We start from the raw sequence: 57500 nt of genomic DNA, 5'->3' as shown, positions 1-57500 counted from the left end.
TACATTATCTTGATAACCGCTTCAGGCACAACACAACATCAACAAGAGCCATTCAGAGCTCCTCACTGATAACAAGACAGGAACCTTTATTAATGGTTGATCAAACAAAAGAACTCAACGCCGCCCCCGCGCGCGGTGAAGAGAATCTGAAACGCAATCTGACAAACCGGCATATTCAGCTTATTGCCATTGGCGGGGCCATCGGCACCGGGCTGTTTATGGGCTCCGGCAAAACCATCAGCCTGGCCGGGCCGTCGATCATCTTCGTTTATATGATCATCGGCTTTATGCTGTTTTTTGTGATGCGCGCGATGGGCGAGCTGCTGCTGTCTAACCTGGAATATAAATCGTTCAGTGATTTTGCCACCGACCTGCTTGGCCCGTGGGCCGGTTATTTCACCGGCTGGACGTACTGGTTCTGCTGGATTGTCACCGGCATTGCCGATGTGGTCGCCATCTCCTCCTATGCGCAGTTCTGGTTCCCCGGCTTATCGCACTGGGTTGCCTCGCTGCTTTGCGTATTGCTGCTGCTGAGCCTGAACCTGGCCACGGTCAAGCTGTTCGGCGAGATGGAATTCTGGTTTGCGATGATCAAGATTGTCGCGATTGTGGCGCTGATTATCGCCGGCGTGGTGATGGTGATGATGCACTTCCCTTCCCCGTCGGGCAGCGTGGCCGCGTTCAGCAACATCTGGAATGACGGCGGCATGTTCCCGAAAGGCCTGAGCGGCTTCTTTGCCGGCTTCCAGATTGCCGTGTTCGCGTTTGTCGGCATTGAGCTGGTGGGCACCACCGCTGCGGAAACCAAAGATCCGGAAACCGTGCTGCCGCGCGCCATCAACTCCATCCCGCTGCGTATCATCATGTTCTATGTGTTTGCGCTGGTGACCATCATGGCCGTGACGCCGTGGCGTTCCGTGGTCGCGGACAAAAGCCCGTTCGTCGAGCTGTTTGTGCTGGTGGGCCTGCCGGCAGCAGCCAGCATCATTAACTTTGTGGTGCTGACCTCGGCAGCCTCCTCGGCCAACAGCGGCATTTTCTCTACCAGCCGTATGCTGTTTGGCCTGTCGCAGGAAGGCAGTGCGCCGAAAAGTTTCGGCCGCCTCTCCCGCCGCGCGGTGCCGTCCACCGGGCTGATCTTCTCTTGCATCTGCCTGCTGAGCGGTGTGGTGCTGATCTACCTGATCCCGAATGTGATGACGGTGTTCACGCTGGTCACCACGGTGTCGGCAATCCTGTTTATGTTCGTCTGGAGCATCATTCTCTGCTCCTATCTGGTCTACCGCCGTACCCGCCCGCAACTGCACCAGGCGTCTGCCTATAAAATGCCGCTCGGCGTGGTGATGTGCTGGGTATGTCTGGCGTTCTTCGCCTTTGTGCTGGTGCTGCTGACGTTGCAGGAAGACACCCGCCAGGCGTTGATGGTCACGCCGCTCTGGTTCCTGCTGCTGGGCGTGACTTACGCGGCCCTGCGCCGTAAACAGCGCGCCTGACCGGCCTGCCCCGCCCGCTGCGGCGGGGCAGTCTCCTCATTCCCGCCCCCGCGTCCCCCTATTCCGCTTTCAACTGTTGCCACACCCGGCCAATCATCTCACTGACCGGCGGGCGCACACTGTTGATCCGTGTCGGCAGCACTTCTCCGTTGGGCGCATTCAGCGGCCCCAGATCAAAGGTAAAGGTGTAATACGGTTCCTCGCCCATGCGCAGATCGCTGAGCCACAGGTGCCCGTTCTGTTCCTGCATCCGGAAAAAGCCGTGGGTAAACCATGCCATGCGCGCCACATACGGGTTATCACGGTGCGCCGCATACAGCGCCTCACCGCGCGGGTAGAAGGTGAACGTCAGCGGCTGATCCGGTGCCAGCAGCGAATAGAAGCCTTCGCCGTAGGTGCCCGGCGTCATCACCACCACCCGCCATACCAGGGTATTCAGGCTGGTCGGCGTCACCAGCACCCGCTCGCTGTTGATATAGTTCCGGGCGATCGCCTGCCGGGCGGCGTCGGTTGCCTGCTGCTGGGCAAACACACTCCAGAGCAGATACACGCAGCTCAGCAGTAACCCGCCGTGGTTCCAGCGCAGGCCGCGCCGGTTACGCAGGATGAGCGCCGCGATGACGCCCACCAGCAGCGGCAGGGTATAGAGCGGATCGATGATAAACACGCTGCCGATGGCATAAGGGTAATCGGTAAAAGGCAGGCCGAACTGGGTGCCGTACACCGTCATGGTGTCCAGCAACGGGTGGGTAACCAGCGCCAGCCACACCGCGAGCCAGAGGCGGATCACCTGGCCGCGCAGCCGGAACAGGATGCCGGCCAGCCAGGAGATCAGCGGCGACACCAGCGTCAGGTAAAACAGCGCGTGGCTTTCGGTGCGGTGCATGGTCATGTTGCTGACCGGGTCGCCGCGGTCAAAAAACACATCGAGATCGGGCAGCGTGCCGCATACCGCCCCCAGCAGGGCCGATTGCCAGACCGGCATCCGGCGGCCCATCACCGTCACGCTGAGGGCGGCACCCAGCGCCAGTTGTGAAACAGAATCCATCGCATCTCCCTGAACGGCAAAAACGAAAAAGAGAACGGTATGACGGCATCAGCGTCCGCCGTGGCTGGTTTAACCCTATGCGCTGATGGGCAAAATTACCAAAACTCCGTCGGATGGGCACTGAGATTAGGATTAATGCCCCTGGCCGGCAGGCGGTTCAGGGGCGCAGGCGGATGCCGTCGACAATGATGCGCTGGAGGGTGTCCAGGGTCTGCTGGAAAAAGGCCTCATCCTGCAATGAGCGGCCGGAAATCGCCTCAACCTGCACCCAGAAATCCGCGTAGTGCTGGGTAGTGGCCCACAGCATAAAGATCAGCTGCAACGGCGCGACCGGTGCGATGCGCTGCGTTGCCACCCACTCTTCGATGATCGCGGATTTCTCCGCCACCAGCGTTTTCAGCGAGCCTTGCAGCTCCTGCTTCAGCAGCGGCGCGCCCTGAACCATCTCCAGGCAGAACAGGCGCGACGCCTGCGGGTGATCGCGCGACACCTCCAGTTTCAGCCGGATGTAGTCGCTGATCGCCGCCAGCGGTGCCTGGTCGGCGCGCAGCGCTTTCAGCGGGGCCAGCCAGATGTCGAGGAGATCCTTCAGCACCGCCACATAAAGCGCCTCTTTGGACGGGAAATAGTAGAGCAGATTGGTTTTGGAGACGTCCGCCCGCGCCGCCACCTGATCGAGGCTGGTGCCGTGGATGCCGTACTGGGAAAAAAATTCCAGCGCCGCGGCCATAATCGCCTGCCGTTTGGCGGCCACGGCCCGTGAACGGCGGGTGGGTGTTTTTGCTTTGGTGGCCGCGGCCACCGGTTGGCCATCCTGTTCTGCGGGTAACTTCACATCCCCTCCAGGGACTCTCAATGGTTTACATGATGTTTTCTTCATCAAGCATAACAAATGACGATGAATGCGCCTATGTTACCGCCCCAAAGCCGTTCCCTACCCCGTCTGGGTTAATTTTTTAACAAATCTGCACCATTTTTGCTCAAATCTGCCTGCTTTTTGTGCACAAATTTTTTACCAAATGGTCTGTTTCAGACCATTCAGTCAGTAGTCACTGCCCGTTATTTTTTAACCTGCTGATTAGCTTACTGTTTAAAAAAGTGGCATTGGGTTTGCAATACCTCCCTTACCCCGGCACCGCGTTGCACCGGCAACCTGCCTGATGACATGACCGTCCTGACTACATGAGGTGTGCAGATGAAAATTGGCGTCTTTATCCCGATCGGCAACAACGGCTGGTTAATCTCCACCAACGCCCCGCAATACAAGCCGACTTTTGAGCTGAACAAAGCCATCGTGCAGAAAGCGGAGCATTACCATTTCGATTTCGCACTGTCGATGATCAAGCTGCGCGGCTTTGGCGGCAAAACTGAGTTCTGGGACCATAACCTGGAGTCCTTCACGCTGATGGCCGGGCTGGCTGCCGTGACCTCCCGCATCAAAATCTTTGCCACGGCCGCCACCCTGACAATGCCCCCGGCGATTGTGGCGCGCATGGCCTCAACGATTGATTCCATCTCCAACGGGCGTTTCGGCCTGAACGTGGTGACCGGCTGGCAGAAACCGGAATATGAGCAGATGGGTATCTGGCCGGGCGACGACTACTTCAGCCGCCGTTACGACTACCTGGCCGAATATGTGCAGGTGCTGCGTGACCTGTGGGGCACCGGCAAATCGGACTTCAAAGGCGATTTCTTCCAGATGGACGATTGCCGCCTCAGCCCGCAGCCGCAGGCGGAGATGAAAGTGATTTGCGCCGGGCAGAGCGACGCGGGCATGGCCTTCTCCGCGCAGTATGCCGACTACAACTTCTGCTTTGGTAAGGGCGTCAACACCCCGGCGGCCTTTGCCCCAACCGCAGCCCGGATGAAAAGCGCTGCGGAGAAAACCGGGCGGGACGTCTCCTCCTACGTCCTGTTTATGATCATCGCCGATGAAACCGACGAGGCGGCGCGCGCCAAATGGGAGCACTACAAAGCGGGTGCAGACACCGGGGCGCTGGCCTGGCTCACCGAGCAGAGCAGCAAAGACACCAAATCCGGCGCGGACACCAACGTGCGCCAGATGGCTGACCCGACGTCCGCCGTCAACATCAATATGGGCACGCTGGTCGGCTCTTATGCCCATGTGGCGAAAATGCTGGATGAAGTGGCCACCGTGCCCGGTACCGAAGGCGTCCTGCTGACCTTTGACGACTTTATCAACGGCATCGAGCAGTTTGGCGAACGCATCCAGCCGCTGATGAAAACCCGCCAGTCGGTGCTCACCGGTGACACCAACCGCGAGGTAGCGTAATGAACATTGTTGACCCCCATCACGATGCAGAGTCCACCCCGGTAGTGCGCCGCCAGCCCGGTGAGCCGGGCAGCGAAGTGATCCTGCCCGCCCGGCCGGAGGCGCTTGCCTTCAGCCCGCAACAGACCGCGCTGATCGTGGTGGATATGCAGAATGCTTATGCCTCGCAGGGTGGCTATCTGGACCTGGCCGGGTTTGATGTCTCCGCCACCGGGCCGGTGATTGCCAATATTAACACCGCCATTGCCGCCGCCCGCGCCGCCGGCATCAAGGTTATCTTCTTCCAGAACGGCTGGGACAACCAGTATGTGGAAGCGGGCGGCCCCGGCTCGCCGAATTTCCACAAATCCAACGCGCTGAAAACCATGCGCAAACGCCCGGCGCTCCAGGGCAAGCTGCTGGCGAAAGGCGACTGGGATTATGAGCTGGTGGATGAGCTGCGCCCGCAGCCGGGTGACATCGTGCTGCCGAAACCGCGCTACAGCGGCTTCTTCAATACCCAGCTCGACAGCCTGCTGCGCAGTTACGGCATCCACCATCTGGTGTTTACCGGCATCGCCACCAACGTCTGCGTGGAATCCACGTTGCGCGACGGCTTCTTCCTGGAGTATTTCGGCGTGGTGCTGGAAGACGCCACCCATCAGGCCGGGCCGCCGTTTGCCCAGCAGGCCGCACTGTTCAACATCGAAACCTTTTTCGGCTGGGTCTCGGACGTGGCAAGTTTCTGCCGCGCCGTGGAGGGGCAACGCGCCCCGCTCAGCCAGACCGCCTGACTTCAGGGAGAGACGCAATGCCTAAACACGCCATTATTCCCCCCGGCAGCGGCGTACCGCTGGCGCCCTTTGTCCCCGGCACGCTGGCTGACGGCGTGGTCTATGTCTCCGGGACGCTGCCGTTCGATAAAGAGAACAACGTGGTGCATGTCGGCGATGCCGCCGCCCAGACGCGCCACGTGCTCGAAACCATCAAAAGCGTGATTGAAACCGCAGGCGGCACGATGGATGACGTGACCTTTAACTCGATTTTTATCACTGACTGGGCCAATTACGCGGCGATTAATCAGGTCTACGCCGGGTACTTCCCCGGTGACAAACCGGCCCGTTTCTGCATCCAGTGCGGGCTGGTGAAGCCGGACGCGCTGATTGAGATCGCCACCATTGCCCATATCGGCACCCGCTGACCGTCACCTAAGAGAGGCCATGATGTATTACGAGGTGCTGGGCGACCCGTCGCCCACTGCTGAGACCGTCGTGCTCAGTGCCGGTCTGGGCGGCAGCGGCAGTTTCTGGCAGCCGCAACTGGCCGCGCTGGCGGCCGAACGCCGGGTGATCCTTTACGACCACAATGGCACCGGCCGCAGCGGCGGCACCCTGGCGCCGGGCTACCGGATGGCAGACATGGCCGCCGAACTGGCTGCGTTGTTACAGCGGCTGGAGGTGCAGCGCTGCCATCTGGTGGGCCATGCGCTGGGCGGCATTATCGGGTTGCAGCTGGCGCTGGATTACCCCGGCCTGCTGCACAGCCTGGTGGTGGTCAACGGCTGGCCGGTGCTGGACAGCCAGACCCGGCGCTGCTTCAACGTGCGCCGCGATCTGCTGCTGAACAGCGGCGTGGAAGCCTATGTGCGCGCCCAGCCGCTGTTCCTCTACCCGGCGGACTGGCTGTCACAGCATGAGGCGCTGCTGGAGCAGGAGCAGGCGCACCAGGTCGCGCACTTTCAGGGCATGGAAAACCTGCTGCACCGGCTGGAGGCGCTGATGGCCGCCGATCTGCGTGCCCGGCTGCCGGCGCTGGAGGCACCGGTGCTGGCACTGTGCGCGCGGGATGACCTGCTGGTGCCCTACCCTTGTTCAGCGGCGCTGGCAGCGGCCCTGCCGCAGGGCCATTACCAGGAGATGGCCTATGGCGGCCATGCCATGAGCGTGACGGACCCGGAGACCTTTACTTCCCTTTTACTGGCGTGGCTGAAACGCCACCCAATGGAGCCTGTATGAATGAAGCCCTGAGCGCTGCCGCCCTGGCCACGCTGTTTACCGAGGCGCGCAGCCAGAATGGCTGGCTGGATAAGCCGGTGAGTGATGCGCTGTTGCAGGAGGTGTACCAGCTCGCCAGCCTCGGCCCGACCTCCGCCAATTGCAGCCCGGCGCGCATCGTGTTTGTGCGCAGCCCACAAGCCCGCGCACGGCTGCTGCCCGCGCTCTCCAGCGGCAATGTCGCCAAGACGCAAAGTGCGCCGGTCACCGCCATTATGGCCTGGGACCCGGCGTTTTATGACGCCCTGCCGGAACTCTTCCCGCACGGCGATGCCCGCAGCTGGTTTACCTCCAGCCCGGAACTGGCCCACGAGACGGCGTTCCGTAACGCCAGCCTGCAAGCCGCCTACCTGATCATCGCCTGCCGCTCACTGGGGCTGGACACCGGGCCAATGTCCGGTTTCGACCCGGCGAAAATCGAGCAGGAATTTCTGGCGGAACAGGGCTGGAAAGTCAATTTTCTGATCAATATCGGCTATGGCGATGCCGGCAAGGTGTATGGCCGCCTGCCGCGCCTGCCGTTCGACCGCGCCTGCCGGTTATGCTGATTTCATAGTAAGGAGCTGACATATGCACACTGCATTACCCTATGCGGATACCGCTGCGCAGGCGGCCCCCCCGGTTGAGCCGGTGACGCAACACACGTTCCGCCAGGCCATGTCCTGCCTGGGGGCGGCGGTCAATATCATCACCACCGATGGCCCGGCAGGCCGCGCCGGTTTTACTGCCTCGGCAGTATGCAGCGTGACCGACACCCCGCCGACGCTGCTGGTCTGCCTGAACCGTTCCGCCTCGGTGCACCCGGCCTTTGCCCGCAACCAGCAGCTTTGCGTTAACACGCTGTCCGCCGGGCACGAGGACCTCTCCAACCTGTTTGGCGGCAAAACGCCGATGGAGGCCCGCTTCGCCGCTGCCGACTGGTCGCGGCTGGCGACCGGCTCGCCGGTGCTGGCCGGGGCAGTGGCCAATTTTGATTGCCGCATCACCCAGACGGTCAGCGTCGGCACCCATGACATCCTGTTCTGTGAGGTGGTGGCGTTGCGGCGTAATGACGCGGGCCACGGCCTGGTCTATTTCGACCGGCGCTACCACCCGCTGATGCGCCAGCTCAGTTAACCGGCCCGCCGCACCGCGGCGGTCTGCATTCCACCTCTGGAGAACACCATGACCTCTTCCTGGTTTCCGAAATGGCATAAACGGCAGGGCAATCTTGACGGGGCAATCATCGCCCCGGATGAGCGGTTGCCGCTCTGGCCGACGCTGGTGATGGGGCTGCAACACTCGGTGGCGATGTTTGGTGCCACGGTGCTGATGCCGCTGCTGATGGGCTTTGATGCCAATCTGGCGATTCTGATGTCCGGCATCGGCACCCTGCTGTTCTTTCTGGTGGTGGGCGGCCGGGTGCCCAGTTACCTCGGCTCCAGCGCGGCTTTTGTCGGGCTGGTGATCGCCGTGACCGGCTACGGCGGCCAGGGGCCGAACCCCAATATGGGGGTGGCGCTGGGCGGCATCATCGCCTGTGGGGCCGTCTATACGCTGATCGGGGTAATTGTGATGGCGGCCGGCACCCGCTGGATTGAACGGCTGATGCCGCCGGTGGTCACCGGTGCGGTGGTGATGGCGATTGGCCTCAACCTGGCACCGATTGCGGTGAAAAGCGTCTCAGGCTCGACGTTTGACAGCTGGATGGCGGTGATCACGGTGCTCTGTATCGGCAGTGTGGCGGTGTTTACCCGTGGGCTGCTGCAACGCCTGCTGATCCTGATCGGGCTGCTGGCAGCCTACCTGATCTACATCGCGGTGACCAACGGGCTGGGCTGGGGCACACCGGTGAATTTTGCGCCGGTGGCACAAGCTGCCTGGTTCGGCCTGCCGGCGTTCAGCACGCCGGTATTCAGCAGCCAGGCGATGCTGCTGATCGCGCCGGTGGCGGTGATCCTGGTGGCGGAGAACCTCGGCCATATCAAAGCGGTGGCGGGCATGACCGGCAAAAACCTCGACCCGTACATGGGGCGCGCCTTTGTCGGTGACGGCCTGGCGACCATGCTTTCCGCCTCGATGGGCGGCACCGGTGTGACGACCTATGCTGAGAATATCGGCGTGATGGCGGTGACCCGCATCTACTCCACGCTGATTTTTGTGGCGGCGGCGCTGGTTGCCATTCTGCTGGGCTTCTCGCCCAAGTTTGGTGCAGTGATCCACACCATTCCCGGCCCGGTGCTGGGCGGCACCTCGATTGTGGTGTTTGGGTTGATTGCCGTGGCAGGCGCGCGTATCTGGGTGCAGAACCGGGTGGATCTCAGTGAGAACGGCAACCTGATCATGGTCGCCGTGACGCTGGTGCTGGGCGCCGGGGATTTTGCCCTGAGCCTGGGCGGCTTCACGATGGGGGGCATCGGCACCGCTACCTTTGGGGCCATTCTGCTGAATGCCCTGCTGCGCAACCGGCGTAGAGTGCCGGTTGGCACAGAAGCTGCATTAAAAGATCGCTGACGACCTCAGTTTCTCCTTAGCTCATCATCTTGATGATCGCCGGCCGCTATCCAGCACACCCGTCTGAGACAGCGGCCGGTTTTTTTCTTTTCAACCGCAGCTCACTGACCAGCACCCCCAGCACAATCAGCGCCCCGCCCAGCAGCGCAACGCCCGGCAACCGTTCACCGGCCAGCCGCCCGACCACCCCGGCCCAGACCGGCTCACCGGCGTAGATCACCGTGGCGCGCGTGGGTGACACACTCTTCTGCGCCCAGTTCATGGTGACCTGGATCAGCGCACTGGCACAGCCTAAGCCCAGCGCGCTCCAGAGCAGCCGGTCAGAGAGCGGCGGCAGGCTTTCCCCGGCCGGGGCCATCATCAAAAATGCCAGCAGCGAGGCGGTGCCGAGCTGGATAATGGTGACGCGGCGGATATTCACCTGGCCGGCAAACGCGCCAATCAGCAGGATCTCAGCAGCAATCGCCAGCGCACTCACCAGCGTAATGATCTCGCCAAAGGTGAAACTGAGCGAGGCGTTGTCCGGCCCGGCGAGCAGAATCAACCCGGCGAAGGCCAGCACAATGCCCAGCGAAGACATGATGCCCGGTGCACGCCGCAGCACCAGCCACTGTAACAGCGGCACAATCGGCACATACATGGCGGTGATAAAGGCGGATTTGCTGCTGTTAATGCTCTGCAACCCCACCGTTTGCAGGCCATAGCCGAACATAATGGCCACCCCCACCAGGCTGCCGGCTTTCAGCTCGGCCCAGGTCAGGCCGCGCAGCGTATGGGCGGAGAACAGCAGCAGCACGGCGGTCGCCGTGGCAAACCGCAGGCCAACGAAAAAGAACGGGCCGCTGACCTGGACGGCCAGATGAACGATCAGAAACGTGCCGCCCCAGATCATGGTAATGCCGATCAGCACCCACTCCTGGAGCGCGAGACGCAGGCCCGGCCGGGCCGGGGCAGAGATGTCAGACAAACGCGAATCCTTGATAACAACAGCCCGCCAACCGGGCACAGCGCGGCAGTATACCCGTTCGCGGCCGGTGGCCCAACCGCGGATAGCCGGCAAAACGCTCACAAAACACACAAGCCGCAAGGCATACACTACACTACGTTAAGCTGCCACCCGGCAGAGGTGCTTCCTTTCTTTACCGGAGATCCCGATGCAAACCACGTTAATTATGTTGATGGTGGTATTCTGCGTACTCGCGGTCTATGCCCTTTACCGCCACATCCAGCTCAGCCGGTCACGTAACCTGCTTAACCCACGCGCACGCCGCCACCCGCGTTGATTCTGCCGGCCCCATTACGGGGCCCTGTTCCTGCGCTACCCCTGTCGCATGGTTGCAACATGCTGCCTGTCACCCGCCAAAAGCCCGGCGTATCGCTCATTTTCCTAAATTATCAAACACCTCTTTGATATTCTCAGGCTAAATTACACTATAGTGGTTCTGCATAATCAGTTAACTGGCATAGTTGCTGCATAACCGGCAAAAACAGGGGAGAAAGCGATTTGGAAGCAAGCACTATCAACACATTGTTTGTGATTGGTGCCGTGTTGGTAGGGGCAAGCATTCTGCTGAGTTCGCTCTCTTCACGGCTCGGTATCCCGATCCTGGTGATTTTTCTGGCCATTGGGATGCTGGCCGGCGTGGATGGCCTGGGCGGGATTGAGTTCGATAACTATCCGCTGGCGTACATGATAAGCAACCTGGCGCTGGCGGTGATCCTGCTGGATGGCGGGATGCGCACCCGGGCCTCCTATTTCCGCGTCGCCCTGTGGCCTGCACTCTCGCTCGCCACCGTAGGCGTGGTGCTGACCGCCGCGCTGACCGGGCTGGCCGCCGCCTGGCTGTTCCATGTCAACCTCTATCAGGGGTTGCTGATTGGGGCGATTGTCGGCTCCACCGACGCGGCCGCCGTGTTTTCCATGATTGGCGGCAAAGGGCTGAATGACCGCGTCAGCGCCACGCTGGAGATTGAGTCCGGCTGCAATGACCCGATGGCGGTGTTCCTGACCATTACCCTGATCGACATGATCGGCAAAGGCGAGCATGGCCTGAGCTGGATGTTTATTGTGGACATCATCCGCCAGTTCGGCCTGGGCATCGCCCTCGGGTTTGCCGGTGGCTGGCTGTTACAGCAGTCGATCAACCGCATCCCCCTGGCACCAGGGCTTTACCCGCTGCTGGCCCTGAGCGGCGGCCTGCTGGTGTTTGCCCTCACTACCCTGCTGGAGGGCAGCGGTATTCTGGCGGTTTACCTGTGCGGCCTGAAGCTCGGCAACTCGCCGATCCGCAACCGCCACGGCATTTTGCAAACCTTTGACGGCATGGCCTGGCTGAGCCAGATCGGCATGTTTATGGTGCTCGGCCTGCTGCTGACGCCCAGCCAGTTGCTGCCGATTGCGCTGCCGGCCCTGCTGCTTTCGGTGTGGATGATTGTGTTTGTGCGGCCGGTGGCGGTGTTTGCCAGCCTGCTGCCGTTCCGCAGCTTTACCGGCCGTGAGCGGGTATTCCTGTCATGGGTTGGGTTGCGCGGCGCGGTGCCGATTATCCTGGCGGTGTTCCCGATGATGGCGGGCATCCCTGATGCGCGCCTGTTCTTCAATGTGGCGTTCTTTATCGTGCTGGTGTCGCTGCTGGTACAGGGCACCTCACTGGCCTGGGCTGCCCAGCAGGCGCGGGTCATTGTGCCGCCGACACCGACGCCGGAGTCACGCATCGGGCTGGATATCGACCCGCAGAATATCTGGCAGCATTTCACCTACAAGCTCGGGGCGGAAAAGTGGTATATCGGCGCGGCGATCCGCGATTTACAACTGCCGCCGCAGACCCGCATCACCGCGCTGTTCCGCGGCCAGGAGATGCTCTACCCCACGCGCAACACCCGCCTGCAGGAGGGCGATATTTTGTGTGTGATTGGCCGCGAAAGCGATATTCCGCAGTTAGGCAAACTCTTCAGTGAGACGCCGCGCACCAAGGTGGACGAGCGCTTCTTCGGCGACTTTATTCTGGATGCGGATGCCCGGCTGGGCGCAGTGGCGGAGCAATATGGCCTGACGCTGTCAGCGGATATCGACCCCGGCCAGCCATTGCATCACTTTATGTTGCAGCGGCTGGGCGGAGAACCGGTTATCGGTGACCATATCGACTGGAACGATCTGATCTGGACGATTGCCGAGATGGAAGGCGGGAACGTGACCCGGATCGGGGTGAAGATCAATAACGACGCCTGAAAGGGACTCAGAGGCCGGTACGGTACATCACCGTCAGCAGGCCGATAATCGCCACGCCGCAAATCAGGCTGAGGTATTTGAAAAGGCGTTCGGTGCGTAAGCTCATGGTTATTCCTGTCAGGCTGGTTAAGTGGCATCAGAATACGCCTGCCGCCACAAAAACCATTGCGCGAATAACCGGCTGCTGTGGGCCTAAATTCAACGATAGCCGCTGTTTTTTCCCCTGTCAGCCGTTGCCCCACCCCCTGATGCCCAATAAAAACGGCCGCCGGAAGAACCAGGCGGCCGTTTCTGTATTGTCGCTTTGCGCAGGCTTATTTACCCTTGTCGGGGTATTATTTGCCCTGCTGCGGGTCGGTGTCGTAATCCGCACATGACTGGTAGCCTTTATTCAGGACATGACCGGTCTCATCAAAGCTGACAAAGTAAACCTGCGCTTTGCCGTCACGCGGTTTGATCGCGTAGTTGCTGCACGTCCCTTTCGCATGGATCATGGTCACATCGGTGGACGGCGGCCCGGCGATGGCGCGTACCTGCTCGCGGGTCATGCCGACTTTCACGTCGCTCACGACCGGCTCATCAACATAGCTGGATGCGCGGTCATAAGCGGTACATCCTGACAGCAGCGTTACAGCTCCCATCGCTGCCATTAACAGTGTTTTTTTATTCATGACTTCTCCTCCTGAAGTGCTTTATGTTCTTTAAGCCTAGAAGATAAAGGTTTTTTTTCAAATCCATTTCCCCTCTTTCACCACGGCCTGATGTTGCGCCCCCTGCAGCACGCAACGTGCGGCACGCGCGAAGCCCGGTGACAGCGGGCTTCCGGCCATGTGGCCTCCCAAAAATGCGTCGCGTACGCCGGCGCCCGCTTTCAGAAAAAGATCAGCAGAAAACGATCATCATCACGTTTTGCGCTATACCTGTTGGATGTAACCCCGCGCGGTTGCTGTGCTTATCTCACTGTGACACATGGAATGGAGGAACGTGGATGCCCATTGACCGCCGCCGGTTTTGCCGCATTCTGGCAATACTGGCCGCTGCCCCTGTCTGCCCTTTTACCCGCGCCCAATCGAGAGAGGTTGCTATGGAGAGGATTAGCCTGACCACACCGGCGCACGGCGTGCCGAACAGCCCCTACCCGGTGATGCTCTACCACCATGTGATTCCGCCGGACACCGCGGATAATGCCGCCTATCTGGAGCACCTGTTCACGGCGAACGGCTGGCCGCCGCAGTGGCGTTACCCCGTCTACCCGTTTACCCATTTTCACACCACCACGCACGAGGTGGTAGGCTGCTATGCCGGAACGGCCCGCCTGCAACTGGGCGGTGAGCAGGGACCGGTTCATGAGGTAAAACCCGGTGATGTGCTGCTGATCCCGGCGGGCGTGGGCCATAAACAGCTCTCGGCTGATAAGGAATTTATGCTGGTGGGGGCCTATCCGGCCGGCTTCAGCCCGGATTTATGCCGTGATGAACCGGCGCTGCTGTCCGCGCGCACGAAAGCCGTGCAGGATGTGCCGCTGCCGAAGAGTGACCCGGTGACCGGGCATAACGAGGGCGTGTTGAAATACTGGGCCGCTCCCTGAACGGAACCGGCCTGGGAAGCGTCACTCTTTGATGTAGCAGCGTTTAACGTCCAGCCGCGCCGCATCGTGGTTTTTGATATCGGAAAAGTATGTCATGCCGAACAACACAGAGACCACAATCAGGCTGGAGACGAGCAACGCAATGATTGCGATCAGCTTGTTGTCATCAAGACGTTTTTTGTCCATGTTACCGGCTCCCTGCATCATCCGTTATGTCACCAGCAGCGTAATGATCAGCGTGAAAACGATCAATGTACAGGATGTCAGCACCAGTACCGCCACAGCAAACTGCGCATCTCCCAGGGTTTCCTGGTACAACGGCTTCTCCGGGAGAGAAGATCTTTTTTTCACACCATCTCACTTTGCCACTGACGCGTTCATTACTGCCTGGGTTCACCACGGCCTGCCGGTATCGATGCCCTGATGCAGGCCTTGCCGGCACGGCACATGATGAAGGTGATTCATTCACGACCGTTATGAACATATGATAAACAATCCATAAAAGTTGTGCCATCTCTGTCGGGTTGAAAATCCGGCCAGGCACTGCCCTGCACAGCCCAGGTACAAAAAAACCCTGCACCAGGCAGGGTATATTTTGAAAACGACATCATTTTACTTATTCAGGAGGCTACTGCTTACAGAAGTCCAGTCAGAAAAATGTGTTGTTCCCCGGCGCTTATCTCCGGTTGTCAGGCAAGTCAGCTCTTTAACGGAACACACAGCAGACAACTTCCGTTCGTCTATTGGCACTAATCCTAATTTAATTTTTACTTGCCTGTCGTGATGGCGATCACTTTCGGGGCGAAGAGAATATGGTTTGCGGGTAATTCAGAGCTGGATCACGTTTCGTGATGCCGGAAAGGGTAAACGCGCCGGACGGCAGAGCAGATGCGTTGAAACGCTACAAAGCAAAAGGGGCTGCCTTTCGGCAACCCCTTAAATTTGATGGCGGAGGAGGTGAGATTCGAACTCACGGATAGTCGCCCATCGACGGTTTTCAAGACCGTTGCCTTCAGCCGCTCGGCCACTCCTCCGCAACGACGCGAACTATAAACATCCCTGATCGGCTTGTAAAGCCCGAGATGATTCAATCGCCTGAAAAATAGACGCATGCCGCGCAATCGCCGTAAAAACCAGCAGGCTGCCGCTTTTTCACTCGTCATGACCGCGTAAAGAAGGGTAAAACGTCTATGCGGCGCGGCACCAACTTTCTATGATTCTGTTTCTTTTCACTATACCTGGTGGGATCGCATATGGATCGTATCGTCGTTTCGTCACGTGAACGCTCACTGTTGAGCACGCATAAGGTGTTGCGTAACACCTATTTCCTGTTGGCGTTGACGCTGGGCTTCTCGGCCCTGACGGCAACGGCCAGTACGCTGCTGATGTTGCCGGCCCCCGGCCTGCTGCTGATGCTGGTCGGCTTCTATGGCCTGATGTTCCTGACGTACCGCCTGGCTGACAGCCCGGCCGGTATCCTGGCGGCGTTCGCCCTGACCGGCTTTATGGGGTATACCCTCGGCCCCATCTTAAGCTCGCTGCTGTCTGCCGGTGCCGGGGACATCATCATGCTGGCGCTGGGCGGCACCGCGCTGGTGTTCTTCTGTTGCTCCGCCTACGTGCTGACCACCCGTAAGGACATGTCTTTCCTCTCCGGCATGATGATGGCCGGGTTTGTGGTGTTGCTGGTGGCGGTGATCGCCAACCTGTTCCTGCAGATCCCGGCGCTTTATCTGGCCATCAGCGTGATGTTCATCCTGTTCTCCTCGGGCGCTATCCTGTGGGAAACCAGCAACATCATTCACGGCGGGGAAACCAACTATATCCGCGCGACCGTGAGCCTGTATGTGTCACTGTACAACGTGTTTGTCAGCCTGCTGAGCCTGCTGGGCTTCGCCCGCAGTAACTGATGCTGTGCCTGCTCACCCCGCTGCGGCGGGGTGACGCCCCCCTTGCCTTTCCCTGAGACGGCCTTCACGCTGCTGCAACCTGCGCACGGTTATTGTTGGCACCGCCCCAATTTTGGTAAACTGCCCGCCGATTTTTCCCGTTTCTGAGGTTGTATGTTCGAGTTTGAAGGCCGCACCATCGACACCGATACCCAGGGCTACCTGAAAAACAGCGCGGACTGGCAGGAAGGGATGGCCCCGCTGCTGGCTGCGCAGGAAGGCATTACCCTGACTGACGCCCATTGGGAAGTGGTGCGTTTCGTACGCGCGTTTTATCTGGAGTTCAATACCTCACCGGCCATCCGTATGCTGGTGAAAGCGATGGCGCAAAAATATGGGGAAGAGAAAGGCAACAGCCGTTACCTGTTCCGCCTGTTCCCTAAAGGGCCGGCCAAACAGGCCACCAAAATTGCCGGCCTGCCCAAGCCGGTGAAGTGCCTCTGACTTAATGCCGGATGCTGAAGTCGCTGTATTCCCCGGCGGCTTTGGGTTCCGTCAACACCCGGTCTACCCTGGCGCTTTTCGGCCCGCCCTGCTTCAGCCAGCTTATCAGCTGGTCCAGCTTCTCCTGCGGGCCGCAGGCCACTACTTCCACACTGCCGTCTTCCAGGTTACGCGCGTAACCGGTCAACCCCAGGCTTTTTGCCTGATGCTGCGTCGAGTAACGGAACCCGACGCCCTGAACAAGCCCATACACATAGGCAGAAACACAGACCTTTGCCATAATCTTCTCCTCATCTGGTGTGATTCGTTGCATTTTCGGCGTCATACTCCGACAATGTCGCTCTTTTTTTTAAGCTGGCAGCCTTTATATTATGACCGTACGTTTATATCTCGCCAAAGGGCGCGAAAAATCCCTGCTCCGCCGCCATCCGTGGGTTTTTTCCGGTGCTGTTCACCGCGTTGAAGGTGACGCCGTTTCCGGTGATACCGTTGAGATCTACGACAACCAGGGCAAATGGCTGGCACGTGGCGCTTACTCGCCCCAGTCCCAGATCCGTGCCCGCGTCTGGACGTTCGACAAGCAGGAACAGATTGATACCGCCTTCTTTGTCCGCCGGCTGAAGCAGGCCCAGCAGTGGCGTGACTGGCTGGCCAAACGTGACGGCCTGAACGGCTACCGCCTGATTGCCGGTGAGTCCGACGGCCTGCCGGGCATCACCATCGACCGTTTCCAGAACTTCCTGGTGCTGCAACTGCTCTCTGCCGGTGCCGAATACCAGCGCGCCGCCCTGCTGACTGCGCTGCAGGAATGTTTCCCGGAATGCGCCATTTACGATCGCTCTGATGTGGCGGTGCGTAAAAAAGAGGGCTTGCCGCTGGCCCAGGGCCACGTGCTGGGCGACATGCCGCCGGCCCTACTGCCGATTACCGAACACGGCATGCAGCTGCTGGTGGATATCCAGCAGGGCCACAAAACCGGTTTTTACCTGGACCAGCGTGACAGCCGCCTGGCTGCCCGCCGTTATGCAGAAGGCCGCCGGGTACTGAACTGCTTCTCCTACACCGGCGCATTTGCCGTCGCGGCCCTGATGGGCGGTTGCACGCATGTCACCAGTGTGGATACCTCCCAAGCTGCGCTGGACATTGCCCGCCAGAACGTCGAGCTCAACCAGCTTGATCTCAGCAAAGCGGACTTTGTCCGGGATGATGTGTTCCAGCTGCTGCGCGCTTACCGCGACCGGGGTGAAACCTTTGACCTGATCGTGATGGACCCGCCTAAGTTTGTTGAGAACAAAAACCAGCTGGCCGGTGCCTGCCGCGGTTATAAAGACATCAACATGCTGGCGATGCAGTTACTGTCGCCGGGCGGCATTCTGCTGAGCTTCTCCTGTTCAGGTTTGATGCCGGTTGAGCTGTTCCAGAAAATTTTGGCCGATGCCGCCGTAGATGCAGGGCGTGATGTACAATTTATAGAGCAGTTCCGCCAGGCGGCGGATCATCCGGTTATCGCGCCTTACCCTGAAGGCCTCTATCTGAAAGGCTTTGCCTGCCGGATGATGTAACTTGAAAACGTGCTTTTCGCCCCCATTTCTCTCAGGCAAAGGCACGGTTTCTCAGGAGGTCATGATGATTGCCAGCAAATTTGGTATTGGCCAGCAGGTACGCCATAAGCTGCTGGGTTTTTTGGGTGTCGTGATTGATATTGACCCCGAATACTCATTGGAAAAACCAAGCGCAGAAGAGGTTGCAGGTAATGAACGCCTGCGTTTTGCGCCCTGGTATCACGTTGTGATGGAAGATGATCAAGGCCAGCCGGTACATACGTATCTGGCCGAAGCGCAACTGGACAGAGAAGTGGCAGACGCCCACCCTGAACAGCCTTCTCTGGATGAACTGGCGGCAAAGATCCGCCACCAGCTTCAGGCGCCGCGTCTGCGCCATTAATGATGCTGCTGAGAAACGCCGGAGCCCAGACCTTGTCTGGGCTTTTTTATGGGCTGCGTCAGGCAGCGCGATGCAGGCCGAGGCGCGGGATCTCTATTTTCGGGCAGCGATCCATGATAACGCGCAGCCCGGCATCCTGCGCCAGTACCGCCGCCTGCTCATTGATCACCCCAATCTGTAACCACAACACATCGGCCCCGATCTCGATCGCCTCCTGGGCCACCCCGTAGGCCGCCTCGGTATTGCGAAACACATCCACCATATCCACATGGCGGCCGATCTCTTTCAGCGATGCGACCACCGGCTGCCCCAGCAGGGTACTGCCGGCCAGTTTCGGGCTGACCGGGATCACCTCATACCCCTGCGACAGCAGATACGCCATGACGCCATAACTGGGCCGGGACGGATTATCACTCGCGCCCACCAGCGCAATGGTTTTCACCTTTTTCAGTACCTGTGCGATGTCACTGTCTTGCATCCTGATGCTCCCTTTGATGTGGTATCAGCCAAGTGTACGTCACCGGCGCGGATTACACCGGCAGCGGGCCACATTTTCTCAGTAACGGCCGCAAAAAAGTGCGGTTGCACCCAATATTCATCATTAAAACACATACTTTACGCCCCTCTCATTCACCTTAAAAATACATACAAATCAAACGGTTGAATGCTTTGACTCACCGGAAACCTTGCCGGACAATACGCCGGACTTTTTTGCTGAGGAACTGAGAAATGAAACGAGGATGGATAGTCACCGGCCTGCTGGCGCTCTCTGTGTGCCTGCCTGCCACCGCGGCCACGCTGGCGTTGTCGCCGGACGTTGATGTACTGGTGGTTGACGGTAAAAAGGCGGCGGGGTCGTCGCTGAATCAGGTTGAGCAGCTGACACTGGCACCGGGCCGGCATCAGTTGCTGTTCCGCGTCTCCAGAGTGCTGCGCGCCGGGGCGCGTGACCAGTACCTGTACCATTCGTCACCGCAGATTGCGGCGTTCGATATCCCGGCTGAGGGCGCATGGCAGCTTACCCTGCCGCGGCTGGAAAATGACGCTGACGGCAAACGCTTTGATGCCCACCCGGATTACCAGGTTGTTGATGGCAATCAACACCCGCTGCCGGTGCGCCGCGACACGCTGCAGATCCCCGGCCTGAGCCTGGGTGCCGATCTGGAAAAAGCGATAGCGGAGTATAACGCCGCGAACCAGCCGGCCTCGGTGACCGCGCTGCTACCTGCCGCAGCCGCCAGCCCGGCGCTGCCGGCCACATCCGGCACCGTAAGCCAGGCTTCCGTCACCGTACAGGGCGAAAACGTGGCGGAGCAGATGCTGCAATACTGGTTCCAACAGGCGGACGCCCCAACCCGCCAGCGCTTCCTGAACTGGGCCGAAAAACACCCGGCGCGTTAATCCCTCCAGGCGCTTTTTACCCTAAAAAGCGCTTTTTCCTGTGGCTTCCCGCTTTTTTCAGCCATCAGCCATTTGCAGGAAAAACCAGTTTCAGTACTCTGTCCGTTATCTCTTACCTTTGATAAAGGGCTTTTATATGGAATTCACCACCCGCACCATTGGCATACAAAAACACATCGCGCTGGTCGCCCACGATCACTGTAAAAATATTCTGCTGAGCTGGGTTGATGAGAATAAGGCGTTGCTGGCGGAGCATCGGTTGTATGCCACCGGCACCACCGGCAACCTGGTACAGCGCGCCACCGGGCTTGAGGTGACCAGTATGCTCAGCGGCCCGATGGGCGGGGACCAGCAGGTCGGCGCGCTGATCTCTGAAGGCAAAATCGATATGCTGATTTTCTTCTGGGATCCGCTCAACGCCGTGCCGCATGACCCGGACGTCAAAGCGCTGCTGCGCCTGGCGACGGTGTGGAACATTCCGGTCGCCAATAACCGCTCGACGGCGGATTTCCTGATTGAGTCCAGCCTGTTCCGCCGGGAAGTGCAGGTCACGATCCCGGACTATCAGCGCTATCTGCAGGATCGTCTGAAATAACCCGGCCGGGCGCGCCGTTACGGCTTACGCTGCACCGGCACGCCCCGCTTCTTCAATTCGTCCACAAAACGGGACAGGTTACCGGGCGAATAAAGCAGCCACACCCGCCCGGCCGCCCTGGTCAGCGCCGTATACAGTAACCGGTGCTCCTGCTCGTGCGTTGCAGCCCCTTGTACCGGTGTTAACACCTGATCGGCCGCTGTCTCCCCTTCCGGGGCCGGAAAACCTTCATGCCCGCCCTGCAACCCCAGCACTATGACGTACTCCGCCTGTTGCCCCCGGCTGCCATGAAGAGTGGAAAAACGGAGATTGAGCTTCGGCCAGCGGGTTGCCGCTTTCTGCACGATGGCGGGGCGCAAGGCAGCGTGGCGGGCCAATAACAGCACCTGCTCCGTGGGGGAAACAAAGCCGCTCAGTTTGTCCAGCAAGGCATCCAGTTGGTCATCCGGCAACAGCTGGAGGCTTTTTTTATCGCCGCGGCGCAGGCTGGTCAGCGCGGGGCGGCCCTGCCCGGGCGGCAGCGGGATAATGCCGGCCGCCACGTCTGCAATAAGATCATTCAGCCGGTAGGTGGTTTCCAGCTCACACTGCGCATGGGGCTTATCAAAAAGGGGATACAGCGGGCCGTCCGGGCTGGTGGTGTCGCGGCCCACCAGCACATTATCCAGCACAGCAAACAGGCCGGTATGGCTGTTCTGCGCCCGCAGGGCAACCAGCAGCTGCACCCAGGGCGGGGAGACGGCGTGGAGGTCGTCCACCAGGATCTGTTTCCAGGGGCTGATAAAGCGCCCTTTATTGAGTACATCCATTGCCTGATGCAACAGCGCGCCGGCATCCACCGCCCCCTCCTCTTTCAACGCCGCTTTCCAGGCTTTCAGTAACGGTGCCAGCAGGCGCATCTGTTTCTGGAACGCGCTCTGCAGCGCCTCCGGCGCTTCACTTAACATTTCTGCCTGGCTGCCGCCGTGGTTGCGCATCAATGCCAGCCACTGATCCAGCCGGGGGGCCAGCTGTTCCCCCAGCGCCCGGTTTTTCCAGAAGGCTTTGTCAGGGATCGCCCAGCCCAGGTCGTCCGTCAGCAATGTGCGCCACCCGGCTGCCTGGGGCTTTTTCGTCTCGCACTGCTGCTGCCACGCTTTGAGCAGCATTTTCCGGCGCGCGCTGCCGTCCTCTTCCAGTTTGCTGATTTTCGGCACTTTTCGCCCGCTTTGGGCGATGATTTGCAATGCCAGCGCCTGAAACGTGAGGGCCTCCACCCCGGCCTTGCCCAGCCGGGCAGCGATCCGCTGGTTCAACGCGTCCGCGCCCTGCCGGTCAGGAGCCAGCAACAGTATCTGTTCAGGCGCGGCCTCCCCCCGCTGCAACAGCCAGCCGGCACGCGCTGCCACCAGCGCGGTTTTGCCGCTGCCCGCGCCGCCCAGCACCTGCACCGTCTCTTCACCGTTCACCACCGCCTGCACCTGGGGCGCATTCAGCGGGCCTTGCTCTACCGAGGCAAAAAAGGGTGCATACTCCGCTGCCATCCGCCCGGCCCAGGCCCGGTTCCGCGCCTCACACTGCGCCCTGCCCTCGTCCAGCCAGCGCAGGCAGTGCTCACAGGCCTCCCGGCAGGCGGCGAACTCCGCCATGCGCGCCACCGGCATCGGCAGCGCCTCAAATGCCTCCCGGATACCCTGCTGCAACGTGGCCAGATCATGCTCCGTCAGCCAGCGCGGCTGTTGTTCTGCCTGTGCAATCACCGCCTGCTGCGCCACCAGCACCTGCGCGCTGATCTCAGCCATCTCCTCACTCCACTGCTGCCAGCGTGAAAAGAGATGATGGTAAAAACGCTGGGTCTCCTGCCATTCGGTGCCGTGCAGCCGCACTACTTTCCTTTCCGGCAGCTCAAACTCCAGCTCCCCCCACACGATTCCTCGTTTACACTGAATAGCGATCAACTGGTTAAAGGGGATCAGGTAGTGGTGTTTATCCCCGCTGACTTCCACACCGGCGTTAAGCAGCCTTACCCGGTTATAGGGGTGCTGAGCCAGATGTTTGCCGAGGGGCGTCGCTTTGAGTTCCATAATTCTGTGCCATGAAAGTAAAGGGCTTTTTACTGTGCCGGTGCCGGTCTGCCTGGAGCAGGCAGAGAGGCTCCCGCGTGAAAAAAAGAGTAGACTCTGGGGTTGTGGCACGGCCATAACGCACACACATCCCTGTTGGTTTTTTATTTAGAGCACATTTCTTATTATGCGTACTGTACTGAATATCTTGAATTTCGTGTTAGGCGGCTTTTTTACTACTCTGGCCTGGGTGCTGGCAACGGTGGTCAGTGTCGTCCTGATCTTTACCCTGCCGCTGACCCGCTCCTGCTGGGAGATTACCAAACTTTCGCTGCTGCCTTACGGTAATGAGGCGATTCACGTTGATGAACTTCATCCGGAGAGCCGTAACGCCGTGCTGAGCAGCGGGGGCACCTTGCTGAATATTGTATGGTTCCTGCTGTTTGGCTGGTGGCTTTGCCTGTCCCACATCGCGACCGGGATTATGCAATGCGTGTCAATTATCGGTATTCCGGTGGGGCTCGCCAACTTCAAAATTGCGGCCATTGCGCTCTGGCCGGTAGGCCGCCGGGTAGTCCCGGTCGAAGTGGCCCAACAGGCACGGCTCAATAACGCCCGCCGCTGATGAATGCCGGGCCGCCGCCACCCGGTGGTTGCCCGCTTTTCCGGCCCTGAGCCGGGCTGACCTTCTCGCTTCCGGAGTCTTTTGTGCTCGCTTACGCCCCCGGCCTGCGCCGGTATATTTATAACAGCAGTATTCTTTACTATATCCGCATCACCCTGGCCCTGACCGGGGCAGCGGCAGCACCGTGGTGGCTTGGGCAACCGAAGCTGACCATTCCGCTGACGCTTGGGGTGGTGGCGGCGGCCCTGGCGGATCTGGATGACCGGCTGGCCGGCCGCCTGCGCAATCTGTTTATCACCCTGCTGTGCTTTTTTATCGCCTCGGCCTCTATCGAGCTGCTGTTTCCCTACCCGTGGCTGTTCGCGGCCGGGCTGATGTTGTCCACCTGCGGCTTTATCCTGCTGGGCGCGCTCGGGCAGCGCTATGCCACCATCGCCTTCGGCGCGCTGCTGATTGCCGTCTACACCATGCTGGGCACGTCGATGTACCAGGTATGGTATCAGCAACCGCTGCTGCTGTTGTGCGGTGCTGTCTGGTATAACCTGCTGACGCTGATGGGTCACCTGATTTTCCCTATCCGGCCGTTGCAGGAGCAGATTGCCCGCAGTTTTGATCAGCTGGCCCACTATCTGGATGCAAAATCCAACCTGTTTGACCCCGACCTCGAAGAGGGAGACCAGCCCTTGATTGAGGTCGCGATGGCCAACAGCGCACTGGTGGCGACCCTGAACCAGACCAAAATCTCACTGCTGACCCGGCTGAAAGGCGATCGTGGCCAGCGCGGCACCCGCCGCGCCCTGCACTACTATTTTGCCGCGCAGGATATTCATGAGCGTGCCAGCTCCACCCATGCGCAGTACCGCGAACTGAATGAAAAATTCCGCTACAGCGACATCATGTTTCGCTTCCAGCGGATGCTGAGTATGCAGGCCCGCGCCTGCCAGCACCTGGCCCAGTGTGTTTTGCTGCAACAGTCTTACCAGCATAACAGCCAGTTTGAGCGGGCTTTCAGCCAGTTGCAGGCGACCCTGGTGCGCCTGGCTGATGACCCGGATAACCGTGATCCGCTGCGTGCCTTACAGCATCTGCTGAAAAACCTGCGGGCGATTGACGCCCAGCTGGCCAATATTGAATCGGAACAGGCGCTGGCAACCGGCCAGCAACAGGAAACCCGTCTGGCCGAGGAGCGCCTCTCCGGCTGGGGCGATATGCTGTTGCGTTTCCGCCGCAACCTGACGCCGCAATCGGCCCTGTTCCGCCACGCCATCCGTATGTCGGTGGTTTTGTGTGCCGGCTATACCTTTATCCAGGTCACCGGCATGGATCATGGTTACTGGATTTTGCTGACCAGCCTGTTTGTCTGCCAGCCTAACTACAATGCCACCCGCCGCCGGTTAGCGCTGCGGATTATCGGCACCCTGGCTGGGGTGCTGCTGGGCTTGCCGATCCTCTATTTTGTGCCCTCCACCGAAGGGCAACTGGTGCTTATTGTCATCAGCGGCGTGCTGTTTTTTGCCTTCCGGAATGTGCAGTACGCCCATGCCACCATGTTCATCACCTTTCTGGTGCTGCTCTGCTTCAACCTGCTGGGCGAAGGGTTTGAAGTCGCCCTGCCGCGTGTGATCGATACCCTGCTGGGGTGTGCCATCGCCTGGGCCGCCGTGACCTTTATCTGGCCTGACTGGCGCTTCCGCCAGCTTCCGCTGGTCATTGATAAAACGCTGAATGCCAACTGCCGTTATCTGGATGCCATCCTGGTGCAGTATCACCAGGGGCGTGACAACCGGCTCGACTACCGTATCGCGCGCCGGGACGCGCACAACGGCAATGCAGAGCTGGCCTCCGTGATTTCCAATATGTCCGTTGAGCCGGATGCCAGTGCCACGATGCAGGAGCAGGCGTTCCGGCTGCTATGCCTGAACCATACGCTGCTGAGCTACATTTCGGCGTTGGGCGCCCATCGCGGGCAACTGAATGACAGCAACGTGCTGACGATCCTCGACGATGCCGCCTGTTATGTTGACGGGGCGCTGCATCTGATGGCGAATGATGCCGGGCGGCTGCAACGGCTGCTGGCGGGCCTTTCACAGCGGGTGGCGGCGGTGGTGCCGGAGGCGGAAAGCCGCGAGCAGCTGGTGCTGCAACAGGTTGGGTTAATCCTGGGCCTGCTGCCTGAATTAATCGCGCTGCATCAGCGGCTGACCCGCCCGTCACCTGACCCGCAGGCGTGACTGAACCACCGCTTTTACTGAACAATGCAATCACGATGGCCAGCCGGGCGCTGGCCATCTCTTTCAGCGGCGGTATTTGGTGGCTGCCTCAGGGTGCTGCGCCTCATACCAGCTACGCAACTCATCACGTTTTTCCGCCGGCAGGGCCGCTTCGTGGTAACCGGTGACGGCCCCCTCCAGGGCATAGAGCACTTTAAGGCTGAGCGGAATATCATCCGTATCCAGTTTGAGATAGCACGCCTTTGCTCCCTGCGCTTTTAACTGTTCCTGATTGTGGATACCGGCTTGTAACAGCAGGCTTTCCAGATGCCCGCCGATGTTGGGCAAGGCTTTCAGCCGCTCACGGTTCTGCTTTTCTGCCAGCTCCTGCCTGGCCCCATTCAATGCCAGGGTAGCCAATTGCAGAAACAGGGCCGGATCCTGCCAGCCCGCCTCGGTAAGCTGAAAATAAGAGAGTGTCAGGGGCAGGCCACGCCGGATATAACGTAACCGCGCCATCTGATGCCGGTGGAATACCTCTTCTATTTGCGCCGTTGCCCTCAGGTAGACCTCACCCTGCAAAAACAGGCCAAACATGGTGTTATCAGCCAACAGCCCATACCCCCCAAACTGGGAACGTGTATGAATTTCCCCCAATGGAGCCAGTATCTGTTTTGCCTGATCGATCCTTTTTTCGTATAGGTTCTTCATTACTATTTCCTTTAGTAAATATATTCGCTACCTAAATAATTTCATTAAGAACAAGGAATTACAAAATACGGAAAGTTACCGGCGCTGCCAATGACAAAATGCCGTTACAAGGATTTACGTATCAAATCTGCGAGACGTATTGAAAGAATCGCATTGATCTTTGTGGAAAGTGGGGATACTGTATATACATACAGTGACATCGGAGCAGGGAAATTATGCGTCCATCTTCTCATAACTATCAGACCGGCGAACACGCTCAGATAACCATGCCATCCTCCTCTTTTCAGGCGCCTGCGGCTCAGCCCGGCGGCCTGGTCAGTGAGTTCGTTTACAGTGATGATCAACCTGCTCTGGCCCAGATTCTTCTTCCCCTTCTCCATCATCTGGGTACTCAGTCACGCTGGCTGCTCTGGCTGGCACCGCAACAAAAACTGAGCCGTAACTGGCTGCGCCATTCCGGCCTGCCGGTAGACAAGGTGGTACAGTTACGCGCCATCCAGCCGACCTCCACGGTCGATGCCATGGAAAAAGCGTTGCAAAGCGGGAATTACAGCGTGGTATTAGGGTGGTTACCGGAACTGACTGAGAAAGAGCGGGAAAGGCTGCAACGGGCCGCGCAATCGGGCCATGCTTACGGTTTCATTATGCGGCCTCAATATGAGGGACGCGCAGGCCGGGGACATCTGCCTTCACTTAAAATTCACTCTCCCCGCTATCATTGAAAGAAATTAGGAATATTCTCATGAAAAAAGCCTTTTTTTCGGCCAAAAGCGCTTTCAATGGCGGTTTTGGCGGCTTGTTTAATGCTTGTTAAGGGTTTTTTTCACGTAATTTCGTCACCAATTGCCCGAACATGTTAAAAATTATGTACGTTTTGCGCCTTTTTGCGGGTTCAGGAAAACTTCATACTTGTAAGTTTCACACCACGTTGTAGACTTTACATCGCCAAGGTTGCTCTATAAGGCCAAATTAATTGGCAAAGTAACTAACGGAAGCAATAACCTTGGCGAAGGATTTTAACCAAGGGCTTATAACAGCTTAAAGCTCATTGCCTATTTGGATGATAACGAGGCGCAAAATGAAAAAGACAGCTATCGCATTAGCAGTGGCACTGGCAGGTTTCGCTACCGTAGCGCAAGCCGCCCCGAAAGATAACACCTGGTACACCGGTGCTAAAGTGGGCTGGTCCCAGTTCCATGACACAGGTTTCTATGGTAATGGCTACAACGGTGTTGGCAATGGCCCGACCCATGACAGCCAAGTGGGTGCAGGTGCGTTCGCGGGCTACCAAGCGAACCAATACCTGGGCTTTGAAATGGGATATGACTGGCTTGGCCGTATGCCTTACAAAGGCAGCGTCAACAACGGTGCTTTCAAAGCACAGGGCATCCAGCTGGCAGCTAAACTGAGCTACCCAATCTATGATGACCTGGACCTGTACACCCGTCTGGGTGGTATGGTTTGGCGTGCTGATTCCACCGCTTCTGTGAACGGCAACCGCATCAGCGACCACGACACCGGCGTTTCCCCGCTGGCAGCTGTTGGTGTTGAATACGCACTGACCAAAAACTGGGCTACCCGCCTGGACTACCAGTGGGTTAACAACATCGGTGACGCAGCGACCGTTGGCGCACGTCCTGACAACGCCATGCTGAGCCTGGGTGTTTCTTACCGCTTCGGCCAGGACGAGATGGCTGCTCCGGCACCAGCTCCGACTCCGGCACCGGCTCCGGTTGTTGAAACCAAGCGTTTCACCCTGAAGTCTGACGTTCTGTTCAACTTCAACAAATCCACCCTGAAAGGCGAAGGCCAGCAGGCTCTGGATCAGCTGTACACCCAGCTGAGCTCCATGGATCCGAAAGACGGTTCCGTTGTTGTTCTGGGCTTCAGTGACCGTATCGGTTCTGACCAGTACAACCAAAAACTGTCTGAGCAGCGCGCTCAGAGCGTTGTGGACTACCTGGTATCCAAAGGTATCCCGGCTGACAAAATCTCCGCACGTGGCATGGGTGAAACCCAGCCGGTTACCGGTTCTACCTGTGACAGCGTGAAAGGCCGTGCTGCCCTGATCAACTGCCTGGCACCAGATCGCCGCGTAGAGATTGAAGTTAAAGGCATCAAAGACGTTGTAACTCAGCCGCAGGCTTAAGTTAAACGTACGTGATTTTAAAACCCCGCTCCGGCGGGGTTTTTTTATGGGAGGTATAAACCGGGAAAGAGAAGAAGGAAAGGGAGGAGCCCAGCGGGCATTACTCTTTTTTCGCCAGGATTTCTTGCAAATCCTGCCTCAGGGAGGACATCTGGCTGGCGTATTTTTCTTTGCGCTCTGCATCTTCAATCAGCTGCACCACGGTTTCGGACAGCGTGACGCCGCGCCGGCGCGCCAGGCCTGCCAACCGCTGCCAGACAAGAAACTCAAGGTCGATAGATTTTTTGCGGGTGTGCTGATGCTCAGCATTAAAATGCCGTTTACGCCGCGCCCGGATAGTCTGTTTCATCCGGTTGTCGAGGGCCGGGTTCATATGCCGGGTGATCCATTGCAGCACATTGACCGGATTGCTTTCCATTTTCAGTAATTCGTGTACGGCTTCTTGCGCAGCGCTGTTTTCAAGATAGCGGGTAATGCGTTCCCCTTCCCGGTGCTTTTTTACCAGGTATTTCCATTTCCATCCGCTTTCCAGATTTTCCAGTTGCTGATATTTCATCGCGAGCCTTAATGTGACCGTGTAACTTTCTTAAGCATAACAGTTTTGCCGGGAGTTTTTATGAATTTTCACCGTCTCGCTTGTCTGTTTTTTACACAGCCCGGCATTATTGTCAAACCGCATTCGCCGAAGAATAACTCTGCTTATATGCAGCCTTCGTTATTCTTGTATAATCGCCCTTTCCCTTTTTGCTGATTGACCCTAACACTTTGACCAATAACCGACTTGAATGGCAGTCACTCGTTCCTGACGCCGCGCCTTACCAGACATTATTCGCTACGGCGCCTGACTTGGCCCCGATAACCTTCGCAGTGACCCAGCCCCGCCTGGAAAATGGCCTGACGCTGTTCTGTCATCCGCAGTCGCGCCCGCGCATCATGACGGTTAAAGCCCAGGAGAGTCGTGCCTATCTTGCGGTGATCGCTGAAGCGGTCGACAGCCTGCTGCCGGATGACGACCAACCGATCGGCAGCCATTATCAGATTACCGGAACCCAGGCGACGCTTGCCGCGTCCCTGCCCCGGCGCGGCCCTTTTGTGGCGGACACGCGCTGTCTCTACCGGGAATGGATTGAGCCGGAGCAATTATTCGGCCGCGCCGGCCTGTTTAATGGCGAAATCGTGCTGCACCCCGGTGCCGTACATCAGGTTAACGGCGGGATATTAATCCTCAGCGCCCGTACCCTGCTGGCACAGCCGCTGATGTGGCTGCGCCTGAAACAGATCATCAGTGAGGGTCTGTTCCGCTGGGTTTCTCCGGATGAAACGCGCCCGCTGCCGGTGAATATCCCGGCGATGCCGCTGGATCTCAAACTGATTATTGTGGGTGACCGCCCCGGCCTGGCCGATCTCAATGAGATGGAGCCTGAGCTGGCGGAGCACGGGTTATACGGTGAGTTTGAAGGCGAATTGCCGCTGACCGACCCTGAGGATATGGCCACCTGGTGCGCCTATATCAACACCCTGGCCGACAGCCAGAACCTGCCGCGCCCGGCTGAAAACGCCTGGCCGACGCTGTTAACGCAGGCAGTGCGTTTCAGTGGCGACCAGGGCAGCCTGCCGCTCTGCCCGGAGTGGATCAGCGCCCTGCTTTCTGAAGCCGCCCTCTATAATGAAGAGACGCTGCTGGATGAAAAAGCCCTTGATGCCGCGTTACAGGCCAAAGCCTGGCGTGAAAGCTATCTGGCAGAACGGATGCAGGATGAGATTGAGCTGGGCCAGATCCTGATTGAAACCGAAGGCGAAGTCATTGGGCAGATCAACGGCTTATCCGTGCTGGAATACCCCGGCCACCCACGCGCCTTTGGCGAGCCGTCACGCATCAGTTGTGTGGTGCACGCCGGTGACGGTGAATTTAATGACGTCGAGCGCAAAGCGGAACTGGGCGGTAATCTGCATGCCAAAGGCATGATGATTATGCAGGCCTACCTGATCTCTGAATTGGATCAGGATCAGCCGCTGCCCTTCTCTGCATCACTGGTTTTTGAGCAATCTTATGGTGAAGTGGATGGCGACAGCGCCTCACTGGCTGAGCTGTGTGTGCTGATCAGCGCCCTGGCGCAACAGCCGATTAACCAGCAGATTGCGGTGACCGGCTCCGTAGACCAGTTCGGTAACGTCCAGCCGATTGGCGGCGTGAACGAAAAAATTGAAGGCTTCTTTGAAGTCTGCCAACGGCGCGGTCTGACCGGCAAGCAGGGCGTTATTCTGCCGCTGTCTAACCTGCGCCATCTCTGCCTGCAACCGCAGGTGGTGGATGCCGTGCGTGAGGGGCAGTTCCATCTGTGGGCGGTCTCCTCTGCGGCAGAGGCATTAACGATAATCACGGGCGTAACGTATGCTGACGAGCAGCAACCCAGCTTACTGGGCGCCATTCAGGATCGCATAGCACAAGTCACCGCGCATGAACGCCGGCACCTGCCCTGGTTCTTACGCTGGTTAAACTGGTTCAGCCGCGGCTGATCGGACTTGTTCAGCTTACACATGTAAGCTAATCTGCGACCTTCATTAAAATAAGGCTACATCGACATGGTAGAAAAACGCGACTCTTACACGAAAGAAGATCTGGAAGCCTCCGGCCGCAGTGAGCTGTTTGGCGCAGGCGGCCCACCGCTGCCGTCAGGCAATATGCTGATGATGGACCGCATCGTTAAAATGAGCGAAGACGGCGGCAGCCATAACAAAGGCTACGTGGAAGCGGAGCTGGATATCAACCCTGACCTGTGGTTCTTTGGTTGTCACTTTATTGGTGACCCGGTCATGCCGGGCTGCCTGGGTCTGGACGCCATGTGGCAGCTGGTCGGTTTCTATCTCGGCTGGCTGGGCGGTGAAGGCAAAGGCCGTGCGCTGGGCGTGGGCGAAGTGAAGTTCACCGGTCAGGTGCTGCCGACCGCGAAGAAAGTCACCTACCGCATTAACTTCAAGCGTGTGATCAACCGCAAGCTGATCATGGGCGTGGCAGACGGCGAAGTGCTGGTCGACGGTAAAGTCATCTATACCGCCAGCGACCTGAAAGTGGGCCTGTTTAAAGACACCAGCGTCTTCTGATTAGTTGGCATTAACGGGTTTATCTAAAGCGCCATCTGTTTCCAGATGGCGCTTTTTCATGATATAAGGCCGCCAAGCTCAAACAATCAAATTGACTATCTTTTTTAGGACATAGAATCCGGCCAGCTCAACTGTGGTTGATGAAACCACACCGCATCGGGTTTTAAAAAAGGTAGATTAGCCAACGCCAACTTAGGTATTAGTTCTCAAAAATTATTTGAATATCTTTTATACAGAGACAATGGGTGTCCAGGAGACCTCTGTATTACTCCTGCATACATAAATTACACCGCAGTTCGTTGCTGGACCTATCCGTTCGGTGATGGTGCCAGCTGGATACAGAAAATGTCTTGGTTCTGACCAACGCAGGACGTTGTCAGCCTTGACTCCACGGGTGATAAATGCGGTATTCCCTGAGTAGCTAAAAGTACCTATTGATACATTATAAAATTCAAAAGCACTTTGTGAATTAAGAGTAACATTTTTAATTTTACCACCATTAAAAATGGCTCTTGAGTTCCAGGCACCCACCACTCTTTCTAATTGACAGTTGTTAAATGTTGTTGGCGGAAACTCTGCACCAATAATACCGTTAATATTCCCTCCAGGGGGACTTTTTAAATCTCCTATTTCTTCCATTACGGTCACATTATTAAACGTTATTTGCCCTCTAATCGGGGATGTAAATTCAATTTTATTTATCTCCCCACCACTTACAATAACGTTCCTGGCATTATGTCTTGGTGTAAAAGTACCAATAATACCATTGTTAATGACCACTTCAGATCCTACAACGAGAGTTCCAACGATACGTGGAGTATCTATTGTTATTTTTTGCGATGGATCAACGATATAAAAATCACGTGCAACCACTGTACTATATATTACCTGGTGACCGAATAAGCAACATAGCACTGCGCCTGCGGCACTAATATTTCTCGCCTCTGAATAATCCAGAGATAGTGCAATTGAAGGGCAATCTGAAACACAGGGGCTTCCATCAGGTGCATAGTTCTCAGGGTACGCATTAATGATTGTCTGGTTTATTACCGAGTTGCCAATATTAAAATCACACGTCGTATACTTTAGTCCAGATGGGAGGTTTGTATTCCCATCATTCAACGTTGTAATATAGGTGCGTTCACAGTGAATATTATCAATCACGTTACGGATGGCCGTGATGCTTAACGCTTTGTCATACGCTTGTTCTACCTGTAATGCGACTATATGGGTCGTATTATGAGTATCTCCATTGTTACTTAAGATACAGGCATATTTTTCCGCATTGCCACATAACTCAATAGACAATCGCTGGAACGTTGAGTCCCACACCGCTGTCTGGTTAAGCCCACACCCATTAAAATTAGTGATACGAATGTGATCTACGGCAAACCAGTTCCCTTTCATATACAAACCGTTTAATGGTGCAGCCCGGCTATCACAGTCAATAGTCAGTACCCCTTGGATGACAAATTTGGCTACCCTGCCGGCGTAATCACCGGTAGCAGGGTTGCCAATCGTCATGGCCCACTCCCCGGAAAACCCAGTGGGATTGACTTTAAATGCACAGGAACCATCAGCAATGATGGCGGCCACATTGGTTAAATCCAGTGTGGCCGAAATGCGCCATAACCCGTTACGAAAATCCACTGTCCTTTTTTCTGAAGCAGCAATATAACGCCGCATACTGTCAGTGACATCTGTTTTCCCATCAGGAACAGCACCAAAATGCACGGGCAACAGTTGGGTTTCACGACGTTTCCAACGACAGCCCCCAGCGGTAACAATAATTGATCCACCATTATCTGCACTGTTTTTATCTGCGTTATCATAAATAAAATAGCCTCCGCCGAACTTGCACCCTGTGAAATATTCCACAACGTCAATCAACTGATGTTGTTCAGTTGGCTCTATGTTTCGTAACGCCCCGATATCAGCACAGCGACCAATGTATTTCAGTCCATCCGGATAGCTTAATTGTTGTTTGAATTGATCAGGCTCATATTTAAAAATATTAGGGTAATGAAACTGAAGCACATTGTGGCAGTCAATCACTGTCATACTATAGTTTTTTTCAGTAACAAATTTGGCTGGTTCTCCCTCATACGTAAGATAACCACCTGCATTAAGCATTAATGGTTGCAATACCGGAATGAGTTCGCCTTGTGCTTGTTCCAGGTAGACTTGAATCTGGTTCTCTGGGCGCACAGGGTCAGTATCTGTCTTTCCTATATAGACCCGGCCGCCAGACACAGCCTCGAACGTGTTAACGGCGGTGAAAGGTCCGCTCGGCATAGAAATGATAACATTTGCATAAACTTCAGGCATGAATTTCTCCGGTAAACAGGACATACCAATAATTGAGAATAAATGAGACAGGCCGATGAGAAGATAAAAAAGAGTCTATTCTTATCATCGCCAGATTCTGATATTCCTTAACAATAGTGAGCCATTTTATTTAACTAACCCATTACGCGGATATATCAGAACCCAATAACCACGAAAATTATAATGTTACCCATTTGCAGTGATCAATTGATACCACGCAAAAAACCATCTTATTCCTTTTATTTTATTCTTTCCTCACAAACTTATGCACCGTTTTAACACCACGATAGAAACCATATTTTCCTGAAATCTTTCTCAACTTATTTTATATCTATTACGCACTCTCTATATTAATACTGTCAGCATTGCCTTTCACTCATGCCTTTAAAAGATAATAAAAAAATGCTATTTCTCAATACTATCTAAAAAGAGATTTTTTCACTTAATAACGCCGACTTATAAAAAGATAAGATTTTTATATAATGTACCTTGCAATAATCCATTAAACTTTCTATGCAATAAAAAGCCTACTAATAATTTAGCTGCTTAGTCTTATTTTGCGTGAATAATATTTCTGTAGCCAAACGCCTGCCTTCTTCAGACTTTATTTTAACAGAGCATTTTTATCATAATGTTGCAGAGTGGTTTTTTCAGGACAGCAGCCAGTAGTGAGGCCAGCTCTTCAAGGGAGTTATGATGACTAAATGAACACAATAGTGAGGATCTGCCCCCAATAAAAACCTCCGCGCCTGGCGGAGGTTCTTCCCTTTTCTTACAGGGCGCCGCTTATGCAGCGGTCACGGCCCTGTCCTCCATGGCTTGTCGCCAACCTCCCAACCAGTGAGACCGGGCGTCCAACGATTGATAGGGACATAATTCCCTGGGACGACCTGAAATACCTGCGTGATACCCGCGTGAATGTGCCCGTTCCAGGCGATCGCGTTTTTGTCTCTTCATCATATGCCTTATTTCCCTCATTCATGGTCTGGTGGAAAGAAAACAGTGGTCGCCGCAGTCTGCGCACGCCACGTTTAAGCAATAGCCCTTTAAGAGGGGAAGATCAATGCGCAATATTCACGCCAATGTCACATTTGTGAGGTATATAAGCAGAATCAGGTAACTCACTGATGTAAATGATGATGATACAACCCGTTGATTACTATAAGAATAAATAAAAAGCCCGGTGAGCAGACCGCATTCAGCGATCCCATCACCGGGCTTTACCCTTTTTTCAGATGACTATTTTACGTAGGCGGCAATGACGTCAGCTTGCTGTTGCCAGCCCTGCGCCAGGGTGCGCACCAGCGTGTCATAGCCATCTTCCGGCTGATCCAGTTGCAGGTTAAACGGCTGGGTAACGGTTTGGCCGTTCTGTGTCAGCGTCCACTGCCCGCTGACCACCGCTTTGCCGTCATAACGCCCGTGGAAACCCGTAACCGTCACGTTCAGTACGTCCTGATCGCCGGCCAGGGTCTGCGCTGACACCAGCCAGCCCGGCAGATCCCGGCTCAGCTGTGTGACCAGGTTCTGTTGCAGTTGCTGCTCCAGTGGGCTGGCCCACAGATTGTCCTTGGCGATGACGTACTGCACATCGTTAGTCTGGTACACCACCCCACTGCCGTTCAGGTAATCCGCGACGCCCACCTGCTCAATCCATAACTGGCGTTGCGTGGTCTGCGCCTGTGTGGCTGACGCAGCCGCAGCCGGCTGCGTGGGTACCGGCAATTGATAGTAGGTTTTGCCGCTGTCATCACTGCTGCACGCGGCCAGCAGGGCAGCCAGCGTGACAGGAAGTATCCATTTCATCATTTTTTGGCCTTCTTCGGCTGAGGATCGGGGCTCTCTGACGCTTCAAACACCAATGCATTGCTCTTGTCATTGATGGTGCGCAGTACCGGTTGCAGTTCGCGCATCACCTGATCGAGGCGCTGCATATCCGCGACCATTTTGGTGTACGCCGGTGAACCGGGCTGGAAGCCTTTCATGCTGCGGTTCAGCTCCAGCAGCGTTTTCTGCATGTCCGCCGGCAGGTTCTGCATCTCTTTGCTGGAGGTAATTTTGTTCAGCGAGGCCATCGTGCGCTGTGTTTCTGCCAGCGTACGTTTACTCTGCGCCAGGGTCTGCGTGGCTTCTTCAATCAGCGGGTTCAGCGGCAGCGCATTGATCTTGTCCAGCGTCATCATGACTTTCTGCTGGATCTGCGCCAGGCCGCCGCTGGTCGTCGGCAGGAGTTCATAGCCGCCCAGTTTACGCGGCCCTTTCCACGCCTTCTCATTCGGATAGAAATCAAGATCGATATACAGCGCGCCGGTGAGCAAGTTACCTGACTTCAGCGACGCCCGCATACCCCGTTGCAGGGCATCTTTCAGGGCCGCTTCCATATCAAAGTTTTTGCCCAGTTGTTTGGTGAAGCGATCGGGTTCAATGCGGATCAACACCGGGATGCGGTAATCGCTGTCCATTTGCTGTTCAATACCGGGAATGGTGAACGGGACTGACGAAACGGTGCCCAGCCGGATGCCGCGGAACTCCACCGGCGCGCCCGGCGAGAGGCCACGGATCGAGTCAGAGAAGAACATCACAAAGTCGCGGTGTTCCGTGTAGAGCGAATCCTGGATGCTGCGCTGATCGTCAAACAGGGTGTATTCCGCATGTTCCTGCGCCTGTTCCCCGCGCTCCCAGCCGTTCGGCACATCAAAACTGACGCCGCCGCTGAACAGCGTGGTCAGCGATCCCATCTCCACCCGCATACCCTGCGAGGACATATCAAAGTTGACGCCGCTGTCTTTCCAGAAACGCACGTTGCTGGTCACCAGCGAGTCATACGGCGCATTGATAAACAGCTGATAATGCATTGAGCGCGTCTCGGTATCAAACCGGCTGGTCTCCACTGAGCCGACCCGGTAACCGCGGAACAGCACCGGATCGCCGGGGTTAAGCTGGCCGGAGCGTTCGCTGTCCAGCACCACGCGGATCCCTTTGGCATCCGGCGCGGCCAGCGGCGGGGAGTCGAGCAACTGGTACTGCGCCGGTTCCTCGCCTTTGCGGCCCGGCTGCAATTCAATGTAAGCCCCGGAAAGCAAGGTGCCGAGGCCCGAGATGCCCTCTTTGCCAATCTGTGGTTTCACTACCCAGAACGCGGAGTCCCCTTTCAGCAGCTTTTTCATGTCCGGGTTCAGGCGGGCTTTAAGGATCACGTGGTTAAGATCATCGCTCAGCGTCACACTTTCCACCCGGCCGACGTCAACGTTGCGGCTTTTAATGGTGGTTTTACCGCCCTCAATGCCTTCGGCTGTGGTGGTGATCAGGGTCACTTCCGGCCCCTGATGGCTGAAGTGGTAGAACAGGATCCAGGCGCCAATCAGTGCCGTCACAATCGGCACAATCCATACCGGTGACCAGCGCTTGATCTTCTCCACCCGGGCGGTGCCTTCATTTGCTGTCAAGATGCAGCTCCTTTTGGTTTTTTCTATTCAGACCATCCCAGCTTAATCTGGGATCAAAGGTCATGGCGGCAATCATCGTCAGGATCACCACCATGGCAAACAACACCGCAGCGACCTGAGGATACACATTCATCAGCTGCCCGATTCTGACCAGCGCGGAGAGCACCGCAATCACAAACACATCGATCATTGACCAGCGGCCGACGAACTCCACGACTTCATAGATCAGGTGCATCCGCTCGCTGTCACGCTGCCGGTCAGGGTGGCGCGCGTCCCAGCAGAGCCAGGCGATCGCCATCATCTTCAGCGTCGGCACCATGATGCTGGCGATAAAAATCACCAGCGCCACCGGGTAGGAGCCGTCGCTCCACAGCAATATCACGCCCGCCATAATGGTCGAGGGAGCCGGGTTACCCAGCAGCTCGGTATTCATGATCGGCAGGACATTAGCCGGGATGTAGAGCAGCGCCGCGGTGATCAGCAGCGCCATTGTCCATTGCAGGCTGTGTTTTTTGCGCAGGTGCCCTTTGGTGCCGCAACGCGGGCACTGCTTCTGCCCGGCCGGTAACACCGCGGTGCAGCAGGGGCAGGCGCGCAATTGCTGCTGCAACCCGCTCTGCCCCACCCGCAAGACGCGCCCCGGTGCGGGTGCGGGCGCGATGTCATTCCAGAGGGTGCGGCGGTCCAGGCACTGGAACGCCCGCACCTGCAACAGGCAGAACAACACATACGCGTAAAAGCTCAGGCTGATGCCGATATTGCCGTACGCCATCAGCTTGACGAAGCTGACCAGCACACCGGCCAGGAAAATTTCCACCATGCTCCAGGCTTTCAGCATAAACAGCCAGCGAGCCAGCCTGACTTTCAGCGACTGCGGCATCTGCACCCGCAGGCAGAGCAGAATAATAGTGACCATGCAGAACGCGGGCACCAGCTGCACAAACAGGATGAACATCCCGGCCATGCTGGCGTAATCCTCTGACATCATCACCTGCGGGATCTGGTACAGCGTAATCTCGCTGCTCAACCCTTTGACATGGATACTGACGAACGGAAAAAGATTGGCGAGCAACAGCATAAACAGGGCGCTTAACGCAAACACCATCGGGCGGCGGCGTGGTTCAGCCCAGGCAGTCTGGAGGGTGGTATGGCAGCGCGGACAGTTTGCCCGGTTGCCGGGAGACAATGCAGGCAACGCGACCATCAGGTCACATTGCGGGCATAACAGGGGATCATCAGAACGATGCACGTGCACGGCTTTACTCCTCAACGGCATGGCGCTCTCAGCGGCATAATGCTCCTTTGCAGGGGATGGCGGCCGGGAGCCGGCCGCCGTGTTTCTTATCCGTTTTTCTGTGCTTCGAGGCTTTCCCAGCGCTCGAAAGCGGCTTCCAGGTCGCTTTCTGCTTTTGCCAGTGCATCGATAACACGTTGTGTTTCGTCATGCGGCTGGCTGAAGAAACCGGCATCGCTCATGGTGTCCTGCAATGCGGTGATCTCTTTTTCCAGCGCATCAATGCGTTGCGGCAACTGCTCCAGTTCACGTTGCAGATTATAGCTTAGCTTGTTTGTCGGACGTTTGGCGCTGTCCGCTTTGGGTGCGGCAGCGGGGCTTTTCTCCTGCACAGCCGGGGCCGCGCGCAGGGAACGGGTGGCGGCACGCTGCTGGTGGGCATCATGGTAACCGCCGACGTAACTGTTGATCACGCCCTGCCCTTCGAAGATCCAGCATTCGGTCACGCAGTTATCCACAAACTCACGGTCGTGGCTGACCAGCATCACGGTGCCCTGGTAGCCGTCGATCAACTCTTCCAGCAGCTCCAGCGTTTCGACGTCGAGGTCGTTGGTCGGTTCATCGAGGATCAGCAGGTTGCTGGGGCGCAGGAACAGGCGCGCCAGCAGCAGGCGGTTACGCTCCCCGCCTGACAACGCTTTCACCGGCGTCATGGCGCGTTTCGGGTGGAACAGGAAGTCCTGCAAATAGCCCAGCACATGGCGGGAACGGCCGTTGACCATCACTTCCTGTTTGCCTTCGGCCAGGTTGTCCATCACCGTGCGCTCCGGGTCCAGCTCGGCGCGGTGCTGGTCAAAGTAGGCCACTTCCAGCTTGGTGCCGCAATGTACCCGGCCGCTGTCGGCTTTCAGCTGGTTGAGCATCAGCTTCAGCAGGGTAGTTTTACCGCAGCCGTTCGGGCCGACCAGCGCAATTTTGTCACCACGCTGCACCTGGGCGGTGAAATTGGACACCAGTTGCTTGTCGCCGACGCGGTAGCTGACATTTTCCAGCTCAAACACGATTTTGCCGGAACGGCTTGCCTCTTCGACCTGCATTTTCGCAGTGCCCATGACCTCACGGCGTTCGGAACGCTCACGGCGCAGCGCTTTCAGGGCGCGCACGCGCCCCTCATTACGGGTACGGCGCGCTTTGATGCCCTGACGGATCCACACCTCTTCCTGCGCCAGCTTGCGGTCAAACTCCGCGTTTTGGAGCTCCTCAACCCGCAACGCCTCTTCTTTGGTGGTGAGGTAGAGATCGTAATTGCCTGGGTAGGAGACCAGCTTGCCGCGATCCAGATCCACAATGCGCGTTGCCATATTGCGGATGAACGAACGGTCGTGCGAGATAAAGATAATGCTGCCCTGGAACTCTTTCAGGAACCCTTCCAGCCAGTTGATGGTTTCGATATCCAGGTGGTTGGTCGGCTCATCCAGCAGCAACACCTGCGGGGAACTCACCAGTGCCCGGCCCAGTGCCGCTTTACGCAGCCAGCCGCCGGAGAGCGAGGAGAGCTCCGCGTCGCCGTTCAGCGAGAGCTGTGCCAGCACCTCCTGGATACGGCTGTCGAGCTGCCACAGCCCCTGATGGTCGAGGATCTCCATCACCTGCGCCATTTTGGCCAGGTTCTTCTCGCTCGGGTCGCTTTCCACCAGATGGGAAATGGCGTGATACGCCTTCAGGTGTTCCGCCTGTTCGGCGACACCTTCGGCCACAAAGTCAAACACCGTGCCGCCGATGTTGCGCGGCGGGTCCTGTTGCAGGCGCGCCACGATCAAATCCTGTTCATACACGATGCGGCCATCATCCAGCGGCACTTCGCGGTTCAGGATTTTCATCAGCGTGGATTTCCCCGCGCCGTTACGGCCGACCAGACAAACACGTTCATTAGGCTCGATGTGGAGTTCGGTGTTATCCAGCAGAGGGGCATCACTGAAGGAGAGCCAGGCACCTGACATACTGATTAAAGACATAAACGTTACTTTTCCTCGCCGGCGCGGGTGAGCAGCCAGCAGTTGTGAATCTGACGGTTACGGGCAAAATCCTGGGACTGCGTCTGGGCGGTGATCTCTTTCGCCACCAGGCCGAGTTCGGCCAGACCGGCCACGTCCATCTGGAAGCCGCGTTTGTTGTTGGAGAACATAATGGTGCCGTTGCGGCGCAGCAGACGGGTCAGGTGCTTCATCAGCGCCAGGTGGTCACGCTGCACGTCAAAGGAATCCGCCATGCGTTTGGAGTTGGAGAAGGTCGGCGGATCGATGAAAATCACGTCGAACTGCTCGTTGGCCTCGCTCAGCCAGGAGAGGCAATCTGCCTGGATCAGGCGGTGCTGGCGGCCGGTCAGGCCGTTGACCCGCAAGTTTTTCTCCGCCCACTCCAGATACGTCCGGGACATATCCACGGTGGTGGTGCTGCGCGCGCCGCCAAGCCCGGCGTGTACGCTGGCGGTGCCGGTGTAGGCAAACAGGTTCAGGAAATCTTTCCCTTTGCTCATCTCACCCAGCATCCGGCGGGCGATGCGGTGGTCCAGGAACAGGCCGGTGTCGAGGTAGTCGGTCAGGTTGACCCACAGTTTGGCGTTAAACTCCTGCACCAGCAGGAACTCGCCTTTCTGCGCCAGTTTTTCATACTGGTTTTTGCCTTTCTGCCGCTCACGGGTCTTCAGCACCAGTTGGTTGGACGGCAGATCCAGCACCGACAGCGTGGCGTTGATCACGTCAAACAGGCGCTGGCGCGCTTTCTGCGCATCCACGGTTTTCGGCGGCGCATACTCCTGAACCACCACTTTGCTGCCGTAGCGGTCCACCGCCACGTTATATTCCGGCAGGTCGGCGTCATACAGGCGGTAACACTCAATGCCCTGCTGCTTCGCCCACTTCTCCAGCTTACGCAGGTTCTTGCGCAGGCGGTTGGCGAAATCCTCGGCGATCTGGCCGCCGGCCACGCCTTCGGCGTTCTCCGCCAGCTGATAGTTTTTCTGCACGCACTCCAGCGGGCCGTTTTTGGCCTTGAACTGGCGCTCTGCCCGCAATTGCAGGCAGCTCAGCAACTCCGGCGAGGCGCTGAACAGCGACAATTGCCAGCCGCCGAACTGGGTTTTCATGATGCGGCCGAGCAGGTTATGCAGCGCGATCAGCGCCGGTTCACTCTCCAGACGCTCACCATACGGCGGGTTGCTGATCACGGTGCCGCGCGGGCCTTCCGGCAGCGGGTTGACCAACTTACTGACATCACCGCTGTTGAAGGTAATCAACTCCGCGACACCGGCACGGCGGGCGTTGGCACGCGCCATCTCAATCACACGGCGGTCGATGTCCGAGCCGAAGAAGCGGGAGGTCGTCTCCTGCAGGCCACGGCGGGCGCGCACCTGCGCCTCAGTGGTGACTTCGCGCCACAGGTCGGCGTTGAAGCCTTTCCAGGCGGTAAAGCCCCAGTGTTGGCGATGCAGGCCGGGCGCACGGTCAGAGGCGATCATCGCCCCTTCAATCAGCAGCGTACCGGAACCGCACATCGGGTCGAGCAGCGGCGTGCCGACAGCCCAGCCGGAACGCAGCACAATCGCCGCCGCCAGGTTCTCTTTCAGCGGGGCCGCGCCGGTCAGGTCACGGTAGCCACGCTGGTGCAGGCCGTCGCCGCTCAGATCCAGCGCGACGCTGGCGGTGTCACGTTGCAGGAACACATTAACGCGGATGTCCGGCTGCTGTTTCGCCACGTTCGGCCGCTGGTCAATTTTGCGGGTGAAGCTGTCAACGATGGCATCCTTGACCTTCAGCGCGCCGTACTGGCTGTTGCGGATTTCATCATTCAGGCCGCTGAAATGCACAGCAAAGGTTTTGTCCACGCCGAACACTGACGGCCAGTCAATCGCCATCACGCCGAGGTAGAGGTCCAGATCGCTGTGCACCTTGAATTCATTCAGCGGCAGCAAAATACGTGACGCCAGGCGGCTCCACAGCAGGCTTTGGTACAGAAGACGATCGTCGCCCTGAAAATGTACCCCACCCTGTACCACTTTACAGGCGTGGGCGCCCAGCGCTTCCAGTTCGCTTTTTAACAGTTCTTCCAGACCACGCGCCGTGCTGGCAAACAGAGAGTTCATATCGACTTATCACCAAATAGAAAATTGTTGCGCATTATAGCTAATCCCACCCGCTTGTCATAAAGTTGCTGACTCTCATTTATGCCGGCAAGGAGTCAGCAGTGATTACCCTTTCAAAACTTTTCATCCATCCGGTGAAATCGATGCGTGGCCTGCAACTTTCGCAGGGCCTGGCTGACCGCGCCGGCATGGCCTTTGACCGGGCGTTTATGCTGACCACGCCGGACGGCACCTTTATTACCGCCCGGCAACTGCCGCAGATGGTGCAGTTTACCCCGGCACTGCTGCCGGATGGCCTGTACATCACCGCGCCGGACGGCGACAGCGCCGTTATCCGTTACGATGAATTCAGTGAGGCAGAGAGCCCGACGGAAGTCTGGGGCAACCATTTTACCGCCCGCATCGCCCCGGAGGCGATTAACCGCTGGCTGAGCGGTTACCTGGCGCGCGAGGTGCAGTTGCGCTGGCAGGGGCCGGCCCTCAGCCGCCGCGTGAAAAGCGCGCCCGATACCCCTTTGACCTTCGCGGACGGCTATCCGTTCCTGCTGGTGAATGAGGCGTCGCTGGAGGCGTTGCGCCGCCGCTGCCCGGCGGGGATCAAACTCGAACAGTTCCGGCCGAACCTGGTGGTTGCCGGGGCCACTGCCTTTGCCGAAGACGGCTGGGCCGAACTGCGGGTCGGCAGTGTGGTGTTTGAGGCGGTGAAACCCTGCAGCCGCTGCGTGCTGACCACCGTCAGCACCGAGCGTGGGGTAAAACACCCGGCCGGGGAGCCGCTGAAAACACTGCAATCCTTCCGCACGGCAGACAACGGCGACGTTGATTTCGGCATGAACCTGATGGCGCGTAACAGCGGCATTATCCGGGCTGGCGATCCGGTGGAGATCCTCTCTACCCGCCCGCCCCGTCATTATAGCGCCGGTAAGGCCAGCACGCCGGTCGCGCCCCCGCCCCCGTCTGAGCAGCAGGTCGCGATCACCTACCAGGGGCAGCGTTTCAGCGGCAATAAAAAAGAGGTCCTGCTGGATCAGCTGGAGCAGCAAGGGTTCCGCATCCCCTACTCGTGCCGCGCCGGGCTGTGCGGCAGTTGCCGCCTGACGCTGGAACAGGGAAACGTGGCCCCGCTGGTGCAGGATGCACTGGGCACCGACGGTACGCTGCTGAGTTGCAGTTGCATCCCGTTGGGAGATGTCACCCTGAGTTAGCCGGAAAAAAGGGGTCAGAAAGGTGGCGCGCCCGTGGGTGCGCTATGTCAGAAGCCGGCCGTTCTCAGCGCCGACTTTTTTGGGAAGCGGCCCGTTTTCAACACCGATCGTTCTTAAACACCGACCGCTTCTGAAAACCTGCCGTTTTACATACCGGAAAATTACACGGCCTGATCGTACAGTGCCGCCAAATCCAACTCTTCTGCCACCGGCATCATCCGGTCATGCATGATTTTTATGGCATCGCCGCACTGCATGGTGCGCCCGGCCAGCGTCAGCTGATGTTGTGCCAGCAGGCACAGGCTGGCATTGTCGCCGGATTCCACCACCAGCAATTGCGCCCGGTCACCGCTTTCCGTCACTTTCACTGCCACTACGTCACCGGTTTTGGGTGCCAGTGCGCGCGCCTGCTGGGTGAAGTGCCAGCTTTTCGGCATCAGCGGCTTCAGGTAACGGAACGCCACCAGCGCATTTAATACCAGTTCAGCCCGCTGCTCTGATTTCAGCTTAATTTTGCGGCACTGTTCTTCATAATCAAAATAGAGCGCGGCATCTTCCACGGAAAAAGCACACTCACCAAACGCATCCGGCGTTAACATTTTGGCGGGAAAGCGCGAGCGGAATATCATGCCGTTTGCCAAATCCAACATCAGCCGATCGTGATCGGCGTCAAAATACCAACGCCAATTGTCGTCAGGTTTGATTCTCATCGGGTTACCCCTTTACGCCTGTTAATTTCAAAAAAACCCCAACAAGACCGCCGTAAAAGTGTCGCTGCCGACGGTATGCTAATAAATGAGGCCGGTGAGGATCGCTGAACATATTATTTAGTCTGGTAACACACTGCATCCAGCGCCTATAACCCCGGCAGTGGACAAAATATAGACGAGCCGGGAAGAGAAATAAACCCCCCGGCCCGGCATGTTGGTTAAAAACTATCAAATCGCGTTAATTATATTTTTTATCAGCGCCGGGCCGTGATAAATAAAGCCGGAATAGACCTGAATCAGTGAGGCACCCGCCTGCATTTTCTCCCGCGCGGCGGTCAGGGAATCAATGCCGCCGACACCAATAATCGGCAACCGGCCCTGTAATTCCAGCGACAACCGGCGAATCACTTCCGTGCTGCGCAACTGTACCGGACGGCCGCTCAGACCACCCGCCTGCTCGCAATAATTGAGGCCATGCACCAGTTTGCGATCCAGCGTGGTATTGGTGGCGATCACCCCATCGATATTATGGCGAACCAGGCTGTCGGCAATTTGTACCAGTTCTTCTTCTGACAAATCCGGTGCAATTTTCACCGCCACCGGCACATATTTGTGGTGCTGTTGCTGTAATTCGGCCTGCTTATTCTTGATGGCGGCAAGCAATTCATCCAGCGCCTCGCCATACTGCAATGAACGCAACCCCGGCGTATTGGGTGATGAGATATTAACCGCAATATAGCCGGCATGGGGGTAGACTTTCTCCATGCAGAGCAGGTAATCATCCTTGCCGTTTTCCACCGGCGTGTCTTTATTCTTGCCGATATTGATGCCGAGGATGCCGCCGAAACGCGATTTCCTGACGTTTTCGACCAGATTATCGACCCCGCGGTTATTAAACCCCATGCGGTTGATTAACCCTTCTGCCTCGACCACCCGGAACAGCCGCGGCTTATCGTTGCCCGCCTGCGGGCGCGGCGTGACGGTGCCGACCTCGACAAACCCAAACCCCATTGCCCCGAAGGCGTCAATGCACTCCCCGTCTTTATCCAGCCCGGCCGCCAGGCCCAACGGGTTTTTAAATGACAGGCCCATGCAGCTGACCGGCTTGGCAGGCAACGACTGGCGGATAAGGAATTCAAACGGCGAGCCGGAAAGGCGGCGAAGCTGGCGGAAGGTCAATTCGTGTGCGTGTTCAGGGTCGAGCTGGAAAAGTGCTTTTCTGACGAGGGGATAATACATGAAATCTCCTGAGTTCCCGGTGGCAAACCGGGGGCGTATTATCCGCGAATGCCCGGCAAAAGGGAAATGATCCACCGCAAAAAAACGCCCTTTCCGCAATCGTTTTCCCGCCTGCCCTGCCGCCCTTTCCCCCGGCTCTCTTTTTCCTTTGCTGACTTGCCCGCGGTTATGCCCTTTTTCAGAAAAAGAAAGCAAAAAAAGAGATTTTAAGAAATAAGCGCCGGCTGATAGCGTGTTAACACTTGGTTAGGAAAAACGCCCCAACTATTCTTTTTAGTTATAAGGAGTCAGTATGCACGTTATATCTCTGGCAGGCAGCCCGCGACAACCCTCCCGTTCTTCTGCCCTGCTGCGCCGCAGCGAGCAGTGGCTGCAACAGCGCGGGGTGACGATCACCGCCTATAACCTGCATGATTTCGACGCTGAAGATCTGCTCTATGCCAATTTCAACAGCCCCCAGGTCAAGGCGCTGGCTGACGCACTGGCCGGAGCCGATGGCCTGCTGGTGGCAACGCCGGTCTATAAAGCCGCTTACTCCGGCGCGCTGAAAACCCTGCTCGACCTGCTGCCGGAGCGCGCGCTGGAGCACAAAGTGGTGCTGCCGCTGGCCACCGGCGGTTCCCTCGCCCATATGCTGGCAGTGGACTACGCGCTGAAACCGGTGCTGTCAGCCCTGAAAGCGCAGGAGGTGCTGCACGGCGTCTTTGCGGATGACAGCCAGATTGATATGAAAGCCCAGCCGCACCCGCTGCCGGCCCCGGCGCTGGCGCTGCGGCTGGAAGAGGCACTGGAGAGCTTCTATCAGGCGCTGGACCGCCGTGCACCGGTACGTGCCGCCGGGGCTGACCTGCTGCGGCATTTTGCCTGAACCGGCGATAAGGAGAGCGGAAAATGACACCGATGTCGCTGTTTCGTCGCTGGGGCCGTGCCGCGGCCCTGTTTACCCTGCTGACGGCCCTGACCGGCCTGGGCCAGGCGGCGCAGGCCGCGCAAGACCCGGCGCAGTTCCGTATCGGCTACCAGAAAGGGTCCGTCAGCCTGGTGCTGGCCAAAACCCATCAGATGCTGGAAAAACGCTACCCGCAGACCCGCATCAGCTGGGTGGAGTTCCCGGCCGGGCCGCAAATGCTGGAGGCGCTGAATGTCGGCAGCATCGACATGGGCAGCACCGGCGACCTGCCGCCGCTGTTCGCGCAGGCGGCCGGGGCCGATCTGCTGTATGTCGGCCAGGAGCCGCCCAAACCCAAAGCGGAAGTGATCCTGGTGGCAGCCAACAGCCCGATCCAGAGCGTGGCTGACCTGAAAGGGCGCAAAGTGGCGTTCCAGAAAGGCTCCAGCTCGCACAACCTGCTGTTACGTGCGCTGCAACAAGCCGGGCTGACGTTCAAAGACATTACCCCGGTCTACCTGACTCCGGCTGATGCGCGCGCCGCGTTTGCCCAGCATAACGTCGATGCCTGGGCGATCTGGGATCCGTACTACTCCGCTGCGCAGCTTCAGGGCGGCGTACGGGTGCTGAAAGACGGCACCACGCTGAACCAGACCGGCTCCTTCTACCTGGCGGCGCGCAGTTATGCCGAGGCGCACCCGGCGTTTATCCGTGACGTGCTGACCCAGCTGACCGCCGCCGACGCCCTGACCCGCACCGACCGTGCCCGGAGCATTACCCTGCTGGCCAACGCCATGGGGCTGCCGGAGCCGGTGATCGCCACCTATCTGAGCCACCGCCCGGTCACCGTGATTGAGCCGGTGGACAAACGCACCGAACAGGCCCAGCAGAACACCGCCGATCTGTTCTATGAAAATCACCTGTTACCGAAAAAGCTGGATATCGCCAGCCGTATCTGGCGCGCCGCGCCCTGACCCATTGACCACCCAGTCCGGCGCTGCGCTCGCCGGGCCGCACAAGGAGCAGACACCATGAGCCTTAACGTTTTCTGGTTTTTACCGACCCACGGCGACGGCCACTACCTCGGCACCAATGAGGGTGCACGCACCGTTGATCACGCTTACCTGCAACAGATTGCCCAGGCGGTGGATCGCCTGGGCTTTGGCGGGGTGCTGATCCCGACCGGCCGTTCCTGTGAGGACTCCTGGCTGGTGGCGGCGTCGATGATTCCGGTGACACAACGGCTGAAATTCCTGGTGGCGCTGCGCCCCGGCATTATCTCCCCGACGCTGGCGGCACGGCAGGCCGCTACGCTGGACCGGCTTTCCAACGGGCGCGCCCTGTTTAACCTGGTCACCGGCGGCGACCCGGATGAGCTGGCGGGTGAAGGGCTGTTCCTTGACCACGAAGCGCGTTATGAAGCCTCAGCGGAGTTTACCCATGTCTGGCGCCGGGTACTGGAAGGTGAAACCGTCACCTTCACCGGCAAACACATCCAGGTAAAAGAGGCGCGCCTGATGCTGCCGCCGGTGCAGCAGCCGCGCCCGCCGCTCTACTTTGGCGGCTCGTCCGATGCCGCGCAGGATCTGGCCGCCGAGCAGGTCGAACTCTACCTGACCTGGGGCGAACCGCCTGCACAGGTCAAAGCGAAGATTGACCAGGTACGTGCCAAAGCCGCGGCCAAAGGGCGTCAGGTGCGGTTCGGCATCCGGCTGCATGTGATTGTGCGTGAAACCACTGACGAGGCGTGGCGCGCAGCTGACCGGCTGATCGCCAACCTGGATGACGACACCATCGCCCGCGCCCAGCAGTCGTTCGCCCGGTTTGACTCCGTCGGCCAGCAGCGGATGGCTGCCCTGCACGGCGGCAAAAAAGACAACCTGGAGATCAGCCCCAACCTGTGGGCCGGGGTCGGGCTGGTGCGCGGCGGGGCCGGCACCGCGCTGGTCGGCGATGGCCCGACGGTGGCGGCGCGGATGCAGGAGTATGCCGATCTCGGCATTGATACCTTTGTGCTCTCCGGCTATCCGCACCTGGAAGAGGCGTACCGGGTAGGCGAATTGCTGTTCCCGCACCTCGATCTGGCGGCCCCTGACGCCGCCCCCGGTAACCTGCGGGTGATCCGGCCGCAATCCGAGGTGATTGCCAATGATTTCTACCAGACCACTGCGTCACAGAGCTGAGGAGCGCACTATGCATCATTTTGCCAAACGTGGGTTATACCGTCTCGCGCCCTGGGCGGTGCCGGTGCTGTTGATTGCCGTCTGGCAACTGGCGGTGGAGGCGGGCTGGCTCTCCAACCGGATCCTGCCTGCGCCGAGCGCGGTGGTCACGGCCTTCTGGTCACTGAGTGCCAGCGGTGAACTCTGGCACCATCTGGCGATCAGCAGCTGGCGCGCCGGGATTGGGTTCGCCATCGGCGGCAGCCTCGGCCTGCTGCTGGGCTTTATTACCGGCCTGTCACGCTGGGGTGAGCGGCTGCTGGACAGTTCGTTACAGATGCTGCGCAACATCCCGCATCTGGCGCTGATCCCGCTGGTGATTTTATGGTTCGGCATCGATGAGTCCGCCAAAATTTTCCTGGTGGCGCTCGGTACGCTGTTCCCGATCTACCTGAATACCTATCACGGCATCCGCAACATTGACCGCGGCCTGCTGGAGATGGCGCGCAGTTATGGCCTCTCCGGGTTGCCGCTGTTTGTGCAGGTGGTGCTGCCCGGCGCCCTGCCCTCAATTATGGTCGGCGTGCGGTTTGCACTCGGCTTTATGTGGCTGACACTGATTGTGGCCGAAACTATCTCCGCCAATGCCGGGATTGGCTATCTGGCGATGAACGCCCGTGAGTTCCTGCAAACTGACATCGTGGTGGTGGCGATTGTGCTGTACGCCATCCTCGGCAAACTGGCCGATTTCAGCGCCCAGTTGCTGGAGCGCGTCTGGCTGCGCTGGCACCCCGCCTATCAACTGACCTCCCAAGGAGGCAACGCATGAGTACGCCAACCCGTATCCCACAAGGCACCCCGCTGACGCTGAACCATATCAGCAAACGTTACGGCGCCCGCACGGTTCTGCATGATATTGATTTGCGCATTGTCCCCGGCCAGTTTGTGGCGGTGGTGGGCCGCAGCGGCTGCGGCAAAAGTACCCTGCTGCGCCTGCTGGCCGGGCTGGAACACGCCAGCGAGGGCGCGCTGCTGAGCGGCAATGCGCCGTTGGCCAGCGTACAGGAGGATACGCGCCTGATGTTCCAGGAAGCCCGGTTGCTGCCGTGGAAGCGGGTCATCGACAATGTCGGGCTGGGCCTGAAAGGCAACTGGCGCCCGGCAGCGCAGGAGGCGCTGGCGGCGGTCGGGCTGGCAGAGCGCGCCGGGGAATGGCCCTCGGCCCTCTCCGGCGGGCAGAAACAGCGGGTGGCGCTGGCGCGCGCGCTGATCCACCGCCCACGGCTGCTGCTGCTGGATGAACCGCTGGGCGCGCTGGATGCCCTGACGCGCATCGAGATGCAGGGGCTGATTGAGTCACTCTGGCTGACGCACGGTTTCACGGTGCTGCTGGTCACCCATGATGTCAGCGAAGCGGTGGCGCTGGCCGATCGGGTATTGCTGATTGAAGAGGGCCGGATTGGGCTGGACGTCACGGTGGATGTGCCGCGCCCGCGCCGCCACGGGTCAGTGCGGCTGGCAGAGCTGGAAAGCCGGGTGCTGGACCGCATCCTGGCGCCTGCGCCTGTGTTGCAGCCGGTGGTGTCGCGCGGCTACGCCTGAGGCCGGTTTCCCCCATAAAAAAAGGCGCGGTGCCTGATGGCCCGCGCCTTTTTCATGGCTTACGCCCAGGGATCAGGCATCCAGCGCTTTGCTGATTTTCTCATACAGATCGCCGGAGAGGTTCGGCAGGCTTTTGAGCTGTTCCAGTGCCGCCCGCATCAGCGCCTGACGCGACTCATCATAACGTTGCAGGCGGATCAGCGGCTCAACCAGACGTGACGCCACCTGCGGGTTACGGGTGTTGAGGTCGGTGAGGATCTCGGTCAGGAAACGGTAACCGCTGCCGTCTGCCGCATGGAACGCCGCCGGGTTACCGGACGCAAACGCCCCGATCAGCGACCGCACACGGTTCGGGTTACTCAGGCTGAAGGAACGGTGGTTCAGCAGGCTGCGCACGTTCTCCAGCACATTTTCCGCCGGGCTGGTCGCCTGGAGGATGAACCACTTGTCCATCACCAGGCCATCCTGGTGCCAGCGCTCATCAAACGCCGTCAGCAGCGCCGTCCGGCACGGCAACTGGGCGGCAACCGCCGCCGACAGCGCAGCCAGCGCATCGGTCATGTTATCCGCTGCGTGGTACTGCTTCGCCACCAGCTGGTCAGCCCGCGCCGGGTCGCCAAAGGCCAGATAGCTGAGGCAGAGGTTGCGCAGGCTGCGCTTGCCGATGTCGGCGTGATCCACGCGGTATTCCGGCGTCAGGTTGGCGTAGTAAACCGCCAGCCATTCGTCCGCCATTTCGGTGGCCAGGCAGCCGACAATCGCAGCGTGCACCGCATGGATCGCTTCCGGATCGATGGTGGTAAACAGCTCCGCCATCTCATTTTCGGTCGGCAGCGACAGGATCTGGGCAATCAGTGCCGGTTCCAGCTTGTCATCCAGCAGAATACCGCGGAAGGCATCCGCCACATGCAGCGGCAGTGACAGCGGTTGTTTCTGCTGGTGGCGTGCCACGTTCAGGCGGATATAGAGCGCCAGCAGGCTTTGCGCCGCATCCCAGCGGGAGAACGGATCGGTGGCGTGCTGCATCAGGAACGTCAGTTGCTGGTCACTGTAGGGGTAATCCAGTTTCACCGGGGCGGAGAAGTGGCGCAGCAGCGACGGCACCGGCGGCAGGGCGATGCCGTCAAACACAAAGGTCTGCTCCGCTTCGGTCACGTTCAGCACCGAATGCACCGGGTTGCCGTCACGCATCAGCGGGATGACATTCCCCTCCTGGTCGTACAACTCAATATCCAGCGGGATGTGCAGCGGCAATTTCTCCTGCTTGTCCGCTGTCGGTGGCGTGGTCTGGCTGACATGCAGGCGGTACTGCTGAAGCTCGGTGCTGAATTCGTCACGTACCGTCAGCACCGGCGTACCGGACTGGCTGTACCAGCGGCGGAACAGCGACAGGTCAACGTTGGAGGCATCTTCCATCGCCTGCACGAAATCATCACAGGTGGCGGCGCTGCCGTCATGGCGCTCAAAGTAGAGCTGCATCCCGGCCTGGAACTGCGCCTCGCCCAGCAGCGTGTGCATCATGCGGATTACTTCCGCGCCCTTCTCATACACCGTCAGGGTGTAGAAGTTGTTCATCTCGATGACTTTGTCCGGGCGGATCGGGTGCGCCATCGGGCTGGCGTCCTCGGCAAACTGCGCGCTGCGCATCAGGCGCACGTTGGCGATGCGGTTGACCGGGCGGGAGCCGAGATCGGCGCTGAACTCCTGGTCACGGAACACCGTCAGCCCCTCTTTCAGGCTGAGCTGGAACCAGTCACGGCAGGTGACGCGGTTGCCGGTCCAGTTATGGAAATATTCATGGCCGATGACCCGCTCAATGTTCAGGTAGTCGGTGTCGGTGGCGGTTTCCGCCTTCGCCAGCACATATTTGGAGTTAAAGACATTCAGCCCTTTGTTCTCCATCGCGCCCATGTTGAAGAAGTCCACCGCCACAATCATATAGATGTCGAGGTCATACTCCAGGCCGAAGCGGGTTTCGTCCCACTTCATCGACTGTTTCAGCGAGGTCATCGCCCAGTCAGCGCGGTCCAGGTTGCCGCGGTCCACGTACAGTTCCAGCGCCACGTCACGCCCGGAGCGGGTAGTGAAGGTGTCACGCAGGACGTCAAAGTCCCCGGCCACCAGCGCAAACAGATAGCAAGGTTTCGGGAACGGGTCTTCCCAGCGGCTCCAGTGGCGGCCATCGCCGAGGTCGCCCTGCTCCAGCCGGTTACCGTTGGAGAGCAGGAACGGGTAGCGCGCCTTGTCTGCCACGATGCGGGTAGTGAAACGTGCCAGCACATCCGGGCGGTCAAGGTAATAGGTGATGTGGCGGAAACCTTCGGCTTCACACTGGGTGCAGAGCGCCTCGCCGGAGCGGTACAGTCCGTCCAGCGCGGTGTTCTGGGCGGGGTGGATCTGGTTAATGATGGTCAGGCTGAAGGCATCCGGCAGCTGATCCAGCACCAGCGTATGGGACTGCTGGTGATAGTGCGGCCAGGGCTGGCCGTCTACCGTGACGCTGAGGAGCGTCAGGTTTTCCCCATTCAGCACCAGCGGCGCGCCTACCGCGCCCAGGCGTTTGACCTGGCTGATGGCAGTGACGGTGGTGGTGTCGGCGTCCAGCTCAAAATTTAGGTCGATATCGGTAATGGTGTAGTCCGGGGCACGGTAATCGTGCCGGTATTTAGCCTGCGGCTGTGTTGCGGTAGAGACCTGTGTCATAGAAGCCCTTTGACGTCCGGATGATGGAGGTTAAGTAAGTGTATTCGGCTTGCGCCCTGCTGCCACCCTTCTTGCGGCAGGCGCAGCAGGAAAAGCCGGAAACGCCTTTTGCCTGACTTTATCATAGCCGGGATAAAATCCTAGTTTGTAAGCAACTTGTGAGCCTTTTGTGCTGTCCTGTGTTGTGCCTGCCGCTGTCTGAAAAGAGCCGGCGAACCGGGCCGGAAAAGCAGGCTGTGATCACAATGGGTAAGCCGCCGTGACCCTGAAACCAGGCGGGTTGCCGGTTCGTAACCACAATTTAATTTCATTGTCATATCATTTTTATAACATTTAAAACACATTAACGCGGCTGACGGCACGTTTACCTCTCGACCTTGCGTCGCCTTTTATGGTGTGATGAGGCTTCAATAACCGGATAATCAAGGTATACTTCACGCTCTTTGCTGATTATTCCGACTGTGGAAATGCTCCCAACGAGGATGCTGTAACGCGCTATGACTCACTACGCTTCCCCGATTTTGACGTCAATACTGGACACTGATGCCTATAAATTGCATATGCAGCAGGCTGTCTACCACCGGTATCATGACATTACCGTGGCCGCGGAATTCCGCTGCCGCGGCGATGAGCTGCTCGGTGAATACCGCGACGAGATCCAGGCGCAAATCACCCTGATGAGCGAACTGGCCCTGACCGACGAGGAGTACCAATACCTCGCCGGCCTGCCGTTTTTCCGCAAGGATTATCTGGACTGGCTGAAAGCATTCCGCTTTAACCCACAACAGGTGCAGGTCACCAACCGCCTCGGTACGCTGGAGATCCGCATCAGCGGGCCGTGGCGGGAAGTGGTGATGTGGGAAGTGCCGCTGCTGGCGGTGATAAGTGAAGTGGTGCACCGCCACCGCTCGCCGGATGCAACCCCGGAACAGGCAGTCAGCCAGTTGCGCGGTAAGCTGGAACGGTTCAGGGAACTGGCCGGTGAAACCGATATCTCACGCTTCCGGCTGATGGATTTCGGCACCCGCCGCCGTTTCTCCCAGGCGGTGCAGCAGGCGATTGTCACCACCCTGAAAAGCGATTTCCCTTATCTGGTCGGCACCAGCAATTACGATCTGGCGCGCCGCCTCGATCTGGCACCGGTCGGCACCCAGGCCCACGAATGGTTCCAGGCGCACCAGCAGATCTCCCCGGTGCTGGCCAACAGCCAGCGTGCCGCCCTGCAGGCGTGGCTGGATGAGTACCCGGCCCAGTTGGGTATCGCCCTGACGGACTGCATCACGATGGATGCCTTCCTGCGTGATTTCGGGCCGGACTTTGCCGGCCGTTATCAGGGCCTGCGCCACGACTCCGGCGACCCGCTGGAATGGGGCGAAAAAGCGATCGCCCATTATGAGAAGCTGGGCATTGACCCGATGAGCAAAACGCTGGTCTTCTCCGATAACTTGGATCTGGACAAGGCACTGGCGCTCTACCGCCATTTCGACCGCCGCATCAATCTGGTGTTCGGCATCGGCACCCGGCTGACCTGCGATCTCCCCGGCGTCAAACCGCTGAATATCGTTATCAAGCTGGTGGAGTGCAATGGCAAGCCGGTGGCGAAGCTCTCTGACAGCCCCGGTAAAACCATTTGTGAAGACCCGGCATTTGTCACGGCGCTGCGTAAAGCGTTCGATCTGCCGCGGGTACAAAAAGCCAGTTAAGGGCTGCCCGCTTTGCACCGGTTTTCCGGCCGGTGCAATTTTCCTCCTTTATATACCTCTCCTGCCCTATTCATTATGCGTATGAATTCCTCTGACATCCCTGAGAAATGTTGCGCTGCGCCCGTGATTTCTGCTTGTGTCCTGCGACGCGGTAAGTAACATAGCAAAACCCGCCTGTGCGCGGGTTCCGCAATTCTGAATTAACCTTTATTAAAGAGAGAAATCTATGAGCGTTGTGCCTGTAGTCGACGTACTGCAAGGCCGTGCTGCGGTTGACAGTGAAGTCACCGTACGCGGTTGGGTGCGTACCCGGAGAGATTCTAAAGCCGGCATCTCCTTCCTCGCCGTTTATGACGGCTCCTGCTTTAATCCATTACAGGCCGTCGTAAATAATTCTCTGTCCAATTACCAGGCTGATGTGCTGCGCCTGACGACAGGGTGCTCTGTGGAAATCACCGGCACCGTGGTGGCGTCACCGGGTGAAGGCCAGAGCTTTGAATTGCAGGCCACGGCAGTGAACGTGGTGGGCTGGGTGGACGATCCGGACACCTACCCGATGGCGGCCAAACGCCACAGCATCGAATACCTGCGGGAAGTGGCGCACCTGCGCCCGCGTACCAACCTGATTGGTGCCGTTGCCCGTGTGCGCCACACCCTGGCGCAGGCGATCCACCGCTTCTTCCATGAAAATGGCTATTTCTGGGTGTCCACGCCGCTTATCACCGCGTCCGATACAGAGGGTGCCGGTGAGATGTTCCGCGTTTCAACGCTGGATCTGGAAAACCTGCCGCGTGACGATCAGGGCCGGGTTGATTTCAGTGAGGATTTCTTCGGGAAAGAGGCATTTTTGACCGTTTCCGGCCAATTGAACGGCGAAACCTACGCCTGTGCCCTGTCCAAGGTTTATACCTTTGGCCCGACGTTCCGTGCGGAAAACTCCAACACCAGCCGCCACCTGGCAGAATTCTGGATGATTGAGCCGGAAGTCGCCTTTGCGAACCTGGATGACGTAGCAGGTCTGGCTGAAAAAATGCTGAAATATGTGTTTCAGGCCGTGTTGGACGAGCGTGCTGATGACCTGGCGTTCTTTGCAGAGCGTGTGGACAAAGACGCGATTTCCCGCCTTGAGCGTTTTGTCAGCTCTGATTTCGCCCAGGTGGATTACACCGATGCGATTGAGATTCTGATCAACTCCGGCCAGACGTTTGAAAACGCCGTGAGCTGGGGCATTGACCTCTCCTCTGAGCATGAGCGTTATCTGGCCGAGAAACACTTCAAAGCGCCGGTGGTGGTGAAAAACTACCCGAAAGACATCAAAGCGTTCTATATGCGCATGAATGAAGACGGCAAAACCGTAGCAGCCATGGACGTGCTGGCACCGGGCATCGGTGAAATTATCGGCGGTTCCCAGCGTGAAGAACGCCTGGACGTGCTGGATCAGCGTCTGGAAGCGATGGGCCTGAATAAAGAAGACTACTGGTGGTACCGCGATCTGCGCCGTTACGGCACCGTGCCGCACTCCGGTTTCGGTCTTGGTTTTGAGCGTTTAATCGCCTATGTCACCGGCGTACAGAACGTGCGTGATGTTATCCCCTTCCCGCGTACCCCACGCAACGCCAGCTTCTGATTGTCAGAAACTGTACAATTAAGACAATTTTGTTACAAATCAGAGGCCAGCAATGCTGGCCTTTTACATTTTTTTAAATTTAGATCCCGGTCACAAAGTTCCCTAATTTTTACATTTTGTAATAATTAGTTTCCTTCTGAAACCTCATTAGGCCTTTGGTAGCATTTTCGCGGTAGATTAACCGCATCGCGAATGGAACACTGCGTGCAGACACAGGAAGACACCATACTCTCAACAATAGTTCCCTGAATTATTGGCGGCAGTGGCAAGGTGTCCGAATAACACCAATGAGGGTAATATAATGATGAAGCGCAACATTCTTGCAGTGGTTATCCCGGCTCTGTTGGCTGCTGGTGCAGCAAACGCCGCCGAAATCTACAACAAAGATGGCAACAAGCTGGATCTGTACGGTAAAGCCGTAGGTCTGCATTATTTCTCCGATGACGAAGGTTCTGATGGTGACAACACCTACGTTCGTTTCGGCTTCAAAGGTGAAACCCAGATTACTGACCAACTGACCGGTTTCGGCCAGTGGGAATACAACGTTCAGGCGAACAACTCCGAAGGTTCCGACGCGCAAGACGGTAACAGAACCCGTCTGGGCTTCGCTGGTCTGAAATTCGGTGACTACGGCTCCTTCGACTACGGCCGTAACTATGGCGTGATCTACGACGCCATTGCCTGGACCGACATGCTGCCGGAATTCGGCGGTGACTCCAGCTACTCCGATGGCTTCCTGAGCGGCCGTTCTACCGGTGTGGCCACCTACCGTAACCAGAACTTCTTCGGCCTGGTTGACGGCTGGGACTTCGCTGTACAGTACCAGGGCAAAAACGAACGTGAAGACGACATCCGTCGTGCTAACGGTGACGGCTGGGCACTGTCTACCTCTTACACCAGCGAAATCGGTGTAGGCATCGTGGGTGCATACGGCGAATCTGACCGTACCAACGAGCAAAACGCAGCTGGCGTGCTGGGTAGCGGTGACAAAGCTCAGAGCTGGGCAACTGCGCTGAAATATGATGCCAACAACATCTACCTGGCAGCCATGTACGGTGAAACCCGTAACGCCACCCCAGTTTCCGGTACGGTAACCACCCCTGCGGGCAACGAAGTGGATGTCAGCGGCTTCGCTCAGAAAGCGCAAAACTTTGAATTGGTT

General features: G+C 58.0%; 53 protein-coding genes and 1 tRNA gene (1 of these 54 running past the window's edge). 32 read left to right on the top strand and 22 right to left on the bottom strand.

Features of this window, described 5'->3' with window-relative positions; all coding sequences use genetic code 11:
- Positions 1 to 92: 92 nt before the first annotated feature.
- Positions 93 to 1493 (top strand): D-serine/D-alanine/glycine transporter, encoded by a 1401-nt coding sequence (gene cycA, locus JK232_RS13125; protein ID WP_072925603.1) that lies wholly within the window; start codon positions 93 to 95, stop codon positions 1491 to 1493.
- Positions 1494 to 1551: 58 nt separating this feature from the next.
- On the opposite strand, the gene JK232_RS13120 is transcribed toward cycA, so the two are convergent.
- Together JK232_RS13120 and rutR are read right to left on the bottom strand one after the other, a co-directional pair.
- Positions 1552 to 2541: a metal-dependent hydrolase gene (locus tag JK232_RS13120; protein ID WP_072925606.1), complete on the bottom strand. Its 990-nt coding sequence runs from the start codon at positions 2539 to 2541 to the stop codon at positions 1552 to 1554.
- Between the two features lie 157 nt (positions 2542 to 2698).
- Positions 2699 to 3421, bottom strand: coding sequence for an HTH-type transcriptional regulator RutR (rutR, locus tag JK232_RS13115; RefSeq protein ID WP_079205144.1), 723 nt, complete (start codon positions 3419 to 3421; stop codon positions 2699 to 2701).
- Positions 3422 to 3736: 315 nt separating this feature from the next.
- Here rutR and rutA point away from each other — a divergent pair, with 315 nt between their 5' ends.
- The 7 genes from rutA to rutG are packed head-to-tail and all read left to right on the top strand — an operon-like array spanning position 3737 to position 9360.
- Entirely contained in the window at positions 3737 to 4834 is a 1098-nt protein-coding gene (gene rutA / locus JK232_RS13110) for a pyrimidine utilization protein A (RefSeq protein WP_072925611.1), read from the top strand.
- Positions 4834 to 5607 carry a pyrimidine utilization protein B gene (gene rutB, locus JK232_RS13105; protein ID WP_072925614.1) on the top strand — a complete coding sequence of 258 codons (774 nt, stop codon included), beginning with the start codon at positions 4834 to 4836 and terminating at the stop codon, positions 5605 to 5607. Before rutA ends, rutB begins: the two co-directional genes overlap by 1 nt.
- Before the next feature lie 17 nt (positions 5608 to 5624).
- Positions 5625 to 6014 (top strand): pyrimidine utilization protein C, encoded by a 390-nt coding sequence (gene rutC / locus JK232_RS13100; protein ID WP_072925617.1) that lies wholly within the window; start codon positions 5625 to 5627, stop codon positions 6012 to 6014.
- A 22-nt stretch (positions 6015 to 6036) separates the two neighbouring features.
- Positions 6037 to 6828, top strand: a complete 792-nt coding sequence (rutD, locus tag JK232_RS13095) for a pyrimidine utilization protein D (RefSeq protein WP_072925620.1) — start codon at positions 6037 to 6039, stop codon at positions 6826 to 6828.
- Positions 6825 to 7415 carry a malonic semialdehyde reductase gene (locus JK232_RS13090; RefSeq protein ID WP_072925623.1) on the top strand — a complete coding sequence of 197 codons (591 nt, stop codon included), beginning with the start codon at positions 6825 to 6827 and terminating at the stop codon, positions 7413 to 7415. The genes rutD and JK232_RS13090 overlap by 4 nt, the downstream gene beginning before the upstream one ends.
- 22 nt (positions 7416 to 7437) lie before the next feature.
- Entirely contained in the window at positions 7438 to 7983 is a 546-nt protein-coding gene (gene rutF / locus JK232_RS13085; RefSeq protein WP_101833826.1) for an NADH-dependent FMN reductase RutF, read from the top strand.
- A gap of 48 nt (positions 7984 to 8031) precedes the next feature.
- Positions 8032 to 9360 (top strand): pyrimidine utilization transport protein G, encoded by a 1329-nt coding sequence (gene rutG / locus JK232_RS13080; RefSeq protein WP_101827943.1) that lies wholly within the window; start codon positions 8032 to 8034, stop codon positions 9358 to 9360.
- Positions 9361 to 9406: 46 nt separating this feature from the next.
- Here rutG and JK232_RS13075 read toward each other — a convergent pair whose 3' ends face one another.
- Positions 9407 to 10318, bottom strand: coding sequence for a DMT family transporter (locus tag JK232_RS13075; RefSeq protein ID WP_394854008.1), 912 nt, complete (start codon positions 10316 to 10318; stop codon positions 9407 to 9409).
- A 196-nt stretch (positions 10319 to 10514) separates the two neighbouring features.
- Between JK232_RS13075 and JK232_RS22940 the strand changes: the two genes are divergently transcribed.
- Positions 10515 to 10643 carry a hypothetical protein gene (locus tag JK232_RS22940; RefSeq protein WP_276327345.1) on the top strand — a complete coding sequence of 43 codons (129 nt, stop codon included), beginning with the start codon at positions 10515 to 10517 and terminating at the stop codon, positions 10641 to 10643.
- Between the two features lie 221 nt (positions 10644 to 10864).
- Positions 10865 to 12589, top strand: a complete 1725-nt coding sequence (locus tag JK232_RS13070) for a potassium/proton antiporter (protein WP_072925630.1) — start codon at positions 10865 to 10867, stop codon at positions 12587 to 12589.
- Between the two features lie 335 nt (positions 12590 to 12924).
- Here the strand turns inward: JK232_RS13070 and osmE are convergent, their stop codons facing one another.
- The gene (gene osmE / locus JK232_RS13065) at positions 12925 to 13260 is read right to left on the bottom strand and encodes an osmotically-inducible lipoprotein OsmE (protein ID WP_072925633.1); all 336 of its coding nucleotides are present in this window, start codon (positions 13258 to 13260) and stop codon (positions 12925 to 12927) included.
- Between the two features lie 413 nt (positions 13261 to 13673).
- On the opposite strand from osmE, the gene JK232_RS13060 reads away from it, so the two are divergent.
- Complete coding sequence (locus JK232_RS13060; protein WP_241506049.1) at positions 13674 to 14177, top strand: cupin domain-containing protein; 504 nt, start codon at positions 13674 to 13676, stop codon at positions 14175 to 14177.
- Between the two features lie 21 nt (positions 14178 to 14198).
- Here the strand turns inward: JK232_RS13060 and JK232_RS13055 are convergent, their stop codons facing one another.
- The 3 genes from JK232_RS13055 to JK232_RS13045 all read right to left on the bottom strand — a co-directional run bounded on the left by JK232_RS13055 (position 14199) and on the right by JK232_RS13045 (position 15211).
- Complete coding sequence (locus JK232_RS13055; RefSeq protein WP_165698426.1) at positions 14199 to 14363, bottom strand: hypothetical protein; 165 nt, start codon at positions 14361 to 14363, stop codon at positions 14199 to 14201.
- Positions 14364 to 14387: 24 nt separating this feature from the next.
- Entirely contained in the window at positions 14388 to 14528 is a 141-nt protein-coding gene (locus JK232_RS13050) for a hypothetical protein (protein WP_165698427.1), read from the bottom strand.
- A 595-nt stretch (positions 14529 to 15123) separates the two neighbouring features.
- A tRNA-Ser gene (locus tag JK232_RS13045) sits at positions 15124 to 15211 on the bottom strand.
- 219 nt (positions 15212 to 15430) lie between these two features.
- On the opposite strand from JK232_RS13045, the gene yccA reads away from it, so the two are divergent.
- Together yccA and tusE are read left to right on the top strand one after the other, a co-directional pair.
- Positions 15431 to 16087, top strand: coding sequence for an FtsH protease modulator YccA (gene yccA / locus JK232_RS13040; RefSeq protein ID WP_072925639.1), 657 nt, complete (start codon positions 15431 to 15433; stop codon positions 16085 to 16087).
- A gap of 153 nt (positions 16088 to 16240) precedes the next feature.
- Complete coding sequence (tusE, locus tag JK232_RS13035) at positions 16241 to 16570, top strand: sulfurtransferase TusE (protein ID WP_072925642.1); 330 nt, start codon at positions 16241 to 16243, stop codon at positions 16568 to 16570.
- A gap of 1 nt (position 16571) precedes the next feature.
- On the opposite strand, the gene yccX is transcribed toward tusE, so the two are convergent.
- On the bottom strand, positions 16572 to 16850 hold the full coding sequence (gene yccX, locus JK232_RS13030) for an acylphosphatase (protein WP_072925644.1): 279 nt from the start codon (positions 16848 to 16850) through the stop codon (positions 16572 to 16574).
- Between the two features lie 91 nt (positions 16851 to 16941).
- Between yccX and rlmI the strand changes: the two genes are divergently transcribed.
- Both rlmI and hspQ read left to right on the top strand, forming a co-directional pair.
- Positions 16942 to 18132, top strand: a complete 1191-nt coding sequence (rlmI, locus tag JK232_RS13025; protein WP_101833828.1) for a 23S rRNA (cytosine(1962)-C(5))-methyltransferase RlmI — start codon at positions 16942 to 16944, stop codon at positions 18130 to 18132.
- 64 nt (positions 18133 to 18196) lie between these two features.
- Positions 18197 to 18514 carry a heat shock protein HspQ gene (gene hspQ, locus JK232_RS13020; RefSeq protein WP_072925650.1) on the top strand — a complete coding sequence of 106 codons (318 nt, stop codon included), beginning with the start codon at positions 18197 to 18199 and terminating at the stop codon, positions 18512 to 18514.
- A gap of 58 nt (positions 18515 to 18572) precedes the next feature.
- Here hspQ and JK232_RS13015 read toward each other — a convergent pair whose 3' ends face one another.
- Positions 18573 to 18992, bottom strand: a complete 420-nt coding sequence (locus JK232_RS13015) for a CoA-binding protein (RefSeq protein ID WP_072925654.1) — start codon at positions 18990 to 18992, stop codon at positions 18573 to 18575.
- A gap of 251 nt (positions 18993 to 19243) precedes the next feature.
- On the opposite strand from JK232_RS13015, the gene JK232_RS13010 reads away from it, so the two are divergent.
- Both JK232_RS13010 and JK232_RS13005 read left to right on the top strand, forming a co-directional pair.
- Positions 19244 to 19915: a DUF2057 family protein gene (locus tag JK232_RS13010; protein ID WP_101857461.1), complete on the top strand. Its 672-nt coding sequence runs from the start codon at positions 19244 to 19246 to the stop codon at positions 19913 to 19915.
- Positions 19916 to 20051: 136 nt separating this feature from the next.
- On the top strand, positions 20052 to 20510 hold the full coding sequence (locus JK232_RS13005; RefSeq protein ID WP_072925659.1) for a methylglyoxal synthase: 459 nt from the start codon (positions 20052 to 20054) through the stop codon (positions 20508 to 20510).
- A gap of 17 nt (positions 20511 to 20527) precedes the next feature.
- Here JK232_RS13005 and helD read toward each other — a convergent pair whose 3' ends face one another.
- Positions 20528 to 22573 carry a DNA helicase IV gene (gene helD, locus JK232_RS13000; protein ID WP_212589298.1) on the bottom strand — a complete coding sequence of 682 codons (2046 nt, stop codon included), beginning with the start codon at positions 22571 to 22573 and terminating at the stop codon, positions 20528 to 20530.
- A 166-nt stretch (positions 22574 to 22739) separates the two neighbouring features.
- Here helD and JK232_RS12995 point away from each other — a divergent pair, with 166 nt between their 5' ends.
- Positions 22740 to 23177 (top strand): YccF domain-containing protein, encoded by a 438-nt coding sequence (locus JK232_RS12995; RefSeq protein WP_072925665.1) that lies wholly within the window; start codon positions 22740 to 22742, stop codon positions 23175 to 23177.
- Between the two features lie 83 nt (positions 23178 to 23260).
- Entirely contained in the window at positions 23261 to 25408 is a 2148-nt protein-coding gene (yccS, locus tag JK232_RS12990; protein ID WP_101857459.1) for a YccS family putative transporter, read from the top strand.
- A gap of 63 nt (positions 25409 to 25471) precedes the next feature.
- On the opposite strand, the gene JK232_RS12985 is transcribed toward yccS, so the two are convergent.
- Positions 25472 to 26098 (bottom strand): TfoX/Sxy family DNA transformation protein, encoded by a 627-nt coding sequence (locus JK232_RS12985; protein ID WP_212589297.1) that lies wholly within the window; start codon positions 26096 to 26098, stop codon positions 25472 to 25474.
- A gap of 215 nt (positions 26099 to 26313) precedes the next feature.
- Between JK232_RS12985 and sulA the strand changes: the two genes are divergently transcribed.
- Both sulA and ompA read left to right on the top strand, forming a co-directional pair.
- Positions 26314 to 26820: an SOS-induced cell division inhibitor SulA gene (gene sulA / locus JK232_RS12980; protein WP_072925673.1), complete on the top strand. Its 507-nt coding sequence runs from the start codon at positions 26314 to 26316 to the stop codon at positions 26818 to 26820.
- 356 nt (positions 26821 to 27176) lie between these two features.
- Positions 27177 to 28247, top strand: a complete 1071-nt coding sequence (gene ompA, locus JK232_RS12975) for a porin OmpA (RefSeq protein WP_072925676.1) — start codon at positions 27177 to 27179, stop codon at positions 28245 to 28247.
- A 100-nt stretch (positions 28248 to 28347) separates the two neighbouring features.
- On the opposite strand, the gene matP is transcribed toward ompA, so the two are convergent.
- On the bottom strand, positions 28348 to 28803 hold the full coding sequence (gene matP, locus JK232_RS12970) for a macrodomain Ter protein MatP (RefSeq protein ID WP_072925680.1): 456 nt from the start codon (positions 28801 to 28803) through the stop codon (positions 28348 to 28350).
- A gap of 209 nt (positions 28804 to 29012) precedes the next feature.
- Here matP and JK232_RS12965 point away from each other — a divergent pair, with 209 nt between their 5' ends.
- Both JK232_RS12965 and fabA read left to right on the top strand, forming a co-directional pair.
- Positions 29013 to 30764, top strand: coding sequence for an AAA family ATPase (locus JK232_RS12965; protein ID WP_212589296.1), 1752 nt, complete (start codon positions 29013 to 29015; stop codon positions 30762 to 30764).
- Between the two features lie 66 nt (positions 30765 to 30830).
- A complete protein-coding gene (gene fabA / locus JK232_RS12960; RefSeq protein ID WP_072925683.1) occupies positions 30831 to 31349 on the top strand; it encodes a bifunctional 3-hydroxydecanoyl-ACP dehydratase/trans-2-decenoyl-ACP isomerase in 519 nt (172 codons plus the stop codon).
- Positions 31350 to 31577: 228 nt separating this feature from the next.
- Here the strand turns inward: fabA and JK232_RS12955 are convergent, their stop codons facing one another.
- The 7 genes from JK232_RS12955 to rlmKL all read right to left on the bottom strand — a co-directional run bounded on the left by JK232_RS12955 (position 31578) and on the right by rlmKL (position 42498).
- Positions 31578 to 33677 carry a phage tailspike protein gene (locus tag JK232_RS12955; protein ID WP_212589295.1) on the bottom strand — a complete coding sequence of 700 codons (2100 nt, stop codon included), beginning with the start codon at positions 33675 to 33677 and terminating at the stop codon, positions 31578 to 31580.
- Between the two features lie 786 nt (positions 33678 to 34463).
- The gene (gene rmf / locus JK232_RS12950) at positions 34464 to 34634 is read right to left on the bottom strand and encodes a ribosome modulation factor (RefSeq protein WP_072926843.1); all 171 of its coding nucleotides are present in this window, start codon (positions 34632 to 34634) and stop codon (positions 34464 to 34466) included.
- A gap of 282 nt (positions 34635 to 34916) precedes the next feature.
- Positions 34917 to 35486 (bottom strand): membrane integrity-associated transporter subunit PqiC, encoded by a 570-nt coding sequence (gene pqiC, locus JK232_RS12945; RefSeq protein ID WP_072925690.1) that lies wholly within the window; start codon positions 35484 to 35486, stop codon positions 34917 to 34919.
- Complete coding sequence (gene pqiB, locus JK232_RS12940) at positions 35483 to 37123, bottom strand: intermembrane transport protein PqiB (RefSeq protein WP_101833841.1); 1641 nt, start codon at positions 37121 to 37123, stop codon at positions 35483 to 35485. The genes pqiC and pqiB overlap by 4 nt, the downstream gene beginning before the upstream one ends.
- The gene (pqiA, locus tag JK232_RS12935) at positions 37110 to 38399 is read right to left on the bottom strand and encodes a membrane integrity-associated transporter subunit PqiA (RefSeq protein WP_212589294.1); all 1290 of its coding nucleotides are present in this window, start codon (positions 38397 to 38399) and stop codon (positions 37110 to 37112) included. The genes pqiB and pqiA overlap by 14 nt, the downstream gene beginning before the upstream one ends.
- 65 nt (positions 38400 to 38464) lie before the next feature.
- A complete protein-coding gene (locus JK232_RS12930; protein WP_212589293.1) occupies positions 38465 to 40372 on the bottom strand; it encodes an ABC transporter ATP-binding protein in 1908 nt (635 codons plus the stop codon).
- 5 nt (positions 40373 to 40377) lie between these two features.
- Entirely contained in the window at positions 40378 to 42498 is a 2121-nt protein-coding gene (gene rlmKL / locus JK232_RS12925) for a bifunctional 23S rRNA (guanine(2069)-N(7))-methyltransferase RlmK/23S rRNA (guanine(2445)-N(2))-methyltransferase RlmL (RefSeq protein WP_101833843.1), read from the bottom strand.
- Between the two features lie 101 nt (positions 42499 to 42599).
- Between rlmKL and JK232_RS12920 the strand changes: the two genes are divergently transcribed.
- Positions 42600 to 43703: a YcbX family protein gene (locus JK232_RS12920; protein ID WP_212589292.1), complete on the top strand. Its 1104-nt coding sequence runs from the start codon at positions 42600 to 42602 to the stop codon at positions 43701 to 43703.
- Positions 43704 to 43864: 161 nt separating this feature from the next.
- Here JK232_RS12920 and JK232_RS12915 read toward each other — a convergent pair whose 3' ends face one another.
- Together JK232_RS12915 and pyrD are read right to left on the bottom strand one after the other, a co-directional pair.
- Positions 43865 to 44413, bottom strand: coding sequence for a cell division protein ZapC (locus JK232_RS12915; RefSeq protein WP_101827931.1), 549 nt, complete (start codon positions 44411 to 44413; stop codon positions 43865 to 43867).
- 228 nt (positions 44414 to 44641) lie between these two features.
- Positions 44642 to 45652, bottom strand: a complete 1011-nt coding sequence (pyrD, locus tag JK232_RS12910; RefSeq protein WP_072925710.1) for a quinone-dependent dihydroorotate dehydrogenase — start codon at positions 45650 to 45652, stop codon at positions 44642 to 44644.
- Positions 45653 to 45944: 292 nt separating this feature from the next.
- On the opposite strand from pyrD, the gene ssuE reads away from it, so the two are divergent.
- Genes ssuE through ssuB form a run of 5 tightly spaced genes read left to right on the top strand, consistent with a single transcriptional unit; the run spans position 45945 to position 50305 of the window.
- Complete coding sequence (ssuE, locus tag JK232_RS12905; protein WP_072925713.1) at positions 45945 to 46520, top strand: NADPH-dependent FMN reductase; 576 nt, start codon at positions 45945 to 45947, stop codon at positions 46518 to 46520.
- Between the two features lie 23 nt (positions 46521 to 46543).
- Entirely contained in the window at positions 46544 to 47515 is a 972-nt protein-coding gene (locus JK232_RS12900) for a sulfonate ABC transporter substrate-binding protein (protein WP_079205146.1), read from the top strand.
- A 57-nt stretch (positions 47516 to 47572) separates the two neighbouring features.
- Positions 47573 to 48724: an FMNH2-dependent alkanesulfonate monooxygenase gene (gene ssuD, locus JK232_RS12895; protein ID WP_072925716.1), complete on the top strand. Its 1152-nt coding sequence runs from the start codon at positions 47573 to 47575 to the stop codon at positions 48722 to 48724.
- A gap of 10 nt (positions 48725 to 48734) precedes the next feature.
- Positions 48735 to 49532 carry an aliphatic sulfonate ABC transporter permease SsuC gene (gene ssuC / locus JK232_RS12890; RefSeq protein ID WP_072925719.1) on the top strand — a complete coding sequence of 266 codons (798 nt, stop codon included), beginning with the start codon at positions 48735 to 48737 and terminating at the stop codon, positions 49530 to 49532.
- Entirely contained in the window at positions 49529 to 50305 is a 777-nt protein-coding gene (ssuB, locus tag JK232_RS12885; RefSeq protein ID WP_072925721.1) for an aliphatic sulfonates ABC transporter ATP-binding protein, read from the top strand. Before ssuC ends, ssuB begins: the two co-directional genes overlap by 4 nt.
- 72 nt (positions 50306 to 50377) lie before the next feature.
- On the opposite strand, the gene pepN is transcribed toward ssuB, so the two are convergent.
- Positions 50378 to 53008, bottom strand: a complete 2631-nt coding sequence (pepN, locus tag JK232_RS12880; protein WP_212589291.1) for an aminopeptidase N — start codon at positions 53006 to 53008, stop codon at positions 50378 to 50380.
- A gap of 497 nt (positions 53009 to 53505) precedes the next feature.
- Between pepN and pncB the strand changes: the two genes are divergently transcribed.
- The 3 genes from pncB to ompF all read left to right on the top strand — a co-directional run.
- On the top strand, positions 53506 to 54711 hold the full coding sequence (gene pncB / locus JK232_RS12875) for a nicotinate phosphoribosyltransferase (protein ID WP_101827927.1): 1206 nt from the start codon (positions 53506 to 53508) through the stop codon (positions 54709 to 54711).
- A 226-nt stretch (positions 54712 to 54937) separates the two neighbouring features.
- Positions 54938 to 56338 carry an asparagine--tRNA ligase gene (asnS, locus tag JK232_RS12870; RefSeq protein WP_072925730.1) on the top strand — a complete coding sequence of 467 codons (1401 nt, stop codon included), beginning with the start codon at positions 54938 to 54940 and terminating at the stop codon, positions 56336 to 56338.
- Positions 56339 to 56639: 301 nt separating this feature from the next.
- Positions 56640 to 57500, top strand: the 5' portion of a protein-coding gene (gene ompF / locus JK232_RS12865; RefSeq protein WP_072925732.1) for a porin OmpF. Its footprint extends 243 nt past the window's final position; 861 of the gene's 1104 nt are visible here — the first part of the coding sequence; the start codon lies at positions 56640 to 56642; its stop codon lies off the right edge, out of view.

Source organism: Nissabacter archeti (assembly GCF_018257325.1).
GTDB classification, from domain to species: Bacteria; Pseudomonadota; Gammaproteobacteria; order Enterobacterales; family Enterobacteriaceae; genus Chimaeribacter; species Chimaeribacter arupi.
This window is presented reverse-complemented; position numbering and strand designations above follow the sequence as displayed.

Bases quoted from the DNA above. Each gene is read 5' to 3' on its own strand.
- cycA (WP_072925603.1), top strand. From the start codon at position 93: ATGGTTGATCAAACAAAAGAACTCAACGCCGCCCCCGCGCGCGGTGAA.
- JK232_RS13120 (WP_072925606.1), bottom strand. From the start codon at position 2,541: ATGGATTCTGTTTCACAACTGGCGCTGGGTGCCGCCCTCAGCGTGACG.
- rutR (WP_079205144.1), bottom strand. From the start codon at position 3,421: ATGAAGAAAACATCATGTAAACCATTGAGAGTCCCTGGAGGGGATGTG.
- rutA (WP_072925611.1), top strand. From the start codon at position 3,737: ATGAAAATTGGCGTCTTTATCCCGATCGGCAACAACGGCTGGTTAATC.
- rutB (WP_072925614.1), top strand. From the start codon at position 4,834: ATGAACATTGTTGACCCCCATCACGATGCAGAGTCCACCCCGGTAGTG.
- rutC (WP_072925617.1), top strand. From the start codon at position 5,625: ATGCCTAAACACGCCATTATTCCCCCCGGCAGCGGCGTACCGCTGGCG.
- rutD (WP_072925620.1), top strand. From the start codon at position 6,037: ATGTATTACGAGGTGCTGGGCGACCCGTCGCCCACTGCTGAGACCGTC.
- JK232_RS13090 (WP_072925623.1), top strand. From the start codon at position 6,825: ATGAATGAAGCCCTGAGCGCTGCCGCCCTGGCCACGCTGTTTACCGAG.
- rutF (WP_101833826.1), top strand. From the start codon at position 7,438: ATGCACACTGCATTACCCTATGCGGATACCGCTGCGCAGGCGGCCCCC.
- rutG (WP_101827943.1), top strand. From the start codon at position 8,032: ATGACCTCTTCCTGGTTTCCGAAATGGCATAAACGGCAGGGCAATCTT.
- JK232_RS22940 (WP_276327345.1), top strand. From the start codon at position 10,515: ATGCAAACCACGTTAATTATGTTGATGGTGGTATTCTGCGTACTCGCG.
- osmE (WP_072925633.1), bottom strand. From the start codon at position 13,260: ATGAATAAAAAAACACTGTTAATGGCAGCGATGGGAGCTGTAACGCTG.
- JK232_RS13060 (WP_241506049.1), top strand. From the start codon at position 13,674: ATGGAGAGGATTAGCCTGACCACACCGGCGCACGGCGTGCCGAACAGC.
- JK232_RS13055 (WP_165698426.1), bottom strand. From the start codon at position 14,363: ATGGACAAAAAACGTCTTGATGACAACAAGCTGATCGCAATCATTGCG.
- yccA (WP_072925639.1), top strand. From the start codon at position 15,431: ATGGATCGTATCGTCGTTTCGTCACGTGAACGCTCACTGTTGAGCACG.
- tusE (WP_072925642.1), top strand. From the start codon at position 16,241: ATGTTCGAGTTTGAAGGCCGCACCATCGACACCGATACCCAGGGCTAC.
- yccX (WP_072925644.1), bottom strand. From the start codon at position 16,850: ATGGCAAAGGTCTGTGTTTCTGCCTATGTGTATGGGCTTGTTCAGGGC.
- rlmI (WP_101833828.1), top strand. From the start codon at position 16,942: ATGACCGTACGTTTATATCTCGCCAAAGGGCGCGAAAAATCCCTGCTC.
- hspQ (WP_072925650.1), top strand. From the start codon at position 18,197: ATGATTGCCAGCAAATTTGGTATTGGCCAGCAGGTACGCCATAAGCTG.
- JK232_RS13015 (WP_072925654.1), bottom strand. From the start codon at position 18,992: ATGCAAGACAGTGACATCGCACAGGTACTGAAAAAGGTGAAAACCATT.
- JK232_RS13010 (WP_101857461.1), top strand. From the start codon at position 19,244: ATGAAACGAGGATGGATAGTCACCGGCCTGCTGGCGCTCTCTGTGTGC.
- JK232_RS13005 (WP_072925659.1), top strand. From the start codon at position 20,052: ATGGAATTCACCACCCGCACCATTGGCATACAAAAACACATCGCGCTG.
- helD (WP_212589298.1), bottom strand. From the start codon at position 22,573: ATGGAACTCAAAGCGACGCCCCTCGGCAAACATCTGGCTCAGCACCCC.
- JK232_RS12995 (WP_072925665.1), top strand. From the start codon at position 22,740: ATGCGTACTGTACTGAATATCTTGAATTTCGTGTTAGGCGGCTTTTTT.
- JK232_RS12985 (WP_212589297.1), bottom strand. From the start codon at position 26,098: ATGAAGAACCTATACGAAAAAAGGATCGATCAGGCAAAACAGATACTG.
- sulA (WP_072925673.1), top strand. From the start codon at position 26,314: ATGCGTCCATCTTCTCATAACTATCAGACCGGCGAACACGCTCAGATA.
- ompA (WP_072925676.1), top strand. From the start codon at position 27,177: ATGAAAAAGACAGCTATCGCATTAGCAGTGGCACTGGCAGGTTTCGCT.
- matP (WP_072925680.1), bottom strand. From the start codon at position 28,803: ATGAAATATCAGCAACTGGAAAATCTGGAAAGCGGATGGAAATGGAAA.
- fabA (WP_072925683.1), top strand. From the start codon at position 30,831: ATGGTAGAAAAACGCGACTCTTACACGAAAGAAGATCTGGAAGCCTCC.
- JK232_RS12955 (WP_212589295.1), bottom strand. From the start codon at position 33,677: ATGCCTGAAGTTTATGCAAATGTTATCATTTCTATGCCGAGCGGACCT.
- rmf (WP_072926843.1), bottom strand. From the start codon at position 34,634: ATGAAGAGACAAAAACGCGATCGCCTGGAACGGGCACATTCACGCGGG.
- pqiC (WP_072925690.1), bottom strand. From the start codon at position 35,486: ATGATGAAATGGATACTTCCTGTCACGCTGGCTGCCCTGCTGGCCGCG.
- pqiA (WP_212589294.1), bottom strand. From the start codon at position 38,399: ATGCCGTTGAGGAGTAAAGCCGTGCACGTGCATCGTTCTGATGATCCC.
- JK232_RS12930 (WP_212589293.1), bottom strand. From the start codon at position 40,372: ATGTCTTTAATCAGTATGTCAGGTGCCTGGCTCTCCTTCAGTGATGCC.
- rlmKL (WP_101833843.1), bottom strand. From the start codon at position 42,498: ATGAACTCTCTGTTTGCCAGCACGGCGCGTGGTCTGGAAGAACTGTTA.
- JK232_RS12915 (WP_101827931.1), bottom strand. From the start codon at position 44,413: ATGAGAATCAAACCTGACGACAATTGGCGTTGGTATTTTGACGCCGAT.
- pyrD (WP_072925710.1), bottom strand. From the start codon at position 45,652: ATGTATTATCCCCTCGTCAGAAAAGCACTTTTCCAGCTCGACCCTGAA.
- ssuE (WP_072925713.1), top strand. From the start codon at position 45,945: ATGCACGTTATATCTCTGGCAGGCAGCCCGCGACAACCCTCCCGTTCT.
- JK232_RS12900 (WP_079205146.1), top strand. From the start codon at position 46,544: ATGACACCGATGTCGCTGTTTCGTCGCTGGGGCCGTGCCGCGGCCCTG.
- ssuD (WP_072925716.1), top strand. From the start codon at position 47,573: ATGAGCCTTAACGTTTTCTGGTTTTTACCGACCCACGGCGACGGCCAC.
- ssuC (WP_072925719.1), top strand. From the start codon at position 48,735: ATGCATCATTTTGCCAAACGTGGGTTATACCGTCTCGCGCCCTGGGCG.
- ssuB (WP_072925721.1), top strand. From the start codon at position 49,529: ATGAGTACGCCAACCCGTATCCCACAAGGCACCCCGCTGACGCTGAAC.
- pepN (WP_212589291.1), bottom strand. From the start codon at position 53,008: ATGACACAGGTCTCTACCGCAACACAGCCGCAGGCTAAATACCGGCAC.
- pncB (WP_101827927.1), top strand. From the start codon at position 53,506: ATGACTCACTACGCTTCCCCGATTTTGACGTCAATACTGGACACTGAT.
- asnS (WP_072925730.1), top strand. From the start codon at position 54,938: ATGAGCGTTGTGCCTGTAGTCGACGTACTGCAAGGCCGTGCTGCGGTT.